The organism is Saccharothrix espanaensis DSM 44229 (genome assembly GCF_000328705.1).
In the GTDB taxonomy this organism is placed as follows: Bacteria; Actinomycetota; Actinomycetes; order Mycobacteriales; family Pseudonocardiaceae; genus Actinosynnema; species Actinosynnema espanaense.
Map to the genome: position 1 here is coordinate 6,426,612 of NC_019673.1, position 57,671 is coordinate 6,484,282.

Genomic DNA, 57,671 nt, shown 5'->3' on the forward strand with positions numbered 1-57,671 from the left:
CGGGGTCGCCCCTGCCGCGCCGGAGCGACCCGACGGCCCGGCCTGACCGAGATCGGAGACCACCGGTGGACGAAGTGCTCGCGGCCAACCTCCACGACGGGCTGACCAGCATCCTGGACGCCTACGACCTGATGGCCACCGAGGGCGGTCCGACGGCCCACCAGGCGCTGGCGGACAGCGCCGTACCGCGACTGACCGGCACCCTCCGAGACCTGCTCGACCAGCACCGGTCCGACCCGCGCGGCCGGTGCCGCATTTGTCAGCCCCGGTGGCGGATCCGCCCCCCGAGGTGCCGCGTGTTGCTGATCGCACACCAGCACCTGATCGCCGTCGAGACGCCCGCGACCCCGACCCGGGCCGCTCGACACGCCACCCCCGCCGGCCCCGCGCACCCCCGGCCGGCGGGTGCCTAGTGCGGTGACCACGAACGTTCACCGGGTTGGGGACACGCCGGACAAGATCCCCGACGGTGACCCGTGGTGATCTCATGCTCGGTGGTGACGTAGTCGCCGCCGAGCATGAGGACGGGTCGATGGCCGAGCCGGTCAGAGCACGTCGATTAACCGAGGACGAGGGCCGTCGTCTGCTGAACTACGTGCGGCGGGGCAAACAGGGCACGATCCGGATGCGCCGGGCGATGATCATCCTGGCGTCGTCGTCGGGAACCCCGGCGCCGTCGATCGCGCGCCTGGTCGCCGCCGATCCGGACACCGTGCGGGACGTGATCCACGACTTCAACGCCCGCGGTCTGGCGGCCCTGGACCCTAGCTGGGCGGGAGGCCGTCCCCGCCTGATCGGCCCCGACGACGAAGCGTTCGTCGTGGCGACGGCCAGGGCCCGCCCCGCCAGGTCGGGCCTGCCCCTGACCCGGTCGAGCCTGCGCAAACTGGCAGCCCACCTGCACCGCAACCCGACCCGCCGGGTCCGCATCGGTCGGGAACGACTGCGGCAGATCCTGCGCGAGCACGGGATCAGCTTCCAGCGGACCCGGACCTGGAAGACCTCCAACGATCCCGCCTTCGACGCCAAACTCGACCGCATCGACGAGGTCCTGACCCGGTTCCCGAAGCGGTGTTTCGCCTTCGACCAGTTCGGGCCGCTGTCGATCCGACCGCACCACGGTTCCGGCTGGGCACCGAAAACCAGGCCCGACCGGTTGCCGGCGACCTACCGCCGCACCCACGGCATCCGCTACTTCCACGGCTGCTACTCCATCGGCGGGGACGAACTCTGGGGCGTGACCAGACGCCGCAAGGCGGCGACCACAGCCTGGCCGCCCTCAAATCGATCCGGGCGGCCAGACCCGACGGCGCACCGATCTACGTGATCATGGACAACCTGTCCGCCAACAAGACCCCGAAGATCATCCAGTGGGCCGCCGACAACAACGTCGAGATCTGCCTGACCCCGACCTACGCCTCCTGGGCCAACCCCATCGAGCCGCAGTTCGGACCACTGCGCACCTTCGTCATCGCCAACTCGAACCACCCCAACCACACCGTCCTGGCCAGACGGCTCCAACAACACCTGCGCTGGCGCAACGCCAACGCCCGCCACCCCGACATCCTCGACGCCCAACGCCGCGAACGAGCCCGCATCCGCAGCGAACGCCACCAACGCTGGGGCCGACCACGCGCCGCCTGACCAACCCGGTGAACGTATGTGGTCAACGCACTAGGCGGTGGAGGGACGCCGCATCCGTCCCTCCACCGCCCCGTTTACGCAGCAGGGTCGGCCGGTTCGTTAGTGACGAGGTCGATACACGGCAAATATGATCGATGGCTACAACGACGAACCGATCCGGCTGTCCGACGAGCTGGCAGAACAGAGTCGGTGCCCGCCCCGAGGGCAGCCCCGACAACGTGACCCAGTTCGCCACCTTGAACCTCTACCACGTCGGTGGGCTGCGCACCGGTCCCGACGTCGTGCTGTCGTTCGCCGTAGAAGTGCGGGAAGGTAGGGGAATCCGTCGGAGGTGGTGCTCAGTGTGCGGGCGCTACGGCGCGGCAGAGGGTGGAAGAAGGCCGACCTGTTCCATCGGGCTGCGCTGGTTGGTCAACATGATCGTGTGAGCGTGGTCCAGCGCCAGGTAGGTCGCGGCTTCCGCGGTCGGGTCCCACTCGTCGATGACGAAGACGGTCAGTTGGCCGCACTTGTCGCAGTGCCGGGATACGAAGAACGGTCGGAGAAGGTGGTATCGACCGAACTGGTCTACCGCGTAGGGACTGTCGGCCTCGATGATGTGGTCAATGGTGTCATCGTGGAGCGAGACCACGTTGTGGTCGCCCATGAGCTCGCGGTAGGCCAGGTGGGACACTTTCTCGAAGGTGTCCCAGCGGGAGTGCTCGATGTGGCGCAGTGGGAAGTCCACAAGCCATTCCACCGCCTCCAGCAGGATGAGCAGGTCGTTCTTGGCGTCCTCGAATGCGGATCGCGTCTCGTGCGGACTCGGTCCTCTGCGGTGCGCATTGTGGTCGCGGCGTCGCTTGTTCGCGGCGATTGCCTCGCTGACCTCGGGTTTCGCCAGTCTGGCGAAGTGTGCCAGCAGCGAGTCGGCAGGCAACGTACGGAACGGGTTCGCCGTCGCGAGGTAGTCGACGATGGTTCCCCACGTGCCGAAGGTGGGCCCGCTGCCGCCCTTCGCGAAGCGGTTGGCCTGGTGGCGCAACGGTCCCACGGGCAGATCGTCCGCACGGGCCAGCACTAGACCAAGCACGCCGCAGTAGGCGAGCACGGCCTCCGCGCACTCCAGAACCATGGCGTATCCGCCGTGGTCGTGCCGGGCGGCCTGCACGGCACGCCACCTGGTGGCAATGGGGAACGGCAGCGTGGTCCGCAGGCGCGACTCTCGCGCATCGATCAGGCTTCCGGCTTCCCGGCGCTGCCTGGTGAGCCGACCAGCATTGATCATGTGGGAACGTGCGGCAGTCACGTTGTCCCACTTGAAGTAGCTGCGTACCGCATGCTCGGCTTCGTTGCTCCATTGCGAGAATTGCCGCGCGGCGCCGGCAAGTTCGGACAGGGCATGCAGGGTGGCGGTGTCCGGTCTGGGGATACGAAGGCCGCTGAGGTTCCAGGGTCGCAGCCAGGCGATCCTGTCCCGGCCGAGCAACCGTGTGGTGAAAGCTTCGCTGTTGAAGTAGCGCCGATAGAACAGTTTTTCGCGGTGGTCCAACTCGCGGACGGGACGAAGAACCACGACAAAGTCGCCCTCTACGGTCCCGGGTTCCTGGACGACCGAGCCGAACATCGGAGGGACGAACGCCGACAGCACGATGTCGCCCACACGCGCTGCGGAATCTCCGGTCACGTGGTCGTTCACCGGCACGAAGTCGAACACGTCCGTCAGCGGGACGTGCTCCATGACCTCCTCTCCGGGATCGGCCTCGCCTTCGGGGCGACTTCTCCACACCCCGGTGCGCGTGTGGGTGGTGACCTCGACCTTCCTGAGCTGGTTGGTGGACTCATTTCGAATGCCGATCACGACATCGGCGGCAGCCAATCCCGGCTGCGTACGGGCCGAAGACAGCACCACTTGGAAGCCCATGGCGCGACTTACCTTGAACGCGCGGGCCAACCACGTTGGATCGCGCAGCAGGTCGACGTAGTCGTCGATGAAGAGCGTGCCAACCACATCGCCATCGCCTCGCGCCGGCCACCTGCTCTTGATCAATGCCAGCGCGGAGAACATGGCCCACCCGAACAGGAGCGATTCCCTCCCGGAGAGCAAGCGGAAGGACGCCCCTCTGCGCGATGTGGAGCGACGGCCTACGGTGATCTCAATGCCACCCTCGCACATCCGCTCCAATGCGCTGAGCACGAGTTCCTCGACGCCATTCAGAAGCCGCGGACCGTTTACCAAGTGGTTCATAAGTTCGTCGGACGATTGCGCGATCATGATGGAATCCGTGTCGATACCGACGACCGGATCGTCGCCGGTGGCGCTCAAGAGGCTGGACAAGCGTCCGACGGCCCGAAAGGCCGCCACCACCTCTTGGGCCGCTTCGAGCAGTTCGATCCGCAGAGCATCCAGGATTGTAGGCAGCGTATCCGGGGCCGCTTTTCGACTCGCCTCCACGTGACGGACCAGTCGATCAACCGTACCGGTCGGCAGCACCTCTCGGATAAGTTCCCGATCGATGTATCGAAACTCGGTTTGTGACTGGCGCCATAGGTTCTTGATTCTCTGACGGGAGTCATGGAGACCTACAGGGAAGCCCAGGCTGTGAATGTACGCGTGGAGGTCAGCATAGGAGGAAAACCAGTTCGGCCCTGAGCCATCGACCGCTGTCGCGCGCACGCGACCGGCGACATCGTCGAGCGACGTGTCCGCAGTGGTAAAAGGAGGTGCGTCCAGACTGAACTGTTCGGTGGGAGTGAAGACGTACCAGCTTCGGCGCACCGGGTCTGGAGTATGGGACGAGTCCGGATCGCCGGTCAAGACCATGCCGACCACGACCTGGTTTCCCGCCCGACTTTGGTACTCCACCACCACGTGTGAAAGGCCGCTCGAACGCACACTGTGGTGTTGGATGTCGTGTGCGCTCGAGTCTTCGGGAGTCAGGACCGATTGCACGAGATCGAGCAGCACGGTTTTGCCCGTACCGTTATCGCCGACCAACACTGCCGCCCGGGCCGGAGTTCGGGACGACTCAAGCGTGGCGGCACCGTCCCTGAAGTCGATGGTGACGTCGTCGAACCACGCGCCGGGAGGACCTACCCGGAATAGTCGAGCCCTGCTCAACTCGTACACCATCGCCTCGCCGCACACTCTGAATACCAGTTAGAGAGGCCGGTCTCCACCGCCCAGCCGGTGTTAACCATAGCGGGCGCCCGAACTTCACTGTGCCGTCGCGATTCAGGAACACGACGTTGTACCTGCTGATGACCTCCTTGTGGATCTCCCGGGGCTGTCGCCCGAGTCGTTCGTAGGCTCCGCTCGCGGCGTTCGGCTTCGCGTTCCAGGCCGGTGTCCTGATCCGACCACGGCGTCACCCCCACCCCGGTACCGGTTGGGGCGGCGAGGTTCGAGCCGAAGCCCGCTCCACCGGGGGAAGGCAGGACGACCCACCGTTGGACCGAAAAGACGACGCCGAGGGTTCGCCGCCGCAGTGGTGGTCCCGAGCACGAGTCGCCCAGGCATGTGAACACCTGACTGTCGGTGTGGAGGCCGCGTCCCTGACGGGACCGGTCCTGACCGGCGGGATCCCGGTGATCTACATGACCACCGGGCTCCTCGGTCTCCACTTCGCTGCAAGCCAGCTACGCAAGCGGTAAGCGGCCCACGCCAGCGACTGGGACGGTCGTCGCACCGAGTGTAGTGAGCACCCGGATCACGCGGCGGTCTCCCGGCCGTTGTGCTGTCCGACGACCAGCCACCTTGCTCATTGTTTGCGCCAGGTGTTGTGTTCATAGGACACGACGCAGGCTAGCCGATACAGGGCGGTGCGCCATACCCAGATAGCCCTCTGTCTGTGCCGTCGCACATCGGGGGGCGAAGCAAGCCTCACACGTTGTTCGTGCCTTGCGGAACTCCCTTGACCCTGGCGCGACGGGCGGTCAGTGCCCGAATCTAACCTCTGCCCTGGGTGAACCGTGTACTGCCCGGAGAGGTTGCGAACGTGAGGACACGTAGTCGGATGATCTTGGAATGAGGGAGGGCCTCCGGGTTCGGTGTGGATTGCGACGTCTACACCGAGCCGACGGAGGCCCTCGTGTCCCACCGTAACGCCCCGTTGTCCGAGACCGGCAGGCTGCGCCTGGCCCGGTGTGTCGTGGAGGCCGGGTGGCCGTTGCGGCGGGCCGCCGGACGCTTCCAGGTGTCGGTGTCCACCGCCTCGCGGTGGGCCGGCCGCTATCGCGAGCGGGGCGAGGCGGGTATGGCCGACCGGTCCTCCCGGCCACTGCGCAGTCCGCGCCGGACGCCGACCCGCACCGAGCGGCGGATCGTGAAGGTGCGGGTGCTGCGCCGGTGGGGCCCGGCCCGTATCGCCGGCCTGCTCGGCCTGGTCGCCTCGACCGTGCACCGGGTGCTCGTCCGCTATGGCCTGGCCCGCCTGACGTGGCTGGACCGCGCCACCGGCCGGGTCGTGCGCCGCTACGAGCACGCCGGGCCCGGCGACCTGGTCCACGTCGACATCAAGAAGCCGGGCAACATCCCCGACGGCGGAGGCCACAAGATCCACCGACGGCAGGCGGGCGGCCGCAACAGCTCCGCCCACCGCGACCCCACCCGAACGCGCAAGGTCCACGGCCGCCCCAACCTGGGCTACTCCTACCTGCACAACGCGGTGGACGACCACTCCCGCCTGGCCAACACCGAAATCCTGCCCGACGAGACCAAGCAGACCGCCGCCGCGTTCTGGACCCGCGCGCAGGCGTTCTTCCAGGCCGCCGGCATCACCGTGAAGCGGGTGCCGACCGACAACAGCTCCTGCTACCGCTCACACCTGTGGCGCGACACCCTCGCCGACGCGGGCATCACCCACAAACGCACCCGCCCCTACCGGCCCCAGACCAACGGCAAGGTCGAACGCTTCAACCGCACCCTGCTCGACGAATGGGCCTACGCCCAGCCCTACACCTCCGAGACTCAACGCCGCGAAGCGCTGCCACCGTGGCTGCACACCTACAATCACCACCGCGGCCACACCGCACTCGGCGGCCAACCACCCGCCACCCGCGTCCCCAACCTCACAGGGCAGTACAGCTAGCGCAGTCTGGAGCAGTGGTAGAACCGCCGCCCCAGACCGCATCGGTCATGCGTTGTCGCTGTCGGACAGTTCGGTCGGCGTGCTGACGGCCAGCGGGTGAGGTTCGCCGGTCAGTACGGCCAGTGCGGTGGCGACCTCCTCCAGGTCGGCTTTCGTGTAGACCGCGATCGCACCGGGTCTGGCGTCGCCGCTGGGCCGGTGGCCGGCGTAGGCGCGGGCCACCGCCTCGCCGAAGTTGCGCTCCACCCACTTCAGGGTGGTGTGTCGCAACCAGTGCGTGGAGATGTTCTGGGTCCGTACCGGCTCGACGTGCTCGCGCAGCCGTTCCCACAGCCCGTCGTAGCGCCGGTAGGTCAACGGGTTGCCGTTGTGGTAGCGCAGCACCTTGCTGGTCGGCTCACGCGCCCCGCGATGGTGGGCGTGGTCCACCAGGTGCGTCATCAGCGTCGGCGACACCGGCTGCCAACGGCTCTGCTCTCCCTTCTCGTGCAACAGCACCAGACCCTGCTCCCGGTCCAGGCCGTCGAGCTCCAACGCCAACGCCCCACCACGGCGGGCGGCGGTCTCGACGTGGAACCGGATCAACAACGCGTCCAGAGCCGGATCGTCACCGGTCGTGGAGGCCGCCTCGGTGACCGCCTCCAGCACCGTGTTGTTCAGCCCGCGCCGGGTCGGTATCGCCCGCTTGGGCTTCTTCACCTTCCGCGTCGGATCCCGACCGACCGGGATCAGCTCGTCGTTGACGGCGAACTTGTACAGGCACCGGGTGGCGCTGAACATGTGCTCGGCCGCGCTGTGCCCACCCCGCCAGTTGCGCCGCCGCACCGCGGTCTGCCGGATGTGGCCGAACAACCACGTCAGGTCCGAGGCCGGCAACTCGTCCAACCGGCGCTCGGGCCACAGCGCCACCAACCTGTTCCAATAGGTGCTGTACAGCTTGCGCGTGCCCTCGCCCACCAACCCCGACACCACCGGCACCCACTCGGCGAACGTGGGCACCTCCCGCGGCGGCGCAGCCGGCTGTGAAGCCACCAACGCCTCCGGCGACACCCCCAACAGCGCCAGCACCTGACGCGCCTTCTCCAACTCCTCCGCACTCGGCTCGGCCCGGTCCGTCACGACCCACCCTCCAGCGCACCGTTGCCCGCCCCATCGGGATGCACCCGTGCCGAACCCGCAACGGGTACGGCGCCCTCGGCCTCGAACGGCCGCGACGCCACCACCACCTGACGCGGATCGGGAAGAGCCTTGTCCAGCACCACCAGGCTGTGGATCACCATCGCCGCGCGCTCGGGAACCGCGACCAGCAGCACCGGATCGCCGGTCTCGAAAGACCACCAGCGCCGCACCGTCAGCGGAATCTGGATCAACCCGCGCCTGCTCAGCGCGAACACACCACGGGGATTGCGCTGAAGCACCAGCGAAGCCCCGTGCAACCGGATGTCCAGACGCTCCTGCGGAACCCACCGCAGCAGCGCCAACAACGGCTGGTTGGCCAACCGGCCACGGTCGTCGAAACGCGCCAGGGCATAACGCGGCCGATCCCGCACACTCAACGGCCCCAGATCCCGAACCGAAGGCGCGGGCGTACGCCGCCTGTCCAGAACCCGACGCCGCGGAGCAGCGGGTGATGATTGCCCGACCTCAGCCGACGCAGCCCTGTCGGCAGGCACGCCGGAAACACCGCCTGGATTTCCAGAACGGTTCCGACGGGCAGTGGTGCCCGGTAGAAGACCGGAGATGACCTTGTCAGTCACGGCCACCACCGCCTGGAGCGGTAGAAACCGTGCCGACCACTTGAACACCCGACCGATAGTTGCGATCGAGTACCTGAACTGGTGTTACGGGACGGGGATCCAACACACGATCTTGTGTCCGAGGCCGGACTTGTGCACTATTCACACAAGTCGAACTCGCTACTTAGGAAAAATTCCTCACCCAATTTCGCCCAAGTCGATAAATTACGAAAAGCAATGCCATTGTCGATTGACACCGCTTTACTGTACTCCAGTGGTCCACGTCTGCCGCCGGGCCGCTTAAGCCCTCCAGTTCGACTACTGAATTGGGGACCGTTCCACCTGGAGATGATGAACAAGAAGTTCCCTGCAAGCCTTCCTCATCTGCCGGAGCAGCATGTGCCTAAAATCGTCATGCTCGGGCGGTGGACTAAAGAATCCGCCGTGATAACGATCACCGATGGCCGCTTCCCCACCATGCATTTGACCTGAATGTGCCGTCTTTGACCTGTACGTGTACGATTTCCATAGCTTTTTCACTTGACTACCCGAGTAAATCAACTTCAGCGCATCCCTGAAACGCTTCCCTGAATCTTTGACTGCATCACACTTTTCGCAACAGTCGCACACTTCCGCTTTCTGCAGCTTGGGCCCGAGACCTTCGATCGTTGCCACATAGGCCACGAGCGCATACGAGGGGGAAGCCGATTCGAGGCGCAGTGCGTGATGATGAGAATGGACGGCAGTCGCAAGGACTTCAGACTCTCTCATGCGCGACAAACCATCACCAAACCAATCCGGAATTGAAACCGTCTCAGAGTCAAAGTTCGTTTCATCCGCCATCGAATCGTCTTCCCTCACCCTTGCGGCCGGCAAGCCACGCAATTTTGAATCAGTGTTCAAGGGGGCTTGACGAACGTCCCACCTCGCATCAAAAGCGATAGAGAGTAGGGCACAGATAGCATTTATATCTTGAGCGGCTGACCGAGATGCCGAGTTCCAGTCGAAACCTTTCGCAGTTCCTCGAACATGCACCGGAAATGAATGGACCAGTCCGCGACTGGTTAGATCCGGAGAATGAATAAAATCAGTCTCGATATCCACGAAGCAAGTTGTGGCAGGTTCAATGGTGATGCCATCAATGGAGATTCCAGCAGATAGAACTTGAGCTTTAACGGCCGAATGCTCGACCTGGCCAATCACAGCAAGCCAGATATGATCACTTTGCTCGACTTGCAAAGAATCCATAGCGGACAAAATGGCGGTTCGCCAGAGTTCAATCTGAGGCTCCGAAATATCTTTGACAGCAACCTCAACAAAGAACTCGAAACCCTCCTTCACCGGCACTATCATAAGCGAGGACGTCAGAACTTCGGAGTCAATACGGCACTTCACATAGCGGTAGTCCTCGAAAGATTCCAACGACTCCACGCTACAGCGACTTCCAGTTGATTCAACATTCCGCAGCAAATAAGCTTGAATTCCATTCAACAACCTGTCCCCCTCGACTTGCAAGTCGACAACGATAGGTTGAGCGAATAGGTGGATAGTCACCACATCGGAGCTTGACGACGTCATTGAACGATTGTATACCTTCCCCACTTCCATCGACAGCTCGCTCGATATACCGCCACAGAGAAGCACCCTTTCCATATGGTCCGGCTCATGCCGCGACACCCAAGGTGATTAGACTCGGTGTCACCACAAGTCGCTCCATGTCGTGCAACTGTCATCCCGAAGGAGCGAAAATTCCACCATGGTCGACCACGGCACCATTCACTCCGAGCGAGGTGGCGGTGAAGATGTGGAGCGCTTTGAGCGTCGACGTGGGCGGGATCGTGTTGTTCCTGGTCTGGTTGGTGTTGCCTCCGCTCTACGTCATCGCCCTTGGTCGGCGGTATGTGCGGCAGTGCGTGGAGAGCGCTGCGGCGGCGGTGTGGGCGCAGCAGGAAGTTCTCGCTGTGCTTGAGGGGCCGTCGTCTGTTGGTCGGCATCGTCTGGAAGGAACGTGATCGGCATGGCGGCTGTGACGACTTTGGCGGGGTCCGAGGATGGCGTGACTGAGGAGGAGGCTGCGGAGGCGCGGCGGGGTTCGGGAGATCTGGGCTCTGAGCCGTACGACCCGGAGATGGTGGCCATGGTGATGGCGTCGGCTCCCAGCTTGTTCGCCGTGGTGGAGTACGAGGTGGCGCACCCGGAGATCGCTCGGGTGATGGGGTTCGGGGTCTCTGCTGACGAGTGGGTGCACGTGGTGTCGGTGGACGGGAAGGCGTGCGGCACGTTCGGGACGACGGAGGAAGCGCTCAAGCCCTACAGCAAGTCGGACGAGGTGGCGGCGCGGGTGGTGTGGGTGTCGCCGGCGATGGCGCTTCAGAAGATGCTCATGGGGTAGGGCCTGCCTCCCCTCGGGAGTGAGTGGGACGGGACGGCTGTGGGTGGCACATCTTCGGATGTGCCGCCTGCGGCCGTTTTCTGGCTGTTGGGACGGGGTTGCGGAAAGGTGTCCCGGCGTCCCGTAGCGATGTTTCAGCTGGTCAGAGCTGTAGTTCGGGGTGTCCCGTGGTGGTGGGCGACGGGACGGGTGGGACGGCCGTTGGGACGGCTGGTTGATCTCTGCGGGTGGGGCTTGGAATCAACCGCGCGCTGGCATGTCAGACTAAAATCAAGACGCTGTCAGCGCTTGATCAGCTCTGATCATCGGTCGGACGTGATGGGAGGGCGTAGCCATGCGGACGCCTCGCACGGTGCTTGAGGAGAAGATTCGCGAGCGGCGGATGACGTTGGAGGAGTTCGCCGAGTACGCGGAGACGTTCGCGCGTGAGCGTGGTGAGCCCGGCACGTTGGGGCTGCGGCACCTTCAGCGCCTGGCCGCTGGGCGGAAGCCTTCCGGGGAGCCGTTGGGGCCTGTTCGGGCGGTCACGGCTCGGTTGTTGGAGAGCATCTTTCAGGTCAGCATTGAGGAGCTGCTGGCCATGCCTGCGCCGGATGACGGTCTCGTTCGGATTGCGACTGCTGAACCGCCTGTGCGCGCTGACGTCGAGTTCGCTGCGGCGCTTGACTGGTTGGACGATCGGGCTGGGTGGCCTGCGGGCACGAGTCGTACCAAGGTCCGGTCTGGACTGTCCGGGTTGCAGCCTGGGGCCTTGCTTGATCGGCGGGCGGTGCGGACCAAGGTTGGGCGTCGGCAACTCGTGCGGGCGCTGGCTCACTACTACCGCGGTGAGGTGGACGGGTACGGCATGTACCGCGCGGGGTTCGGCGGTCAGGACGTTGCCACCACCATGTTCGGGGTGTCGGAGTGGTGGACTGCTGTTCGGCCGTTGGCGGATGGCGGTGAGCGGCTGAAGTTGTTGCAGGAGAACGGGAACACGCTGCCTATGCTGGATGGAGCGATGGCGGGTGCCGCGGCTTCGAAGCTTGCGGAGTCGGCTGCGCTTGGGGTTCGGGTGGCGAACCTGCCGCTGTATCGGCTGTTGGGGATTGAGCAGGGCAACCCGCTTGCAGGCACGGTCGGGCTGGTGCCGTTCGTTGAGTATGCGTTGACGGCCGATCTGTTGGAGAGCGAGCTTGTTGACGCCGTGAGCCAGCGGCGGGGCGGGTTGCCGTTGCGAGATGAGTACCTGCCGGACCTGGGGGCTGTGCTCGACTTGCCGGCGCGAACGTGTGCGGGCGGGGTGCTGGCGTTGTGTGCCATCGCGCGGCCCCGGGACCGGTTCCGGGGTGAGCCGGACTATGCGTTGCTGGTGCAGGAGCGGTCTGGGCACGTGCTCAACGCGGCCGGGCGGCTTGCTGTCATCCCCAAGGGGTTTCACCAGCCGCTCAACGACCTTCGTGGGGACGTGGCGGTCAGCGCGACGCTGCTCCGTGAGCTGGAAGAGGAGTTGTTCGGGCGCGCGGAGTTGGATTCAACGACCGGCGAGACTCGCGCGGCCTCGCCTATGCATCCGGGGCGGTGGTCGGAGCCGATGCGGTGGCTTGCTGCGGCCCCGGGGCGGATGCGGTTGGAGTGCACTGGGTTCGGGTTCAACCTCGTGAGTGGCAACTATGAATATGCCAGCCTGATTGTCATCGAGGATGAGGATTTTTGGCCGCGGTTCGGCGGGCAGGTGGAAGCGAACTGGGAAGCGGCCGGGTTGCAGCTCTATTCGAGCCTTGATGGTGAATTGATCGGGGACCTGGTAGCGCGGGAGTCTTGGAGCAACGAAGGGCTGTTTGCGTTGCTCCAAGGACTTCGGCGGCTTCGGGAGATCGGCGGCGGGCGGGTTGATCTGCCTGCCGTTGAACTATCAGGTCTGTGATGGCCAGCGGACCGTGAGAACGGTGGAGTCGGCTACGGCTTCCCATGAGTGGTCGATACCTGGCCCCCACATGATGTAGTCGCCTGGGCGGGTCATGGTGGAGTTGCCTTCGGTGGTCTCCACGCGGAAGTGGCCGGTTACCAGGAAGACGAGGGTTGTGCGCTGGTCGTCGGACGTCCAGTCGGTCCGCTTGTCGCCTGCGGGGTGGTTCGCCCACTTGACTTCTACGTCCTTCTGGGAACGGACGCCTTGGGATGGGTCGATGAAGTGGCCTACCAGCCATCCGCGGGTGACTTCGCCGTCTTCGTTGGCGTTTCCGGCTTGCCAGTTGGCGGTCACTTTAGCTCCCATTCGATCGCGGGCAGGTTGACGCGGGTTCCGCCTAGTTCGCGTAGGCGTCGGAGACCTTGCAGGAGCGCGAACAGTCCTTCGTTGCTCCACGCTATATCGTTGGCTAGTTCTTCCAACTGTTCGTGGTCAAGGCTGGAATACTGGCGCAGCCTTGCGGACTCCCAGTTGGCTTGGACTTGACCGCCGTAGCGGGTCCAGAATTCTTCGTCTTCGATGACGATCAGGCTGGCGAATTCGTAGTTTCCGCTCACCAGGTTGAGGCCGAAGGCTGTGCATTCCATGCGCAGGCGGCCGGGTTCGGCGGTGAGCCAGCGCATCGGGTCGGACATGCGGCTGGGGTGCATGGGGTCCGCGTGGCGCTGCTCCCCCACCGTGTGGTCTATGTCTTCGCGGCCGAACAGTTCTTCTTCCATCTCGCGACGGAGGGTCGCGCCGACTTGGGCGTCTGCTCGGTAGTCCGTGAGTGGCTGGTGGAAGCCCTTGGGGATGACGGCCAGGCGACGGGCGGCGTTGATGACGTGGCCTGAGCGTTCCTGGACCAGGAGGAGGTAGTCCGGGCCGCCGCGGAACGGGTCGGCTGGGCGCGCGATGGCCGTGAGGGCGAGGGTGCCGCCGGCGCACATGCGGTCGGAGACGTCGAGTGCTGCGGAGAGGTTCGGGAGGTAGGCGTCTCGGAGTGGGAGGGCGCCGGGGGTGGTTGGGTTGTTGGTGGTGAGGGCGTCGACCAGCTCGCCTTCGAGCAGGTCCATCGTCACCACGTACCCCACGAAGCTCGTCACGCCTACGGAACCGGTGATCGCGCTCTTGCGCGCGTCCACGTCGAGCAGCCGGAACAGCGGCAGGTTGACCATGCGGTTTCCCAGCGCCAGCGCTTCGGCCAACCGCTGGGCTGCGCGCCCGGCGGTCTCTTCGTCCATCGCTAGATCATCGTCCGGGGTTACGCCGGAGAGCTTGAGTCGGTCGTGAGCTGGGAGGAGTGGGCAGGCTAGGTCTAGCCAGTCGGGGTGAGTTAGGACCGTGGTGGTGGCCTGGGTGTCGCCGAGCGTGGCTGTGTAGCGGCCGTGGCTGGTTGTTGGCGTGCCGTAGTAGGTGGTGAGCGCGCGGGCCGTGTCGCGTTGGTTGACGCGGCTGCGGCGGACGCCTCGGTCTTGGAGTGCGCGGACGTCGAGGCGTACGAGGCGTTCGGCGACGTGGCGGCGGGCCGTGCCTGGCTCCCAGCCGGCGTGATCGTCCAACCAGTCGAGAGCGGCGACGATCGTCGGGTCCGCGCTCAGGCGCACTTCGGCGTCTTCGGCTGCGCCATCGGGGAGGTCGAGGGCGGGTTCTTCGGCGAGTGCGGTGAACCTGGCCTTGACGGCTGCGGGTGCCTGGTCGAGGGCCGTGTCTAGGAGCTGTTGCATCTCCGTCTTCGGGCGCAGGTCCGGCTTCTGGTGCCAGGACGCGACCGTGCGGACGCCGATGCCGAGGTGTTCCGCGAATGCCTCGTGAGTCAGTCGGAGTGCGAGTTGGAGCGCCGACGCGGTTCGGCCGGTCCAGCCGTCGTTCAAGCTCATCTCGTCGCCACTCCCCCGAGCGCGATGTGTGGAGAACCTGCACTGGTTGTGCATGGGACCTGCATCGGTGATGCATGGGGTCCGGCGGGTAATCGCAGTGGAATTAACCCCATGGAAAACACCTCATCCCACCAGCGAGAACCCACCGGGCTACCGGCGTTCTCGGACATGTTCGAGGACCGTCGCCAGGTCCGATTTGAGGCCGTCGAGGCGTTCGGTGATCTCCGCCAAGCGCTGTTCGACACTGTCCAATCGGGACCAGAGGGTGTCGGTCGGGTTGGCGATCGGTTCGCCCGCCTCGGGTGGCCTTCGGTTGTGCAGCAGGGCATCGAGGTGTTGCGGGTGCCAGCCGAGGGTGGTCGACAGGGACTCAAGGGTGCGCGGGCTGCGGCGGCGTTCGACGGTGTGGTGTTGCACCTCGCGGACGATCGCTTGGGAGACATGCGAGCGCTCCGCAAGCTCCCGTTGACGCCATCCCAGTTCGTTGACTCGCTGGTTGATGGCCTTGGCGACTGCCGCCCAGTCCTCCGACACGTATTCCTCCGCGCTCCGCCTCGGCGCTGAGATTAGCCAACTTCGGCTGTTGCGTCGTGCGTACACGCAACGCCTGATCAAACGCGCATTGTCGAGCGCTGAAATCAGCATTTACTAGCTGAAATCGTCAGCTTCGCTTACTTGAAGGGCCTTTCTCATGCGGACTTCTCTGTCTTCTTCCGGCTACACCGTTCAGCGTGCCGCTTGGCTGCTCGGGGTGAAGCCGTCCGTTGTCCACCGGGCCATCCGGGTCGGGGCGCTGCCGGTGGTGTGGCGTCACGGGCGGTGTGTGGTTCCGGCTGGTGTGGTGGTTCGGCTGCTCGGTGAGTCCTGCGGTGGGGGCACGCCGTGAACCTGATCTGGATCGCTTGGGAGCTTGATCGGCTGCGGTGGGTGCCCACTGGGGTGCTTGCTGACGTGGTCTCGCGGGATGGCTTGTGCATCGGGGCGTTCACGGACGTGCCGCCGTGGGGCGATGAGGAGATGACCGATCGGGAGTTGGCCGCGCGGATGTGTGCGGGGTGCCCGGTGCGGGATGAGTGCTTGGAACTGGAGTTGCGGACGGCCGGTGCGGACACCGTGGGGGTGTGGGGTGCGATGGCCGCTGAGGATCGGCGGGAGTTGTACGCGCACTGGCTCCGGCGTGGTGAACGTGCCGAGAGGGGGCCGTGTTCATGAACGGTCTTGTTCTCACGCCTGTCGAGGTCGTGGCGGGGCTGGGCGTGGTCCTGGTGCTGTTGGTGGTGTGGCGGGCTGGTGCTCGGCGAGCCAAGGCGACGGCTCGGGCTGCTCGGGGCGGGGTTCGGCTGGTGTCGTTGGCCGGGCGGGTGGTGGTCAACGCGGCGTTGATCGTGATTGTTCAGTGGGTGGTCGTGACCCATCGTGGGGATGGGTGGCTGCTGGTGGCTGTGCTGGTGGTGCCGGCGTTGTTCGCGTCGTACACGTTGACGCGGGCGTTGATGGTGACCACGTATGAACCGGGTCGTCGGCGGGGTGAGCGGCGATGAGTGAGCCGGTTGCGCGGGTGGCGGTTCAGGTGGACCGGCTGTGTTGGACCGGGATCTTGCTGGGGTTGGCGTTCACGATGACCAACGTTCAGCAGTTCGCGGCGGCCGGGGCTGCGGTGTGGTCGTTGGCTTGGTGTGCGGCTTGGCTGCTGGACCCGATGGTGTCGTTGGTGCTGCTGGCCATCCTGCGGGCTGAGCAGGTGACGGCTCGGCACGGCGTGCGCATGGGTGGATGGGTACGCGGTGCCAAGTGGTTCACGCTTGCGGCTACGTATGTCATGAACACGTGGGGTGCGTTCATGGACGGCTCGGCTGCGCTGGTGGTGCTGCACTCGGTGCCGCCGCTGGTGGTGTTCGTTGCGGCTGAGGCTGTGACGGAGTTGCGGGACAAGCTTGGCGTGGCGGTCGTGAACGCCTCGCCGGGTGGTGCTGCGGAGCCGTCCGGGCCTCCCACTCCGCGTACGTCCTTTGCGGAGTACTTGGAGGTTGCTCGGGCTGCTCGCACGGCGGATGTGGTGGTGACGCCGGCGTGGGTTCGTCAGGTCACGGGGTGTTCGCGCGGGTTGTCCTCTCGGCTTGCGGTGACGCTTGGTGAGGACGGGGGCCGGTCGTGAACGGGGACCTGGTGCCGGTCGAGCCCGTCTATGACGGCGAGTTGGTTGCTGAGCGGGGTGAGGTTGTTCCGAGGGTGAGCCGTGGGTGGCGGCGGTCGCGGGTGGTCCCTTCTGGGTTGAGGTCGCGGGACGGGCTGCGGCGGGTTGTGAACGATGCGCTTGCCTGGTTGGTGCGGTTGCCTGGGCGGTTTCTCCGGTCGGTGGGTCGCGGTTTGGTGGTTGCCGTTCGCGCTTGGCGGCGGTGGGTGCGGGTGCGGGACTACCGGGAGGCTGCGGAGCAGTCGGCGAAGTTGGCGGACAAGTTCGTTGAGATTCGGGCGTTGACTCTGTTCCGGTGGAAGGTGACCGGGGTCGTTCTGGGTGCGGCTTCGGTGGCGGTTGCTGTTGGGCACCTGGTCTACGGCGGGGTGGCGTTGTGGGTCGCTGGTGGGGTTGTGTCGGTCGCGTTGGCGATCACCGGGCGTCGGAAGGACGGGGCACCGGGGCGCAAGGCTGTGTTGGGTGGGCCTCGGACGCTGACGTGGACGATGGACGCTCAGGTGTTGGTGGATGCCTTCCGGGACGCGAAGTTGATCGGCAAGGACGAGTCCTTGCGGCTGGTCGAGCGGGCCGCGCGGGTCGGTGATGGGTGGGCGGTCACGGTTGACCTGCCAGCTACGCGCAAAGCCGTTGATGTGATCAAGAACCGGGATGCTCTTGCTTCGGCGTTGGCTGTGGATGAGGTGCAGCTCATCGTTGAGCGGGTGCGTGGTCGTGGAGGTCATGCCGGGCGGGTGTTCTTCTGGGTGGCGGATGAGGACCCGTACGCGGGGCCGCCGGTGCGGACGCCGTTGATTGAGGTGGAACGGTGGGACGCTTGGCGGGCGGTGCCGTTCGGGCGTGATGCTCGGGGGCGGCGGGTTGATCTGCCGCTGGTGTGGACGTCGTTGCTTGTGGGGGCGATCCCCAGGCAGGGCAAGACGTTTGCTGCTCGGCTTGCTGCCTCGGGGCTGGTGCTGGACCCGTATGCGCGGCTGTACGTGTTCGACGGCAAGGGCGGTAAGGACTGGGACGCCGTTGAACAGCTTGCGTACCGGTATGTATGTGGGGATGAGCTGGCTCAGGCGTACGCGGTGCGGGATCACCTGGTGGAATTGGTTGCGGAGGTTCAGTCCCGGTATGCGCGCATGGCCACTTTGGACGATGAGGTGTGTCCGGAGTCGAAGATCACTTCGGCCATGTCGCGGGATGTTGGGCTGGGGATGCCGATCACGGCGGTGATCATCGATGAGGTGCAGGTCTTCCTGGAGAACCCCGTTCAGGAAGAGGTTGGCGGGAAGAAGACCACGCTGGGCGCGTACATCGCGGACTTGTTGACCTACCTGGTGCGTAAGGGACCGGCGGCTGGGGTGGTGGTCGTTCTGGCCACCCAGCGGCCGGACTCGAACACGATTCCGTCGCGGTTGCGGGCGGTGCTGGGGTCGCGGTTCGCGTTGCGGGTGATGGACTGGCGGGACTCGAACATCGTGCTGGGCGAGCAGATGAACACCCGTGGGTACGACGCGTCTACGTTGCTGCCCAGTCACAAGGGCGTGGGAATCCTGCGGCCGGACGGAGACACGGACGCCGGGGCGGACCTGGTCGCCATGACCGTGCGGACGTACTACATGCCGAACGCGGACTGGCGGGTGATCTGCGAGCGTGGACGGGCGTTGCGGGAGGCTGCCGGGACGCTTGGCGGTCACGCGGTTGGGGATGACGCTGCTCGGCCGGTCGATGCGTCGGCCGTGGTGGGTGTGATCGGAGGTGGGGCGGCTGACATGTGGGTGGACGACGTGCCCGAACTGTTGGCTGCGGTGGTGAACTACCTCGGGGATGAGCTGGACGCGCGGGGGTTCGTGCCCACCGCTGAGCTTGTCGAGGCGTTGGAGGTCGACGCGGGCACGTTCGGTCGGGAGATGAGCGAGCTTGGCTGTCCACCCGTGAGGCAGTACGTCCCGCACGGTGACGGGGTGCGCAGGGTGCGCGGCTACCTCACTGCGGACATCCGCACGGCCGCTGGCCTGGCTGATGATGAAATCGGCTCCGATGAGCCTGGGGCGACATGAGCGCAGGTGAGGACGTCACGGTGAACCTGCCGGACGGGTTGCCGCCGCTTGAGCCCGTGACCAGCCGTGCTCTGCTTGCCATACTGGTCGAGCTGAGCACAGTGGAGGTCTTGGACGGACCTCGGGGAGGTGGAGACCGTGACTGCTGAAATCAGTCGGGACCCGTGGGCGACGTTGGATGAGCTGCTGGGAATCGAGGTAGCCGACACGGTCGAGGACGGCATCGGGACGATGGCGGGCTACGGCCGGTGCTCGACTGAGGACAACCAAGATCCTCAGACGTCGCGCGGGTGGCAATTCGGGAACGCCCGGAAGTTCGTGGAGCCGTTCGGCGGGGTGGTCACGGAGGAGTTCTTCGACATCGGTCAGTCGCGGTCTGTGCCGTGGGACCGGCGGGATGCGGCGTCGGAGTTGTTGGCGGCGTTGAAGAATCCGTATCGTGGGTGGAACGCCGTGGTGGTGGGCGAGGGTACGCGGTGTTGGTTCGGCAATCAGTTCTCGCTGATCGCGCCTCGGTTCGAGGCGTACGGCGTCGATCTGTGGGTGCCGGAGTTGGGCGGCAAGTACGACCCGCGCAACCCCTCGCACAAAATGCTGATGAGCGTGCTCGGCGGCATGAGCGAGTCCGAGCGTCAGCACGTCCAAGCGCGGGTACGGGCGGCTATGGATGCGCAGGTGCTCAACGAAGGGCGGCACCAGGGTGGCCGTGCGCCCTACGGCTACGAGACGGTTGACGGTGGGCCGCACCCGAACCCGCGTAAGTCGGTGGAGGGGTACCGGTTGCGGGTGTTGGCGGTTGACGAACAGTCGGCTTGGGTGGTGCGCCGGATCTTCGCCGAGTACCTGAGCGGACGTGGTGACCGGGCGATTGCCACCGGGTTGAACCGGGACCGGATTCCCTGTCCTTCGGCGCGGCGGCCGGACCAGAATCCGCACCGGTCCGGTGACGGTTGGCAAGGCAGCACTGTCCGCGCGATTCTCGACAACCCCCGGTACACGGGGTACGCGTTCTTCGGGCGGTGGATGCGGCAGGAGATGTTGTTGGACCCGGACGATGTTGCGGCGGGGAATGTGATCCGGTTCCGGCGTGCGAGTGCGGATCGCGTGGTGCGGTCGCGCAGGCCGGCGCATCCGGAGATCGTCAGTGTCGAGGTGTTCACGCAAGCCCAGTTGTTGCGCAAGTCCAAGTACGCCGGCGGGCTCCGGACCGCGCGGAAGACGGAGCGCGCTGAGCGGCCTACCAAGCAGGCGTACCTGTTCCGGGGTCGGCTGCGGTGCACGGTCTGCGAACGGAAGATGGAAGCCAGCCCACGGGCGCGCGGGATGTACTACCGGTGCCCCGCAAGGACTTTGCCGAACGGGTCGCCGGCGTTGGGCATCCACCCGCCGACGATCTACCTCCGTGAGGACGTTCTGGTGGACGCGGTGAACAAGTGGCTCGGCGAACTGTTCGCGCCGAAGAACGTCGACCGGACCGTGTGCGCGTTGGTCGACTCACAGGGGACCGTGACCCCCACGAACCACGATTCAGCGCGGAAGCGACTGGCGAAGGCAGAGAAGGAGTTGGCCCGATTCCAAGCCGCCATCATAGCCGGTATCGACCCAATGGCGCTGGTAGAGCCCATGAACGAAGCCCAAGCGGTGAGGGCTGCTGCCAAGGCTGAACTGGAGGGCACTCCCCCGCCGGACACCCTCACAGCGGCCGAAGTGCACGCCATGATCGACTCACTCGGCGACGTCGGAGCGGCGCTGAGGGAAGCGAAGACCGAGAGCCTGTTGCGGGTCTACCAGGGGCTTGACCTGCAAGTTCTCTACAAAGACAAAGCCCACGTGGCTGATGTGATGATCAAGCCAGTGGGCTATGTGAATAGTGCTCGTGTCCGAGGGGGGACTTGAACCCCCACCCCCTTTCGGGGACTAGCACCTCAAGCTAGCGCGTCTGCCATTCCGCCACCCGGACTCGGCTCTCGCCGTGGTGTGGTCATAGGTTACATGATCGTCTTTCATGGTCCAAATCGGGGTGGTTGTTGGCGAGGGGGGTCGGGTTTGGGCTGTTCAGGTGGGTTCCGGCGGCGAGTGGTGGAGCGTTGGCGGACGGGTCGCCCGAGAGGATCATGCGCTGGGCGCGGTCGGGGTTGGGGAGGGCGGTGAGGTGTGCGTCGGCTGTAGCAGAAAGGGCGACGTGGGTGGGGAAGCGGGCCTCGGACAGCTTGGCGTGTCTGCTGATCTTGAGCAGCTGCCTGGGTCCTGGAACCAGATCGACACCTCCGCGCTGTGCTACTGGCGGCTCTTGAGCAGGTGAATGAGTTCGTCGGGGTGATCCCGTCGGGCGCGCGGCGGCGCTGACCGCCACGAGGTCGTGGATCCGGGTATCTGGACCGTCTCTCGGCTCTACCAAACTCCCGGGGCAGCTGCACACCGATCCTGTAATCGGACGCTCACCGCTGGTGAACCTCCCTGCGACGACATCATCTCGTGGGCGGTGTATGCAACAAGAGGACGAGAGACTGCGGCGGGGTTTCATGCCTGCGGGCATTCGCGTCATATCACTTGTTCCGGTACATCGCCGGCCGAGGCATCGTGTATTGCCGTCCGGAATGCTGATTGCGTCTGCGGGATTCGGTGCGACGGGTCGACGGGTCGACGACGCATAATGCGGCTGTTGGGTGGCGTTGTACCCGGATGGGTGGGTGATGACACTCGAAACGGTGAGTGGGGTTTCGAGGGCGGGGTGGGTGTCGGGAAGGTGGGAGGAGGTTGGTCGGGAGGTGGGGTTGTGCAGGTCAGGGCGTGGGTTGTGGTTGGGCTGGGTGTTGGTGGGGGGCGGGCAGGTCGGTGAGCGGGGTACCACTGTTGAGGTGGTCAGCAGGCGGACGTTGATGTCTGCGCCTGCGGCGCCGTCGGTCGGGAATGGGTTTGTCAGTGGGGGGATGTTGATGGACGTGGGTGGGGCGCGGGTTGGTGAGGGATATTCGCACTGTGGGGTTGTGGCGGTTTCGGTGGCGGTGCCGCCTGAGGTGACGGCGCACTGCACGTCCGCTTTTCGGTTGCGGGACGGGGAGTTGCACTTTTCCGGGGTTCGGGTTTATCCGTCGATCGCGGGTGGGTTCTCGGACACCGTGGTGGCGGTGACCGGTGGGACCGGGGTTTACGCGGGGGCTCGGGGCGAGGGGACGGTTTCGCGGGCTGGTGGGGGTGAGGTCGGGTACCGGTTCGTGTTCGTGTTGAGCGGGTGAGGGGTGGGGTCCGGGGGTTTGTCGGTCGCCCGGCTGGGGCAACCGGGTGACAAGCCGCCGAGAACCGAGGGGATGTGTGAACGGTGTCACGGTCGCTGGACGCGGAGTTGCTGGCAGGTCGGTATCGGCTTCTCGAACCGATCGGCGACGGCGGCCTGGTCAGAACCCACCACGGCTGGGACGCGCTGCTGCGGCGCGACGTGACGGTCAAGGTGTTCGCGCCCACCGCCGACCCCGAGGCCGGGCGGGTGTTCGACCGCGAGGTCGGGGCGTTGGCCCGGTTGTCGCACCCCGGGCTGCTCTCGGTCTACGACACCGATGTGCACCGGGGGGCGCGGTTCGTCGTGCTCCGGCACGTCGAGGGGCGGACCCTGCGGGAACTGGTCGACGGCCAGCCGCTGGAGGTTGGGCGGGTGTGCCGGATCGGGGAAGAACTCGCCGACGCGCTGGACCACGTGCACTCGCACGGTCTGGTGCACGGGGAGGTGCGCGCCTCGCACGTCCTGGTGGACGACGAGGGCAGCGCCTGCCTGAGCGATTTCGGTTTGGAGCACCCGATTCGGGCCGTGTCGCGGGAGAACACAGAGGACTGCGCACGGCCCGAGGCGAAGGGCGACGCGGGAGGCGCGACGGCACTGCGGGCCGCCGTGGGCGCCACTGACGTCCACGACCTCGGCCTGGTGTTGTTGGAGTGCTTGACAGGGCGGGTTGTCGAGGACGGGCAGCAGTCGGCCGAGGTTCCGGTGAACCTGCCGGACAAGCTCAAGGACTTGTTGTCGCGGATGACCTCGCCCGTCGCGGATGAACGGCCGCCTGCGCGGGCCTGCGCCTACGTCCTGGGCGCTGTGGCTCCGGATGTCGAGGTGCCGGAGCCCGAAGTCCAGACCGCGGTGGTCGCCGGGCCGACCGAAGTCGTTGCGGTTTCGGGAAATCTGGACGTCTCGGACAAGGGCACGCCGGAGCGGCCCGCGTCGAAGACGTCGTGGAAGGTGCTCGCCGCCTCGGCGGGCGTGCTGGTCGGTGCGCTGGCCATCACGGCGGCCACGACGTCCGTGCTGAGCCCGGCGCCGTCGACGCCCGAGGGGACGTCCACCTCCACCGACGCCCCGCAGGTCCCCGGTGCCACGCCCCAGGACGAGGCACGGCCGCAGCTCGTCGGGTCCACCCGTTCCTCCGAGGCGGCACGGCCCACCTCCCCGGCTGCAACGGCCGCCAAGCAGGACGCCCAGCAGGACGCCCAGCCCGCCACGCAGCCTGCCCCCGGTCCGGGCACCGAACCCGTACCGACGACCACCCCGACCACCACCACCGTCGCTCCCACCACGACCTCGGTCGCTCCGACCTCCGAGACGTCCGAGAGCAGCCCCGCGCCGACCACCTCGGTCCCGCCCGACGAGGTGGGCGACTGAGGGCTCGACCCCGCCCACGACCACTGTTGGTGGGCCCTCCGGCACGTCCCGTGACAGCCCGGCGAGCTTTCTCACAAGAGGGGTGAACGGGCCTGTCAAGGGGCATCCGCCTGTTCCTGGCACGGTCGATCCAACGGCTACTGTCACGCACAACAGCGGTGCTGAGGAGGATTCGGGTGGTTGCGGAAGACGAGCGTCGGCTTGCCGTCGTGGTGCGCGAGCAGAAGGACCTGATCGTGGAGAGGTGGGTCCGGGCCGCGGCGGAGTCGTTGCGCGGCCGGATCACGGCCGCCGAGCTCGACCGGGAGTTCCGGGAGCTGTACACCGCGCTGCTGCCGCTGGTGGGTGACAACGGGCGGGACATCGCCGGTGAGAGATACGTCGAGATCCGGTCCGTGCTCGCGGAGATGTCCCGGAACCGGGCCCGCAGCGGCTACACGCCCTCGGAGACCGCGTCGAGCATCTTCGCGCTCAAGCGCGTGGTGTTCGAGCTGACCGAGAACGACGAGGACCCCGCCCTGTTCCGCCAGCTGATGGACTTCTCCTCGCTGCTGGACGCGCTGGGCCTGATCACGTTCGAGACGTTCTCCCGCGCCCGCGAGGAGATCATCACCGAGCAGTCGGCCCAGCTGCTGGAGCTGACCACCCCCGTGGTGAAGCTGTGGGAGGGCGTGCTCGCCGTCCCGCTGGTCGGCACGCTCGACTCGGCGCGCACCCAGGTCGTGATGGAGAAGCTGCTGGAGGCCCTGGTCGAGACCGGCGCCGAGCACGCCATCATCGACATCACCGGCGTGCTGGCGGTGGACACCCAGGTCGCGCAGCACCTGCTCAAGACCGCGTTCGCGGCCCGCCTGATGGGCGCGGAGTGCACCATCTCCGGCATCCGGCCGCAGATCGCCCAGACGATCGTGGCGCTGGGCATCGAGTTCGGCGACATCACCACCAAGGCGTCGCTGGCCGACGCCCTGCGCCACGCGCTGCGCCGCGAAGGCGTCGAGATCGTCACCGGCGGGGAACGCTGATGGAACGCGTCCCCATCCTGGAGATCGGCGGCGTGCTCCTGGTGTCCATCCAGATCGACCTCCAGGACCAGACCGTGCTGGCCCTCCAGGAGGACCTGGCCGACCGCATCTCGGCCTCCGGCGCGCACGGCGTGGTGATCGACATCTCCGGCGTGGAGATCGTCGACTCGTTCATCGGCCGGATGTTCGCCACGATCGCGTCGCTGTCCCGGCTGTTCGACGCGACGACCGTGGTGGTCGGGATGCGCCCCGCGGTGGCGATCACGCTCGTCGAGCTCGGGCTCACCCTGGGCGACGTGCGCACCGCGCTGAACCTCGAACGCGGCCTGAAGATCCTCGGCGACCTGCGCCGAGGCTCCCGGTGACGGCCTCGGCCGGGGAGAGCGAACAGCTGCCCATCACCGGTGACGACGACGTGGTGCGGGTGCGGCAGCTCGTGCGCGTCTTCGCCCAGCGGGTGAAGCTGTCACTGGTGAACCAGACGAAGCTGGTGACGGCGGCCAGCGAGCTGGCCCGCAACACCCTGGTCTACGGGGGCGGTGGGATGGCGCGGGTCGAGATCGTGACCGACGGCCGGCGGGAGGGGGTGCGGGCGGTGTTCCACGACGACGGGCCCGGCATCCCCGACCTCGGGCTGGCCCTGGCCGACGGCTGGAGCAGCGGCAGCGGCCTCGGGCTCGGGTTGAGCGGGTCGCGCCGGCTGGTCGACCAGTTCGACCTGGACACCGAGGTCGGCCGGGGCACGACGGTGACCGTCGTGAAGTGGAAGGCGTGACGTGACGGGCCTGCCGCAAGTGGCTCTGGATCCAACAGGTTCGACTCCGATGGGTCTGCCGTGGACGGGGTGACCACCTGCGTCCCGGACGCCGAGGACGTGGCCTGGGTCCGGGTGGAGGAGAGCGCGCACGTCGGGCGGGCCCGGCGGGTGACCACCACCCTGGCCGAACGGCTGGCGTTCGGCGACTCGCGGGTCGCCGAGATCGGGCTGGCGGTCACCGAGATCGGCACCAACCTGCTCAAGCACACCGACGGCGGCCACCTGCTGGTGCGCGCGCTGCGGGCGGATGACCGGGCCGCCGTCGAGGTGGTCGCCGTGGACCGCGGTCCCGGCATCGCCGACATGGGCCGCGCGATGCTCGACGGCGAGTCGACCACCGGCACGCTCGGCATCGGGCTGGGCGTCGTGGCGCGCAGCGCCGACCACTTCGACGTCTCCACCCACCGGGAGCGCGGCACCGTCCTGACCGCCCGGTTCCACCGGCGTGAGCGCGGGATTCCCGACTACGCCGCCGATCCGGCCGCCGCGGGCGTGACCCGGCCGATCGCCGACGAGGAGGTGTGCGGCGACGCCTACGCCGTGCGCCGCGTCGGCGGGCGGCTGTGGGTGATGATGTGCGACGGTTCCGGGCACGGTCCGCTCGCCGCGTCGGCGTCCCGGGAGGCCGTCCGGCTGTTCCGCGCGGACGAGCCGACCGCGCCGGAGGCCGTGGTGGCGAAGCTGCACGCCGGGTTGCGCGGCACCCGGGGCGGAGCGGTCGCGGTGGCCGTGCTCGACCCGGACCGGGGCGTGATCCGGTTCGCGGGCCTGGGCAACATCGCCGGGGCGGTGCTGGCCGACGGGCGCAAGCGCGCCATGGTGTCGGTGCCGGGCATCGCCGGCTACCAGGCGCGGACGTTCCAGGCGTTCGACCACGACCTGCCGCCCGGCGCGCTGGTCGTGCTGCACTCCGACGGTCTCACCGAGCGCTGGACCGCCGACGACGTCGCCGGGGTCACCACTCCCCTGCTGCTGGCCGCCACGCTCGTGCGGGACGCGGGCGTGCGCAAGGACGACGCGAGCGCGCTCGTGGTGGCGACGTGACCCCCGAGGACCTGCTGCGGTTCACCGTCGCCCGCGAGGCCGACGTGTTCCTGCTGCGCCAGTGCGGGCGCGAGGTGGCGGCGACGGTCGGGCTGGACCCGCAGGACCAGATCCGGGTGGCGACCGCGCTCAGCGACGTCGGCCGGGAGCTGATCGCGAGCAGGCCCTCGACCCGGCTGGTGTTCCGGCTGCGGTCCGAACCGGAACCGACGCTGGTGATCGCGATCGGCACGGTGGACGTGGCCGGTCCGGGCTGGGACACCGCGCGCCGGCTGCTGGACGGGTTCGACGTCGCCGGCGACCACGTCGACCTGGTGAAGTCGTTGCCGCTCGGGCACTCCCGGCCCACCGCGGCGCAGGCCGCCCACCTGCGCGACATGCTCTCGCTGCCCGCCGCGGACGTGCTGGAGCAGTTGCGGGCGCAGAACCGCGACCTGTTGGAGACCCTGGAGTCGTTGGAGGTCAAGCGCCGGGACCTGGTGCGGCTCAACGACGAGCTGGAGGAGACCAACCAGGGCGTGGTGGCGCTGCACAAGGAGCTGTCCGAGGAGCTGGAGCAGACCAACCTCGGCGTCGTCGCCTTCTACACGGAGCTGGAGGAGAAGTCGAACCAGCTCCGCGACGCCGCCGCGGCCCGCACCCGGTTCTGGTCCAACATCAGCCACGAGCTGCGCTCGCCGGTGAACTCCATCATCGGCCTGACCCGCCTGCTGGTCGCGCCCGGCGGCGACCCGCTCACCGACGAGCAGCGCCGCCAGATCGACCTGGTCAACGACGCCGGCTCCACGCTGCTGGCGCTGGTCAACGAGCTGCTCGACACCGCCAAGGCCGAGTCGGGCAGCCTGCGCCCCAAGTTCGCGCCGGTCGACGTGCCGCTGGTGCTCGCCCAGCTCCAGGGCACCTCCCGGCCGATGACCCGCAGCGCCGACGTGCGACTGGTCTTCGACCCGGCGCCGCCGCTGTCGCTGATCTCCGACGAGGTCATGCTGCAACGCGTCCTGCGCAACCTGCTGTCCAACGCGCTGAAGTTCACCGAGCGCGGCACGGTCCGGTTGAGCGTGCGGACCGACGAGCAGGACGAGGCGGTCCACTTCACCGTCGCCGACACCGGCATCGGCATCCCGCCGGAGGAGCAGACCCGGATCTTCGAGGAGTTCTACCAGGTGCCCGGCCGGCTCCAGGTCGGCGTGGCGGGTACCGGGCTCGGCCTGCCCTACGCGCGCCGGCTGGCCCGGCTGCTCGGCGGCGACATCGTGCTGCGCAGCACCGCCGGCGAGGGCACCGAGATGACGCTGTGGCTGCCCCGCTCCGAGACCGACGTCCTCAACACCGACACGGCGCTGGTCGTGGAGGCCGACGACGCGGTGCGGGCGCGGGTGGTGATCTCGCTGGACGGCGTGGCGCACACCGTCGAGCAGGTCAAGGACGGGCGCGAGGCGCTGGAGCGGGTCCGCGTGCGGCGGCCGGACGTGGTCGTGCTGGCCGCCGACGTGCCGCGGGTGAGCGGCCCGGAGATCCTGTCGTTCCTGCGGTCCGACGACGAGCTGCGGGCGGTGCCCGTGGTCGTGGTGGCGGGCGGGGCCGACCCGGACCTGGAACGCCTGGTGACCGGCCTGTCCGCGGTACTGCTCAACACGGCGGTGATCGCGCCGTCGACACTGCGCCGGGCGCTGCGCGACGCCGTCCGCCTGGTCCGCCCGGAGGGCGCCTCGTGACACCGGACAGCGCACACGTCCTGGTCGTGGACGACATCGAGGCCAGCCGCTACGTGCGGGCGAGCTGGCTGCGCCGCGGCGGGCACCGGGTGACCGAGGCGGTGACCGGCGGGCAGGCCCTGGACCTGTTGGCGGCGCAGGGGTTCGACATCGTCGTGCTCGACGTCGACCTGCCCGACATGAGCGGGTTCGACGTGGCCGAGCGGATCAAGGGCGACCCGCGCACCGCCGCGATCCCGGTCGTGCACGTGTCGGCCGCGTTCCGCGAGGCCGAGGACCGGATCACCGGCCTGAACCGGGGCGCGGACGCGTACCTGACCGAACCGGTCGACGCCGGCGAGCTGATGGCGACGGTGGAAGCCGCGCTGCGCTACTACCGCGCCCGCGCGCTGGCCGAACGCCTCGCCGACCGGCTCGCCAAACTCACCTCGGCGACCCTGGCGATCAACGCCGCCACCGATTTCGACGCGCTCGTCGCGGAGGCCGCGCGGGCCGCCGCGACCGTCCTGGCGAGCCCGGCCGCCGCCGTCGTCCCCGGTGACGGCGGCCGGTGGATCGCCCGCACCGTCGGCGACGGCGAGGTGCTCGTGGCCCGCGCGCCGGACTTCGACGACCTGCCCACGGGCGCGTCGACGGTGGCGGACCCGCCGTGGGACCCGGGCGTGCCGGCCGCGGTGGTCGTGGCGCGCAGCACGCCCAAGCGCCCGGCGGTGCTGCTCGCCGTGCCGCCGTCGGCCGTGACCACCGACGAGGACCGCAACCTGCTGGTGCAGCTCGCGCAGGCGACCGTGCTGGCCGCCGAAGCGCTGCGGGCGTACGCCGAGGAGCACCAGCTCGCGCTGATTTTGCAACGCAGCCTGCTGCCCCGCGAGCTGCCGACCGTGCCGGCGCTGCCGATGGCCGCGCGGTACGTGCCGGCGTCCGCGCACGCCGAGATCGGCGGCGACTTCTACGAGGTGACCCGCCAGGGCGACCGGTTCCTGATCGCGATCGGCGACGTCTGCGGGCACTCGATCGGCGCGGCGATCATCATGGGCGAGGTCCGGCACGCGTTGCGCGCGTACGCCGTCGAGGAGGAGGACCCGGCCGAGATCCTGCGCAAGCTGGACGCGATGCTGTCGCGCTACCACCCGGTCAAGGGCCTGACCACCATGTGCCTGATGCTGGTGGACCCGGTCGACGGCTCGGCGGTCGTGGCCAACGCAGGCCACATCCCGCCGCTGGTCGCGCACGAGACCGGCGCGGACTACCTGGACGTGCGGGGCCCCATCCTCGGCATCGGCCTGCCCCGCCCGCCGGCCACCCACGTCCGGATCCCGCCGGGCGCGCTGGTCCTGCTGACCACCGACGGCCTGGTCGAGCACTCCGGCGCGGACCTGGACGAGGGCATGGACCTGCTGCGCGACGCCGTCCGGCCGGACGCCGACATGGAAGCGCTGTGCGACGACCTGGTGGCCCGGTTCGGCGCGAACAAGAAGGACGACATCGCCCTGTTCGCCTTCCGCCGCCCGCGCGCCTGACCGTCCGGCTTTCCGGTTCCGGGCTTCCGGGCTTCCGGAGGGGTTTACTGGCGGTAGCCCTCGACCTCGACGGGCGGTCGGGCCTGCGCGTCGTCGGGGTCCTGGCCGGCGGTCCGGCGGGCGCGGCGCTGCCGCAGCAGGTCCCAGCACTGGTCCAGGGTGACCTCGAGCTGGCTCAGCCGGGCCTGCTCCTCCTCCGGGGCGAGTTCGCCCGACTCCACCCGCCGGCGCAGCTCGTGCTCCTCGTCCACCAGGCCGCTGATCCGGTCGTGGATCTCCGAGTCCGTCATGCGGCCAGCGTAGGGCGGGGCCGGCGGACCTGCCATCCCGGCGAACCCGTCGCTCCGGGCCGCTGCCCGGTCGTGCCTGGTCAGGGGCGCGGCCACGCGCGGTCGGCCAGCGCGCGCAGGCGGCGGTCGAGCTGCCACGCGAAGCTCTCCGGATCACCCACCACCAGCTCCACCACGCCGGAGTTCGTCCGCACGACCACCACGGGTCCGCCGGGCGAGCCGCCCGCCTCGGCCACCCACACCCGGGCGATCTCGCGCAGCGCGACCTTCTTGTCCAGGACGTCCGGGGCGGTGGGCCCGGTGCCGATCCGCCAGCGCAGCCACCGGTCGTCGGCGCTCGCGTAGCCCAGCAGCAGCCGGCCCGCGGCGCTGCGCACCGACCGTGACCCGCTGCGCAGGCCCAAGGACGTGCCGGCCAGGGTGCCGTCCGCCGGGTCGAGCAGGATCCGCCGGCCGTGAAGGACGAGCAGGACCCCGGCCACCATCGCGACCGCCGTCGGTGCCATCAGCACAGGCCGGAGGGTCAGGAACCCGATGCCCAACGCCTGGAAGGCACCGGACAGCCCGACCAGCCACCCCCACCAGCCAGTGCGCCGGAGGTGGGTCCGGGCCGCGAAGAACCCGACCGGGACCGCGCAGCCGACCGCGAGCAACACCCACGCGAAGACCCCCGACGGCTCGCCGACCGCCACGGCGACCACGCTGACCAGCGGCGGCCCCAAGAATCCCGCCGACAGCAGCGGGACCACCCGTGCCCAGCGGCGCTCGAACTCGGCACGCACCGCGGGGTGCGCAGCGAACGGCAAACGCACCAACCCCACCTCCGGCCGTGAGCGTATCGTCACCAGAACCGCTCCCCGTGAGCACACACCGTGACAACCGCTGCTAATCTCGGCCCGGTGACCGATCCGCAGCGGCCCGTTCTGCCCAGCAACCTGCGCCGAATGGCCGAGGACCTGCGACGCAGGGCCGACCGGTTCGGTGAGCTCCAAACGCGGCTGGACCGCACGGCCGCCACGGCGTCCTCCCCCGACGACGCGGTGCATGTGACGGTCGACGCGAACGGCGTGCCCACGGCGTTCCGGTTCGCCGAGCGGTTCCGAGAGCTGGACGTGCGCGCGATGGCCGACCAGGTGCAGGCCACCCTGCGCCGGGCCCAGGCGCGGCTGCGCGACCAGGTGACCGAGCTGGCCGCCGAGACCGTGGGCGAGGACGTTGCCGCCGAGCAGTTCCTGGCCTCCTACCGGTCGCGCTTCCCCGACCCGCCCGCCGCCGAGACCTCGACCGTGCAGGTCCTGCGCTTCGACCCCGAGGACGACGACCCACCGCGCGGTGGGTCCGACGGCCCCCGAGGGATGTCATGACCGACTTCACCGTCGTTCCCGAGCAGGTCCGCGAGCAGGCCCAGGCCGTGCGCGGCATCGCCACCGGCACCGCCGTGGCCGCCGATGCGGCCTGCCACGTCACGTCACTGGACGACGCGTACGGCTGGATCTGCCAGGCGATGGGCCTGCCGGAGCTGCTTCGAGGGCCCCAGGAGCACGGCGCTCGACGTGCCGTCGAGGTGACAGCGGAACTCGTGGAGCAGGCGGAGGGCCTGGCCGACACCGCCGAGACCTACCAACGTGCCGAGGACGCGGTCTCCGAGACGTTGCGCAAGCTGCTGGACATGCTCGACCGCGCCGCCCGCGCACCGAAGGTCGGAGGCCGCTAGATGGTGTTGATCGGCGACGACGCGAAGAGCGACAACGAACTGGTCGACCGCGGCACCGACCTGGATTCCCAGTACAGCAAGGAGAAGATGGTCTCCAGCTCGCTGGCGGCCCTGGCCACCACCCTCAACCCGGTGCTGCTGCCGGTCGGCGTGGCCACCCGTCAGTTCGCCAACACCGGGGACTTCGACGGTCTCGACGACGGCACCGTCATCGACTCGATCCAGCAGGTGTGCGAGCAGATCGACGCCGGCGACTGGGCGTCCGCGGTGGTCGGCGGCGCGGGCCTGGCGATCGACGCGATCGGCGCCGTCCTCGACCCGATCGGATTCGTCGCGGGCCAGCTCACCGGCTGGATGCTCGAACACGTGGAACCGCTGCGCCTGGCGCTGCACCAGCTGACCGGCAACCCGGACATGGTGGAGAGCTACGCGACGACGTGGCGCTCCATCGCCAACCGCCTGGCCGAGAAGGCCGGCGAGCAGACCACCACGATCACCCAGGGCGCCCCGGACTGGACCGGCCGAGCCGCCACCGCCTACCGGATGAACGCCGCGCACACGGCGTTGCGGACGATCGGCGCGTCCCTCAACGCCCGAGCCCTGGCGTCCGCGACGGACAAGATGAAAGACGTGGTCGACACCGTGCGCGGCGGCGTCCGTGACATCCTCGCCGACCTGGTCGGCACGCTGCTGTCGTGCGCAGCCGAAGCCCTGACCGGCGTCGGAGCCCCGGACAGCGTGCGCCGCGCCCTCCAGGCCATCGCGAAGGCCATGTTCAAGGCCGAAGACCTGCTGCTGAAACTGGAGGTGGTGATCGCCAAACTCGGCGCGGTCCTCGTGGACCTCCTCCAACTCCAACAAGAACTGGACCGCTGACCAGGTCCGTTGCGGGCCGCGCTACGATTGCCTCGGCGGGCGCGGTCCGCCGATTGGGTCGTCGCCCCCCGGCATCGGGCGACAAGGGCCCCACAGGGTTGATCCCACCGCGCGACTGCTCCGCGTACCACCCTCTTCGCTGTGCGCTTCGTCCTTGTCAGCCGTGCCGGGCGGCGGAAACGGGGAACGTCGTGAGCACTGGCACTCTTCTGGCCAGACTGGTCGAGCTACGCGCGTCGCTCACCAACGAGTCCGGTCGGGTCCTCCGTCGCTGGGCGGATGATCTCGAACCCACCTTGTCCTTCGCTGAGCGGTCGGCCCTTGATGAGGTCTTCCGAGCCCCGGCGCCGATGTTCGACGGGACCCGGTCGACGTCTCCGCTGCCCTGTGCCCTGCGGCGGCGGGTCCTGCCGGTCGCGATGGAACAGGCGCAGTGCGAACTGGAAACAGGCGTCCTCGGCGCGTTGGTGAGCGGCTTCGACCGCCTCGCCCACCACCCCAGCGCGTGGAGACTCCGTCTCGGTGAGGCGATCAAGCGCGTCGCGCCCGCATCCGACTCGATCCGCCTCGAACTCGATCCACTCCTGCTCGGCCCGATGTTGGCCGAACTGCTTCCGATGGAGGACGAGCAGTCCGACGACGAACTCGGCGGCGTCGCGGGCGCACGAGTGCGTTGGAAAGACGACCACTTGGAACTTTTCCTCGTCGACAAGATGTCCAGTACCAGGGTGATCGTGACCGGTGTCAGGTCACGGGAGTGGCGAGCGACCACGGGTTACCTACGGGACGAACGGCCGGCCGTTCTCCTGCTCGGCGAGAGGTATCCGAACGTGTTGGCGCCACGCGAGGCCAAAAGGCTTCGCACAGGTCCCCGCCTCCATCTGCCGGTGCGCTTGGCCAGCGGGCTGCTGCGCCGAATCAGGATCTTCCGCGACGTCTGGTCGATCAAAGTCGTCGGCAAGGGCGTCCACACGCTTCAACTGGAGTGGCGCGGTGGACCACCAGTGGAAAGCCTGCTCACCGCCCTGTGCCACCCGGTCACGCAGATCGCGGCCGGCGGGTTCACCGCACGGAAGTCACCCGACGGCCGGCAAGCCGAGATCAACGACCTGGGCGCACCGGAACGGCCGGTGGACTCCCCCACCGCGATGACGGGACGGTTGGTGGTGAAGCGGTTCGAGGACATCGAGCCCCACCCCATCAGGTCGAAGGCCGGCGCCATGGCGAACATCTGGCGCGCGTGGGAAGCCAGGTCCGCACCGTCGCGGCGACGGCGAACCGCCGGAGACCTTGACGGCCTGGTCGCACTGCGGTGCAGGTACACGAGCGAGGATCCTCCGGTGGCGGAAAGGTGCATCGCCCCTCAGGCGGAAGCGACCGGTCCGAGCGCGCCGGCCGCGAGGTTGATCGCGGAGGCCCATTCCGTTCACCAACGGATCCTGGAGACCAGTCTGCTGCTGGCCATCCACGAGGCCGACGTGCCCATCCCGGCCGACCCGTTCCGGTTCCACCAGGTGTTTCGCCTGGTGAGTCCGCGCAGGCAGCGGCTCGTGGTCGAACTCGCCGAGGCTGTCGTGCTCCCGTTCCTCCGCGCCCTTCTGGCTCCGGTCCACCCGAACCCCACCGGCGACGGCGTGCCGGGTCTGCGCCTGACACCCGGCCAGAACGGCATCACCCTGAGGCTTCTCGACGCGAGCGGCGACCTGACCGATGCCGAGGTCGAGATCAAGAACGTCCCCGTCCCCCGCTGGAACGACCTCTGGACCGAGATCCGACGTTCCGCGCCGCAACGGCCCGTCGATCCCTTCCTCGACCGCACGCCCCAGTTGAGCCGGGGAGAGCGCGCCGGCCTGGCCCACCACCGTCGAGTGTGTGGTCCGGTAGGTCTTGGCAGCGCGATGTTGCGCAGGATCGGGCTGCTCTCCGGGGCAGACGGGGTCGACGTGTGGGCCGGACTCGGCAAGACCCAGATCCACGTGGAGATCCACAACGGACCATCGGTCAGCTCGGTGGTCGAAGCACTCCGTGATCCGATAGCGGGGGTCTGCGGGGAATCGACCGTCTTCGACGAGCGCGACGGCAAGTACGCCCACGTGCAGGACATCCGGGTGACCCCCGATCGGTTCACCGGAGATCCGCAGAGCATGTTCTCCCTACCGGAAATAGTGTTGAGGCCGCTCAGCCTTGCCACCGGGGCGGGTGACTCGTGACCGGGCGACGCACGCCCGAGGCAGGTCTCTGGCGGCTGCTGGACAAGGTTGTGGATTGCGACGAGCGCACTCGCCGCGTGACAAGGCTGATGATCGCCGCCGCCGTGTGCCTTGTGCTTACAACGGGCTCTGCTGCTCTGCTTCTCGGCACCATGAACGTGCTGGGTGCGGGAGTGTTGAGCAGTGCCGCGCTCGGTGTCGCGGCGCTGCGGCGAAAGTTGGTTCCGCGTCGACGGAGGCCACCGGCCTGACGGTCAACACCGGTGGGGTGTGGGGGGCGGTGAGGGTAGGGCCTGCCTCACCTCGGTTCGGTTGTGGGCGGGATCGTTTGAGGCGGTGGGGGTTCGTAGGTTTGGGGGCATGAGCTGCCGGGTGGGTGGGGAACGGGGTCTTCGCGCTTTGGTTCCTCTGTTGTTGTGGGGTGTGTTGGGGGTCAGTGGCGGGGTCAACGCGCTTGCTCCGTTGGTCGGTGTCGGGTATTCCGCGCGGATCGTGGCGGGGGTGGTGAGTGGGTTGTGCGTTCTGCTGCTGGTTGTCCATGCGCGCATCACGGCTCCCGGTGGAGTGGAGAAGGACCGATCAGTGGAGGTTTGTGCAGATGCGGCTTCGGATTCTGGGCGGGTGCGTCGCGGCGGTCGTCGGGACGTTGTTGGTCAAGTTCACGCGGCGCGGATTGCGTAGGCGGGACGCTCGGCGCGAAGGTGGGACGGTGACGCTTCGCAGCGTCGCGTGACGTTCGTGGGTTAGCGTTTCGCTAGCGGGCTGTGTGGAGGCTGGTGCGGTGGTCGCCGATCGGTGCCACTGGACTCGTTGGAGGCTTCGACATGGCTGTGCGGGCTCGATTTGTCGCCCTGGTGGGCGCGTTGGTGTTGGGCAGTGGGCTGGTGGGGATGAACGGGGTCGCGGTGGCGGCTGACGACCCGCCGCCGTGGGCGCAGTTGTGCGCCGGGCTGGTACCGACCATCTTCGCGGTGCCGGGGGTGGTCACGGTCGGGACGAACGGGCCGGATGTCATCCTCGGGACGCCGTTCGCGGACGAGATCCACGCCCGGCAGGGGAACGACGTCGTGTGCGGGCTCCCGGGCAACGACGTGATCTACGGTGGCGCGGGTGACGACCGCGTGTTCGGGCAACTCGGTGACGACCACCTGTTCGGCGGTGACGGGGTGGACCTGCTCGACGGCGGGCCGCACAACGTCGGCGACTGGGCGGACGGTGGGCCGCTCAACGACTTCTGCCCCAACGACGAGACGATCGTCAACTGCTGACGGCACTCCCACGCTGCTCCCGACCCACGGTCGGGGGCAGCGTTCTCCGTAGCAGGAGTTCCGTCGCCGGGTCCGGTGGTGCGCCCAATCGCGCCAGGATGGCCAGGACTTGCTCGCGGGTGGCGCAAATCCGGATGGGGTCACGGGTTCTGATCGCGGCGGCGAGGGTCAGGCGGTGGGCGCGCGGCGTGTACGGGTCGAGGGACAAGGCGCGGTCGGCCAGGTGGGCGGGGCGGGTCGTCTCGCCGGAGACCAGGGCCAGTTCGCCCAGCGTGAGCAGGTGCCCGACGTGGTGCGCGCGCAGGCGATCGGTGTCGACGTGCAGGTCCGGGTCGGCGAGGCCGGCCAGGTCCGGGAGGGGATTTCCGCGCCACAGGGCGATTGTGGCGGTCAGGAGGTCTTTGGCTTGGTCGAGGTCGCCGGAGGTCCTGGCGGCGGGTACTCGGGTGTCGAGGAGGTCCGCGGCCCACAGGTCTACGTCGAGCCACGTCGAGCGGACCAGCCGGATCGTGTCGCGCTCGGTGCGCAGGTGATAGCTGGCGTCACCCCTGGCGCGGTCGGGTTCCAGCAGGCGGCGCAGGTGGGTCAGTGTGACGCGCAGGTTCCGCGCCGCGTCCGCCGGGGCCAAGTCCGGCCACAAGATGTTGACCGCCTGTTCCCGGGTGAGCAGCGGGCGCAGCACCAGCAGGCCCAGGAGCTGTCGGACGCGGACGCGGCGCAGTTCTGGGACGTCGACGGCGACTCCGTCCCGGGTCACCTTCATCGGGCCCAGTACGGCGATTCCGGTGCGCGTGATCGGTGGGGACGGCAGAGCGGTCAGCAGGGTGGCCGCTCCGGTGCCGCCGGTTCGGCGGAAGTGTTGGTGGACAACGGGACCCAGGGTGTCAGCCAGCCAACGACCCAGTGCGAGGTCGCCGGTCCCCGCGAGGCGTGCCGCCAACTCCACCGACCAGGACAGGGGCAGGAAACACAGGGCGTGCTCGAACGGCAGGCGGGAACCTGGTATCAGGTCGCCTTTTCTCGCTTGGACGAGGGCGCGTGCCGCCGTTCTGGCCTTGTCGTGCGACGGGCCGAGTTCCGCCCGGTCCCACGCCGCCCGCAGGTCGGCGTTCAGGACGTAGCCGACGGCCAGGAACCGCCGCAGATGGCGTTCGTGGAACCGGTCGGTCACCGGCCATCGGGTCAGGTGGTCGGAGAACGTCTGGCAGGCAATGGTTTCCTCTCCCGCGCACACCGCCATCACGGCTGTCGCGACGCACGCGAGCACGGCGTCGCGCGGATTGTCGTGGTCGGCTGGATCGCCGCACGGGAGCCCAGACGAAGGCGCGATGTCGCCGCAGCACGACGCGATCACCGTCAGGAATGCCGTGGCCACGAAGGAATCCCGTGCGGTGCCGCCGGGTGGCACGCCGCGCAGTCGGCACAGGTCGGACGGGTCGCCGTCAAACCAGCGGGCTATCGGACCGTTGAGGCGCAGGTGGTGTTCGTCGGCGTCGCCCAACGCCCGGTCCGCCAGGTCGGCGGCCTCGCCGGCCCGGCCGCACATGTTGAGGCAGTGGTAGTGGAAACGCACCGTCGCCAAGGCGATCTGGGCCGGCACGTCGACGGTCGGGGCGCGCACGATCTCGGCCAGCGCGGACTCCGGGTCACCCCGGACCTCGGCGACGGTCGCGGCCACGCTGTGCCGCAGCACCAACGCTATCGGGGTCGGTGCGCCGTTCGGTTCGTCGGCTCGGGACGCCAACTCCACCAGGCGAGGCAGATCCGCCCGCGAGTGGGCGGTGATGACGGCCTGGCCGAGCACGGCGGTGTGCTTCAGGTCGGCCCACGCCCGGTCCAGCAGCGGGTCGATCCGCGGGTCGGTGAAGTCAGTGGCGTGCAGGACGGCGGCATGCAGGAGGAGGAAGGCGGGCTGGTCACGGATCGCGGGCGGGACGTGGGCCAGCCAGCGTTCGGCTATTCCCTGGGGCAGCGCGGACATCGTGGTGTTCACCAGGTCGACCGACAGCGTGGCGAGCAGCGGCCAGTCCTGGTCTCGGCAGGCGAGGGCGCCCGCGCGGGGCAGGTCGCCGCGCGAGGCCAGCAGCCCGGCCGCGCGCCGGTGCAGGTGGCGCAGTTCGCCGGGCGGCGTGGTCCGGCACAGGGCCTCGGTCCACAGGTCGTGCGCGCGGTAGCGGCCGTCGTCCAGGCGGCCCACCAACGGGATTCGTCGGGCCAGGTCGTCCAGCGCGACCGGGGTGCCGGTGACGGCGGCGACTTCGGCGTCGGTCGCGGTGTCCAGCGCGGCGAGGGCGGCGAGCGCGTGGCGTTGCGGTTCGGGCAGCCGGTTCAGGATCTCCTCGCGAGCGTAGCGCCACGGGGCCGCCGGGCCGGCCGCGAACGCCAGCCGGACGAGGGCCGGCCAGCCGCGCAGGGCGCCCGCCGGTGCCGGGTCGCGGTCGAGCCGACGGCCCAGCGCGCGCACCTCGACGTCGGTGAAGGACAGCTCGTCGGGGCCGATCGTGATCACCTCTCCCGCCGCTTCCCGCCGTGCCAGCGGGAGGTCGGGCAGTTCCCGCCCGCACAGCACCAGGTGCGCCGTCGCCGGGAGGTCGCGCACGAGTCCGGCGAGCAGGTCCGCGCCGGGTGATCCGGTGGGGATCTCGTGCACGTCGTCGAGCAGCAGGCACGTCTCCAGCGGTGCCGCGCAGATCAGCGTGTCGAGCACCGCTCGCAACGTCCGCTTTGAGTCCTTAATGGACAGCGCGTCGAGGAGGGCTCCGGCCAGGTGCTCGGCGCTCTCGTGGACGGGCGCGCAGGACACCCAGGCGTCGACGCCGCGTGGTTCGAGCAGGTGGGCGCGCACCGCCTGGACGAGCGCGGTCGTCTTGCCGAACCCCGCACCGGCCACGACCAGCGTCACCGGGTGCTCCCAGCGCCGGGCGAGCCGGCGGACCAAGCGCAGGCGGGTCACCTCGACGTCGAGGGGGCGCGGCAGCGCCGTCGGACTCGTCACTTAAGGGCGGATCTGCCGGACCCGCCGGAAATACACAGGCCGGCGGGCACGGTGGGCGCACGCCGCCCCTGCCGGCAGCGCGCGCCCGCCGAACGCACTGGCTCGGCACGTTGGCACCGACGCGCTCGTAGAGGTAGCCGTAGTTGGTGATGGACGAGAGCACCTCACCCCAGTTTGTGGTGTGGAAGTGGTCGCCGTTCGAGTTGTTCATCACCCGGTGGAACAGCGTGACCGCCAATGTGACCACCGTGCCGGCCTGCGTGGTGTGACCGTTCGCCGCACGACCTCCCGCCGACCGGAGGCGGTCCCGGCCCGGTGGCCGCCGATGAGCGGAGACCGGACCGCACGAAAGTAGATCCTCTACTGTGGACAGTTGGCTACGTTGCGCGGGTTCAGGGTCCGGAGGGTGGACCGATTGCCACGGCGGGTACGTGCGCGCGACGCAACGGTACTGGGCGACAGCGGGGGGAGGCGCCGACCCAGGAGGAACGTGTTGTCACGCAACGCGATACCGGCATCACCCTGGCGGTGGTAGCGGTGGCACGCCCGGACGCGGCAGCGGGTATCACGCTGTCGTGCGGCACAACGGGGCCCGGCACCCGCGAGAACCCCGCCGGAAGCGATCTCGATACACTCGGCACGGGACTTGTGGAATCGGCCGTTCGAGGGGTATTGAGCACGTGAACCGACCCAATGGCGTCACCGTCGTCGATCCTCCGTGGTTGAGCGCCTTCATCTGGTTCGGCTTCCCGGTGATCGGCGCGGCCGCCGTGTACCTGGTGAAGGTGCTGGCCGGCTGGCTGTTGACGCTGCCCTGGGTGCCGTTCGAGGGCCCGCTGCGCCTGGTCGACTCCATTCCCGAGCCGTGGTCGACGACCGGCGCGATCGTGCTCGGGCTGGTCGGCGGGCTCGTGCTCACGGTGCTGGCCAAGCACGACAGCCTGGCTCTGGCGGTGGACCCGCAGGAGATCGTGTTCACCCGCGGCGACGAGTCCACCACGATTCCCGCCGACCAGGTCGCTTCCGCGTTCCTGGACGGCAAGCAGATCGTCGTGCTGGGACGTCGGCAGCAGGAGCTGGCGCGGGAGTCGTCGGACCTGCGGTCGGCCGAGGTCGCCGAGGCGTTCCGGGGGCAGGGCTACCGCTGGCTCGACGCGGACCCGCACCGCGAGTCCTTCCGGCGCTGGGTGCCGGAGACGCCGGGACTCCCGACCGGGGCCAACGCCCTGCTCAAGGCACGGGAACAAGCGTTGCGCGGCAAGGAGAAGTCGGCGGGGGACGCACGCGAGCTGCGTGACGAACTCGCGCGGGTGGGGGTCGTCGTCCGAGACCACAAGGACCGCCAGTACTGGCGCCTGTCCTTGGACTAGGTCATCGGACCAGGTCGTCGGACCAGGTCGTCGAGCCAGGTCGTCGCTTGTGTCGGCCGCGATGACGGTCTGTGCTGGGTGAACGTTGTTCCCGCGCCCGCCGGCGGGACATCGCGCGGGGCCGGGAACCCCGACCCCACCGCCAAGATCACCGGAGTGCCAGGGGATTCCGCAGTGGTCGACAGCCGCTCCGGCGGGGTCGAGCCGGCTAGGGTGGGGTCATGACTTCGTTGCTCGTCACCGGTGCCGCCGGGTTCATCGGCTCCCACTTCGTCCGCTACTGGGCCGACGCCCACCCCGACGACAACCTGGTGGCGTTGGACGCGCTGACGTACGCCGGGGTGACGGCCAACCTCGACGCCGTCCGCGACCGGATCACCTTCGTCCACGGCGACATCGGCGACACACCACTGGTCAGCGGGCTGCTCGAACAGCACCACGTCGACGTCGTCGTCAACTTTGCCGCCGAGTCGCACAACAGCCTCGCGGTGCTGGACCCGGGCCGGTTCTTCCGCACCAACGTGCTGGGCACCCAGGCGTTGCTGGAAGCGGCCCGGCAGGTCGGGATCGGCCGGTTCCACCACGTGTCGACGTGCGAGGTGTACGGCGACCTGGCGTTGGACGCGAAGGAGGCGTTCACCGAGAACAGCCCGTACCGGCCGCGCACGCCGTACAACGCGAGCAAGGCGGGTGCCGACCACGCGGTGCGCGCGTACCACGAGACGTTCGGCGTGCCGATCAGCATCACCAACTGCGCCAACAACTACGGCTCGCACCAGTTCCCGGAGAAGGTGCTGCCGCTGTTCGTGACCAGGGCGCTGGACGGGGCTCAACTGCCGGTCTACCAGTCGAAGGACAACCGCCGGGAGTGGGTGCACGCGGTGGACCACTGCCGTGCCATCGAGGCGGTGCTGGAGCGCGGGCGCGTGGGCGAGACCTACCACGTCGGCACCGGCGACGAGGCGAGCGTCGAGCAGCTGGCCGACCTGGTGCTGGACGAACTGGGCCGCGGCCAGGAGTTGAAGACGACCGTCGCCGACCGACCGGGGCACGACCGGCGCTACCTGCTGGACTCCTCCCGGATCCGGCAGGAGTTGGGCTGGGAGCCGACGATCCCGTTCGAGCAGGGCGTCCGCGACACGATCCGCTGGTACGCCGACAACCGCGCGTGGTGGGAGCCGCTGCGCGACCGCAGCCCCGTGACGGAGAACGACTGGTCCCGATCGTGATCCGCTTCTAGTTCGCCGGTGCGGGTGATGACGTCGGCGGTCGCACAGCGAATCCGTTTGGGCTCGTCGGGGGTCGGCGGCAGTACCTGGTGCCGGGGCGACCAGCCGTCCGCCGAGCCGACCCGTTCCTGCGCAGCTCGTCGCGCATGGTGCTGATGCCGTGCGCGCCATGTCGGCCGGCTTGGGCAGGATCGGCGCGGTCACGGCGCTGGTCAGCAGCGTGATCGTGACCCAGGGCGCGTTGTCGGCGGTGGTGTCGAGCAGGGTCGGCAGCAGCGGGACCACCAGCGTGGCGAAGTGAGGTGCCGGCGACGGTTCTCGTGGTCGGTTCAGGGCTTGTTGGTCGGCTCAGGCGACTCTCCTGGGCCGGGTCAGGCTGGACAGGGCGAGGCCGGCCAGGGCCGCCGCACCGCCCACCGCCAGGTCGTTGACCAGGGACAGCGGGTTCGGTCGGGAGGCCAGCCAGGGTCCGGCGACGATCCACCAGCCGGCGACGGTGAGTAACGGGGCCGTCCACCGCGCGTGTAACGGGGTCATCGCCGGTATCAGCGAGACGACGACCAGGACGGTGCCGCCGGTGAACGCCGCGGGCAGGGTGCGGACGCCGGTGAAGTCGTGGCCCAGCGCGATCGGGGTGGCGATCTCCCACAGACCGAGCGTCAGGGTGGCCGTGCCCAGCCACGAGATCAGGCGCGTGGGTGGGGTGGTCGGGTTCATGGGGTGGTCCAGGGGGTAGGGGGTGCCTTCCACGGGACTACGTACCGCGGCGGTCCGTGGTTCAGACCTGTTCGCCGGAACGGTGTCGCACGTTCACCGAGCGTCGCCGGCAAGGCCACCCGGCCGGGACCGCTTCGGACGGCGGTGTCGAGAGGTGGGAGGGGTGCGGGCGTTCCTCGGCGGCGTCGGACAGGAGGTCGCTCGACTTGGCGGGCACCGGCTGCGGCGAAGCAGCCGGTGCCCGCCCGGCCGTGCTCCAGCGCCGAGCACCGCTTCCCACCACGTGACCCGCGACAAGTCGTGAGCACGGCTAAGTGGTAGGAAGGCGGGGTGAGCAACGTGGAAGAGGGCCTGCGGGTGGCCCAGGACGAGGTCGTCGCCCTCGCCAGTGAGCTGATCAGGATCGACACGACCAACACCGGTGACCCCGAGACGCTGGTCGGGGAACGCGCGGCGGCCGAGTGGGTGGCCGAGAAGCTGTCCGAGGTCGGCTACGAGACGACCTACGTCGAGTCCGGCGCGAAGGGCCGCGGCAACGTCGTCGCGCGGCTGGCCGGGGCCGACCCGTCCCGGGGCGCGCTGCTGGTGCACGGGCACCTGGACGTGGTGCCCGCCGACGCGTCGGAGTGGTCGGTGCACCCCTTCTCCGGGGCCGTGCAGGACGGCTACGTGTGGGGGCGCGGGGCCGTCGACATGAAGGACATGGTCGCGATGACGCTCGCCGTCGCGCGGCACTTCAAGCGCAACGGCGTCGTGCCACCCCGTGACCTCGTGTTCGCGTTCCTCGCCGACGAGGAGGCCGGCGGCGTGTACGGGGCGAAGTGGCTCGTGGACAACCGGCCGGAGCTGTTCGAGGGCGTCACCGAGGCGATCAGCGAGGTCGGCGGGTTCTCGATCACGCTCAAGGACGACGTGCGCGCGTACCTGGTGGAGACCGCCGAGAAGGGCATCCGCTGGCTCAAGCTGCGGGTCCGCGGCACCGCCGGGCACGGGTCGATGATCCACCACGACAACGCCGTGGCGAAGCTCGCGGCGGCTGTGACCAAGCTCGGCCAGCACCGCTTCCCGGTGGTGCTGACGCCGTCCGTGCGCGAGTTCCTGGCCGGCGTCACCGAGATCACCGGCCTGGACTTCCCCGAGGACGACCTCGACGGCGCGATCGGCAAGCTCGGCGCGCTGTCCCGGATGATCGGCGCGACCATCCGCGACACGGCCAACCCGACCATGCTGTCGGCGGGCTACAAGGCCAACGTCATCCCGTCGACCGCCGAGGCCACTGTGGACTGCCGCATCCTGCCCGGCCGCGAAGAGGCGTTCGACCGCGAGCTGGCCGAACTGCTCGGCCCGGACGTGGAACGCGAGTGGCTCGGGCTGCCCCCGGTCGAGACCACGTTCGACGGCGCGCTGGTGGACGCGATGACGGCGTCGATCACCGCGGAGGACCCGGGGGCGAGGGTCCTGCCGTACATGCTGTCCGGCGGGACGGACGCGAAGTCGTTCCAACAACTGGGAATCCGCAACTTCGGCTTCGCCCCGCTCAAACTGCCCGCCGACCTGGACTTCTCCGGCCTGTTCCACGGCGTGAACGAACGCGTCCCGGTCGACGCCCTCCAGTTCGGCGTCCGAGTCCTGGACCGCTTCCTGCGCAACTCGTGACCCCGTGGGGCGTCTCCTTTCCGGGGACGCCCCACGGGGGTGTCTGAGACGCTCGGACCATGCTGCCACCATCGGGTGCGTCGGGAAGGCTCATCGGCGCCGCGGACGCGTTCGACGTACCCGTGTTCGTAAGGCACTCCTCTCCGCCCGATGTCGGCGGCCGTCCCAGGACGGCGAGGGTCCGTACGGCGTCCCGCCCGTGGCGGGCCGGCCCTTCGCTCCCCGCAGCGGGCGACTACCTGGTGACGACGACCTGGCGGGACGTGATCGACGCGGCGATCACCGTCGGGCGAGACGTCTATCCGTGGCTGTCCGAGGCCAAGAGTTCGAAGCTGCTGTGCGGGATGAGCCTTGCCGATCACCTCTTCGTGACCTCAACATCGAAGACCGACTGGTCTACTACGCCCTGCTAACGATGCCTGCAGGCTCGCGCCGGATTCTGCGGGTCGGCCCTGGGTGGTACGACGGACACCAGAAAAGCAGAGCCGGCGGTTTCTGGCGTTGGAGCGACGCAAACAGGACGTTGCGGCACGGGTGGCACGGTCGGGCTTCGAACGCGGTGAGGAGGCACCGTGGAAGCAGCTCGTCGGCGAAGACGTGCGCTTCTCCCCCCGGCCCTGGCGATGGGTTCCTGGAAGCGGCGACCGCCGACACCTACTTGGCCGTCGACAGGGGTTCCGTCGCTGCCGATGAGGTCCGTCGCGAGGGGTGAGCCCGCCGGTCGGGATTGCGGAACCGTGACGTCCGGTTCGTCCGGTCGTTGGATCGGGTGAGGTCCGACGACGGAAGGGGCATCGGCATGGTGGCGGAGCGGTTGCGGCTGGAGGACGGCACCGAGCTGAACCTGGAGCGCGGCGGGACGGCCGGTGGCGGGTTCACCGTGGTGCTCGCGCACGGGTACGCGTTGGACCACCGCAGTTGGCACCGGGTGGTGGCCGAGCTGCCGGAGTCCGTGCAGGTCATCAGCTACGACCACCGGGGGCACGGGCAGTCGGGGCCGGCCGACAAGGAGTCCGCGACGATCGAACGGCTGGGGGACGACCTCGGCGAGTTGATCGAGAAGCTGGTGCCGGAGGGCCGGGTGGTGATCGCCGGGCACTCGATGGGCGGGATGGCCGCGATGGCGATGGCGGAGCGGCGACCCCGGCTCTACCGGCAGCGGGTGGCGGGGGTGGTGTTCGTGTCCACGGCGGCCACCGGGCTCGCCGAGACGTCGCTGGCCTGGCCGAAGGCGCTGGGCAAGCTGGTCCGGGAGCTGGAACGGGCGTTCGGGCCGCTGGTGCGCACGATCCGGGAGAAGATCGAGCCGGCCAAGACCGCGGGCCTGCGGTGGTGGCTGTTCGGCGACCAGCCGCGGCCGGAGGACGTCGAGCTGACCGCCGACATGGTGTGGGCGCACTGGCCGGAAACCGTCGCCCTGTTCCGCCCGGCCGTCGACCGCTACGACCGGGAGGCCGCGCTCACCGTGGCGGGCGAACGGCCGGTGGTCGCGATCGTCGGTGACGAGGACCGGCTGTGCCCGGAGTCGAACGCGCGGGCACTGGCCGAGGCGGTCGGCGGCGAGGCCGTGGTGGTGGACGACGCCGGTCACATGCTGCCGCTGGAAAGCCCTGCTGCGGTGGCGGCGCAAATCGTGAAACTGTTCAACTGAGTGCGATAGCTAGTGATCCATAGTGGACAGTTTGGCGCCGGGGGTCAGCGGTAGTCGGTGAGGCCGTCGGCCAGCTCGGCGTCGTCGCCGTCCAGAGCCCCGGCCAGTGCCTGTTGCAGGGCGAACGTGCCCTGGTAGGCGGCGATCCGGTGGCCTACCGGTGGGTTTTCCAGGTCCGCCAGGATCCGGGCGAGCAGGGTGGGGCCGTAGCTCGCGCCGATCGCCGCCAGGTCCTCCGCCGGATCGCCGATCGACACCTCGTCCCAGTCCACGATCCCGGACAGCGTCGGGCCTTCCACCCACAGCACGTTCTCGCCGCCGAGGTCGCCGTGCACGAGGCCGGTCGCGACGTGGTCCAACGCCAGCACCGCGGTCAGCTCGCGAGAGGCCCGCTCCCGCCCGTCACCACTCATCAACGGGAACAGTTCGGCCCGGACGCCGTCCGCGAACTTGCTCCATCGCAACGGATCGGCGACCGGAACGACGTCCGGGAAGTCTACTTCGGACAGCGCGCGCAGCACCCGGGCGAACTCCCGCGCCACCACGTCGATCGCGACGTCGACGCCCGACTGGTCGAGGGGTTCGCCGGGCACCCGGGTCAGGACCAGGTGGTACTCGCCCAGCGGCGCGGGCCGGATCGCCGCCAACGGGCGCGGGATCGCCGTGCCCAGGTCGAGCGTGCCCAGCTGTTCCAGCAGGGCGGCCCGACCGGGCAGTTCGGCCGCGGCGGCGGCTGTCTTCGGGTAGCGCAGGACCCGGTCGGGGGTGATGACGACGTCGTGGAACTGACCGCTGTGCACGCTCACGTCACCGCATCCTTCCGTGTTGAGGGCTCGGAAGCCGGCGGATTGCGCCGTCCACGAAGTGACCCGATCACGTCCGGATCCTGGACAGCGCGGCTTATTCCCGCGATTTTCGCGCCGTCCCACCACGTGGCGGCCACTGTCGGCGACACCGGAGCCCACTCCACACTGCGGATCACGTCGAGCCGCCGCGGCGTGGCCGGCCGCACCCGACCGGAGGGATCCGATGACCGTCGAAACGCAGTTGAACCAGGTCGACATCCAAGCGGTCGGCGCGCTCGTCGCCGCCGTCCAGCAGGATGCCGTGAAGGCCCGCACGACGTGGGCCGCGCACGTGACGTGGCAGGGCGGTTTCCGCTCCGAGGCGAAGGTGCGCGGCTTCGAGCCGACGCCGTCGGACGAGCCGGCCGCGCTGGGCGGCGGGGACAGCGCGCCCAACCCGGTCGAGCAACTGCTCAGCGCGCTGGGCAACTGCCTGGCGGTCGGGTACGCGGCGAACGCCACGGTGGCCGGGATCGCCATCGACCGGCTCACCGTCGATATCAAGGGCGACGTCGACCTGCACGTGTTCCTCGGCCTGAAGGAGGGGCACGCGGGCTTCGACTCGATCGCGGTCAAGGTGCGGATCGAGTCGGAAGCGCCGCGCGCGGACCTGGAAGCGTTGCATGCCAAGGTGGTCGCGTCCTCCCCCGTCGGTCACACGCTGGGCAGCGCGGTGCCGGTGGCGGTCGAACTGACCTGAGTCCGGCGCTGCTCGACCAGCAGCAGCACGCCGATCAGCAGGACGAGAGCGGCGGCGGAACCGTGCACGGCGAGCGCGAAGCCGACGGTTCCGCCGTGGGTGGCGACGGCGATGCAGTCGCCGATGGGCATGATCGCGTCGGTCAGGGCGACCCAGCCCAGCGCGCGGCGGTGGCCGAGCAGCAGCAGGACCAGGGCGGTCAGGGCGTAGGCGATGTCCCGGACGCCCTTGACGATGTAGTAGCCGCTGCCCTCGTCCGTCGGCCACGGCGTGATGCCGAAGCCCGAGGCCGCGCCCTCGCCGTCGATCAGGAAGCTGAGACCGAAGTACAGGCCCGCCAGGACGAGGAGCAGGGCCAGGCCGGTGTTCACGCGCTTGAGGGTCATCGTCGCTCCGTTGCTAGCGCTGCTAGGTGTGAGAGCGACACTAGATCTAGCTACGCCCCTTTGTCTAGCGGTGCTAGTGTGAGGTGTGTCCATCCAGCAGCGCCGCGAGCGCGAACGAGCGGAACGCCACCGGCTGATCGTCGACGCGGCCCGCGACCTGGCTGAGTCCGAAGGCTGGGACGCGGTGACCACGCGTCGGCTCGCCGAGCGCGTGGAGTACAGCCAGCCCGTGCTGTACAGCCATTTCAAGGGCAAGGACGCGATCGTGCGCGCGGTCGCCGTGGACGGTTTCGCCGTCCTGGCGGGCCTGTTGCGCACCGCGCGCACCGGCAAGGAGGGGGCTGCCGCCCTGCGCGCGACGGCCGAGACGTACCTGGACTTCGCCGCCGAACGTCCGGCGCTCTACGACGCGATGTTCGTCCAACGCGTGGACATCCCGTTCGGGACGGCCGAGACCCCGGCGGAGCTCAGGGCGGCGTTCGAGGAGTTCGTCGCGACGGTGGCCCCCCTGGCGGGCCACCGGGACCCGGAAACCCTGATCGAGGTCTTCTGGAGCTCCCTGCACGGCCTGGCCACCCTGACCGCCGGCCGCCGCCTACGCCCCGACCACCACCGAGCCCGCCTGGACCTCCTGCTGACGAGCCTGCTGAACCACCCGGAACCCACCTGACCCCGCTCACCCGCTCGGGCGTCGACACCGGCCGGCTCTGTCCCCGGACCGACCTCTACGGCACCGCGACGGCCTGCCGGCGATCGCGGAACGACTGAGCAAGTCGTTCGGGGTCAACCGGTCGGCCGGTCCCCTTGTCCGCCCTCGGCCTCGGGCAGTTGCGGTTTGCCCGCCGGCGGCATGGGCTGGAGGGACTTCCACGTGAGTGCGGGCAACGGGCCGCTGGAGATACCGAGGTCCAGACGGGCACGGTCGTAGAACTCGTTGCGCAGGCGCATCGCCCGGCGGTAGGCGTCCAGGAACGAAGACGCCTCAGGGTGGCTGTCCCGCAGGATTTGCTCCAGCCCCCAGACCTGCTCGCTCCACGCCCGTGCTGCGGCGATCGTCGCTGGTTCGCCGAGGAGCAGGACCGTCTCCCACCGGGCCGCCCGCACGGTCTCCGCCTCCGCCAAGGCGTCCAGCGACGAGTCGAGGTCCACGTCCCGGCCCGTCGACAGCAACCCCTTGGTCTCCGCGATCCGCCGACACAGCCGGACCATCTGCTTGACCGCCTCCCCGTACTCCGAGTACGCGAGCAGCCGCTTGTCGTCCCACCGCGCCGCCTGCGCCCGCCGCCACCGGGTCCGCTCGGCGGCGGACGTGAAGACGAACGTGGCCACCGAACCGAGCAGGACCCCGACGATGGTCAACACCTGCGCGACAACCGGGTTCACCGCCCCAGCCTGCCACCCACCGCACCAATCCACCGACATGTCGACCGAACAGCCTTCGGGTCCAACGACATTGCCCCCGTGCGGCCCTCGGAACACGTCCGTCCGGACGACATGCCGGCATCCGGCGATGTCGCCATAGCGCGGTAGGCCAGGGTGCCCCGGCCTTGGCGCTTGGCCGGTCACTCCGCCAGGACGGATCGCGCCTGTCGAAAGGCTTGTTGTGCTTCGACTTCGCGGTTGTCCCGCGACAGGGCGTTGCCCAAGGCGTTCCAGGTCCGGCTCTGGGCGTCGCGGTCACCGACCTGTTCGTAGAGGGCGACGGCACGGCGGTAGGCGGCGATGGCCGGCTTGACGCGACCCGCCGCCTGCATCGCCTGACCGAGGTGGTGCCAGGCACCGGCTTCGCTGTCGGCATCACCGAGGTCCCGCCAGAGGGCTTGGGCGTGCCGGAACGCCGTGTCCGCCTCGCCGAACCGGCCGCGGTGGTGGAGCAGCCGCCCCAGGCCCGAACAGGTGGCGGCTTCGCCGTGCCGATCGGTTCCGGCCTTGTAGGCGGTCAGGGCTTGGCGGTAGGTGTCGAGCGCTTCCTCCGGCCTTCCGAGGTCTTCCAGTGTCCACGCGAGGTTGCGCAGGGTGTTGCCCTCACGGTTCTTGTTGTCGGACTTGCCGTATGCGATCTGCGCGTGACGGTACGCAGTTGCGGCCTCGTCGTGTCGTCGCGCGTCGCTCAGCACGACGCCCAAGTTGTTCCAGGCTTGACCTTCCTGGTCCGCGAAGCCGGTGCGGTGGGCGATGTCCGCAGCTCGCCGGTACTCGGTGATCGCATCGTCCAGCCGACCCATGTCGACGTACGCAACGGCGATGCTGTTCCTCATCCACGCTTCGTAGTCCGGGTCGCCGGTCTCCTGGAGGATGGCCACGGAGGTGGAGTACGCGGCGAGCGCCTCGTCGAAGCGCTTCACCCTGCGTAGGGCAAGGCCGATGTTGCCCGAGACCAACCCCTCGTTGTTGCGGTCGGGGACCTCCTGCCACAGCGCGAGAGACGCTCGCAGCCGGGACACGGCTGCCTCGTGCTGCTCGTTCTCCCCCAGCGCCAGGCCCAGGAGGTTCAAGGCGCGGGCTCGCTGCCGCGTGTCGCCGAGTTCGGTGGCGGCGGCGTGGGCGTGCCGGGCGAGGTCCAACTGGTCCTTCGCGCCGTCCCGGCGCTCTTGCAGGTACATGCACATCGCACCGGTCAGGTCCACGGCGATCATGTGCCGGGCGGTGCGGGTGGCCGTCGCGACGGTCTTGACGAGCGTGGTCCGGTGCGTGTCCAGCCACGTCTCCGCCTCGAACCGGTTCCGGAACGCCGTCGAGGCCGCTCGTTTCGACGGTGGCTGGTAGTACTCGCCGGCGGCTCGGGCGGTGGTGACGTAGTACTGGAACAGTCTGGTCACGGCGGCGTGGTGGTCGTCGTCTTCCTGGTGTGTCGCGTGGATGTGGGCGCGGACCAGGTCGTGCATCCGCCAGCGGCCGTGGGCGGTGTGCAGCAGGTGCGCTTGGTGCAACGCGCGGAGCCGGCTCGCGGCGAGGGGTTCGGACACGTCGGCCAGCGCGGCCGCCGCGGCGGTGGAGATGTCGGGGCCGAGGTCGATGGTGAGCAGGCGCAGCAGGCTCGCAGCGTCGGGGTCCCGCTCCTGTAGGCGTCGCCAGGACACTTCGATGACGCCCGCGACCTCTCGTCCTCCGTGTTGCAGCACGGCAAGTCGGGTGGTGGCGTCGTCCAGCGTGTCGGCCAGCGCCGCCACGGTCAGGGCGGGGTCGTCGGCCAGCAGCGCCGCGGCGATCCCTACGGTCAACGGTAATCGGCCGCAGACCAGGACCAGTCGCTCGGCGGCGGCCCGGTCCTCGCCGGCCCTGGTGTCCTGCGGGCTGTGCCGCCGAAGGCTCTGGTAAAGCAGGGTCAACGACTCACGCCGGGACAGCACGTCCAGTTCCAGCCGGCGGGTGCTGGGCAGGGTCAGCGTGTCGCGGGTGGTCACCACCGCCCGGTGCGCCGAGTGCCGGGGCAACAGGTCGAGCACCTGCTCGGCGGTCGAGGCGTTGTCCAGGACGAGCAGCACGGGCTGCTTGCGTGCGGCGAGAGCGGCGAGGTGGTGGTGGTAGGCGGTGGCCTGTTCGATGCTGGTCGCCGGGATCCGCTCCGTCGGCATACCCAGCGCGTACAGCAACGGCGCGAACACCTGCCCCGGCCGGATCCGCCGGTCGTCGGGGTCGTAGCCGCGCAGGTTGACCATCACCGCACCGCCCGGGAACCACCCCCGGTCCACGGCCACGGCCGCCGCGTGCTGCGCCAGAGCGGTCTTGCCGACCCCGCCCATGCCCGCGACCGCCGAGACCACCACGGCACCGGGCACGTCAGCCGGCCGGGCGGACCCGCCCCGAGCGGGAGCCAGGCTGTCCAACAACGTCCGCAACTCCGGTGCCCGGCCCACGAACAAGTCGGGTGCCGCCACCCGCGTACCGGCGACCGGGACCACCGCCGTCTCTGCGGCCGGCTCTGGTGCCTGGGCGTGCACAGCGTTTTCTTCGGAACGGCCGGATGCCACCAGATCGGCTTCCACCCCGTTCCCGGCCTGATGCGCAGCGGAGTCGAGGAGGCGCTCGACCCAAGCCTCGTGATCCTTCTTGAGCTTCCGCAGGAGTTCGGTCGTGTAGTGCAGGGGCTGGTCGTCGACCTTCTTGTGGTCGACCCGGCACAGCAGCACCAGATTCGCATAGCGGTCGACCTGGGCAGGAGGACATTCGCCGTGGCGCGGGCCTCCCGGCGAGCGCGCCGCGATGTGGGCCTCGTCGCCGACGATCGAGTCCTCGTCGGTCGATGTCCGTTCCGTGACCAGGAGTCGGCGGCACAGCGCGCACCGGTTCCCGGATCGCCCCCACAGCAGCTTGCGGTCTTTGTCGCTGATGCCCACCGTGACATCCTGCCGGACCACGCGATCGCGGGCCGAGGCGTGGACCGGTCACGCTCTCAGGGCGTGTGCACAAGCCAAAGCCGGGCGTTGTCCAGGGGTGAGGGCGGCTCGGCAGCACACGCCGGCAGCCGCGACGGCCGACCTGGTCCGGGACGGTACCGACGTTCGGTCAGGTGGCAGCGATGTCGAGCTTGCCGATCCTGTTCGTGGTCAGCAGGCCGAACCAGACGGCACCGGGCTGGTGGACGTTGATGTCGCAGGGGTAGGAGGCCGACGAGGGCGTGCTCCACATCCGGACCTCGTGGGTGACCGGGTCGAACCGGGCGATCTGGTTGCCCAGCCCGAACAACGCCGGGAAGCTGACCGCGAAGTAGATGTTGCCGTCACTGGCCTCGGCGATCGGGCCCGGCATCGGCAGCGGGTTGCCGATGCTGCCGACGCCCAGCCCGTCGAGGATGCTGGTGAGCAGCCCTCCCACGCCCAGCAGCGGGTACTCGGTGATCTGCCCGGTGGCGGGGTTGATGCGGGCGATCTTCATGCCCAGGGCTTCGGCGACCCAGATTGTGCCGTCGGAGGCAGTGCGCACGCCGACCGGGAACGAGGCCGGGGTGGGCATCGTGTACTGGGTGAACACGTGCGTGTCGACGTCGAGGGTGGCGACTTTGTTCAGCTGCGGCACGTCGAACACCACGGTGCGCCCGGGTCCCGGTTTGATGATGCCGAACAGCGCGCCGAGTTGGCCGAGGATCTCGCCGGGCACGCGGTACTTGCTCCACTGCCCGGTGGCGGGGTCGTAGCGGCCGATGGAATCCAGCCCGCCCAGGGTGAACCACAACGCGTTGTCCGCTCCCAGGGCCAGGTCGTTGGCCAGCCCGACACCGCTGTGCAGCGGGATGCCCAGCGGCCGCAGGTCGAAGGCGTTGGCCCACGGCAGCGGGAACTCGGTCATGGAACCGTCGGCGGTGTCCACGCGCAGCAGGCTGTTGCCCGTCACCTGGGGCATCCACAGGTCGCCCGCCGGGTCCAGGTCCATGCCGCCGGGAACGGACAGCGGCATCGGCGTGGAGAAGTTGACGAACTGCCCGGTGGCCGGGTCAAACCGGGCGACCTGACTGCTCAGGTACTGCTCGACCCACAGCGCCCCGCTGTGGTCGAACTCCACCTCGCACACACCCCCGACCGGCAGCGACGAGGGAACCGGGCCGTACTCGGTGATCGGCGTCGCCGCCCCGGCGGGGACCGGCACGAGCCCCGACACGAACAGCGCCACCACGACCGCGGGCAACAACTTCCGCCGTGTTGATCTCATGGCCACTCCGGGATCGGCTGTCCACTGGACATTCGCATCGAGTAAAGCGCTTTCGTGCGCAGGTGGCGCAAACAAGCACCCAAATGGCCCAAGCACCTGCTCCTGGCCGCCGGTCTGCCTGCTCGACCTCGAAACGTCCGCTCGTGCCGATGACGGCCGGGGACCGCTTCGGTGCCTTCGAGGAGATCTTCCTGGCCGGACACCCCGGGCACCGCTACCTGTTGGCGCTGGAAAGCCCCGTTCCACCACACGAACACCGGCTCGGGTGTCGGTTCAGCGGGCACTCGCTCCACACCGTTCGGCGTTGTGCGCCTGAGTCACCACCGGTAGTCGAGGAACTTGCCGTCGAAGGTGATCACCACCCGGTCGCCGTCGGGGTCCGGACGGCGCGTGATGTCGACCTTGAAGTTGATCGCGCTCATGATGCCGTCGCCGAACTCCTCGTGGATCAACTCCTTGAGCGCCGGCCCGTAGACCGACAGCGCCTCGACGAAGCGGTAGATCGTCGGGTCGTTCATGACGGCCGGGTCGGTGCTGCGGGTGGGCTGGCGCCGGAGGCTCTCCGCGACCGCGTCGTCCAGGTCGAGAAGACCGCAGACCGTGCCGGCCTGTTCCGGTGTCATCGGGTGTTGTCCGAGCAGGGCGGCGGTGGCCCACACGACCGGGGCACCCAGCTCTTCGGCGATCTGCGCCCAGGTCAGGCCCTTGCGCACCCGGGCGGCGACCACCAGGTCGGCGGCGTCGGACTTGCTCATGATCGGCGTCATGGCGATCTCTCCTAGGTCGCGGCGTGCGCACCGACCTTCCCAGGTTCGTTGCGGCGCTGTAAACGATCACTCCCGAAGTCACCGACCTCGGGAGTGACGCTGACGTCATCCGGCGCTCGCACAACGGTCACTGGACTGCCGAGCCGGTGTGCGGATGATCGAGGAGCAGGGAAGGGTTCGCGGTGGAGGTGGAAGCCTTCGCCGGTGATCGGCTCGCAGGGCGAGTGCGCCGACAGTCACGTGGAGGTCGGGGGTGCGAGGGTCGGCGTTTGCAGGTTCTTCATCTGTTCCACCGATACCCCGGGGTTCGAGTCGGCCGCGGAGTTGACCCTGTGCGCTGCGGCGCGTTGTTCGACGACCATGAAGTACCTCCCGGCGCCGCCCGTCGTGATCGGCACCCGGTTGCCGGGGCGGGGGTGGACGTGGGTGACCTCGCCGACCTGCCGGGCGTTGCCGAAGACCGCGGACGTGCGGTTCTCGTCGTCGGCCGCCGGCAGCAGCTGTTGGCCGGCGAGCAGCCGGGCGACGAGCACGTCGACCATGTACTTGTAGATGGCCTCGGGTTCCGCGGTCACGCTCGTGCGTGGGCTGTTGAACGCCTGGAAGGTGGTGACCACGGCGTCGGCCAACGGACCGGCGTGGGTGTCGACCAGCCACGCGAGCAGGAGCTTCGCGTCGTCGTCGGTGAGGATCGTCATCACCGCGTCCTGCGGGCTGAGCTTCAGCAGCACGTGGAACGCGTGCTTGTCGTCGTGGCCCACGTGCTCCCGACTCAGCTCGTGGTTGACGTACATCGCCTCCTGGTTCACCAGGTGGGTGAGCATCGAGGCCAGGTTGATACCGGGGCTCAGCGGACCCGCGGCCGCGTGGTTCGTGGTCCAGTTCGCGGTGATCTGGGTGACCAGGGCAGCGGCCTGCGTCCTGGCTCGGGCGTGCACCGCCCGCTGCGTCGGGCGCTCGAAGAACGCGCCGAAGTCCTTCGCCGACTCGGTGTTCGTCCGCCCGAGCTTGGAGTACGGAGCCGAGACGTTGGTCTGGGTGTTGAAGTTCGGCGTGGCCGTCTGCTTCTTGGACCGCGGCGGCGGGCTCGCCACCAGTCGGTACGTCCGTTCATCCGCCGTTCTCAGTGAGCGGTTGTAGTCGCCGATGAGCTGCGCGATGGTGCCCGCCTTGCGGATGGCGGTCTTGAGCTTCTTCCTGGCTTCGAGAAGCGCGTCGCTCCGGTAGGTCTGCGGCGGGAGGGGACCGTAGACGAGTTCGATCGCGGGGTCGCCGGGCTCCATTCCCTCGATCACCAGCTTCATCACCGGCAGCCCGACCTCGGTCTCAGCGGGCGTGCGCGCGAGTTGCTGGCCGTTGACCATGCCTTCCTCGAGCTTGAGCACCGCGTTGCGCATCTCCATCTCCAGCCCGACGACCATAGGGTTGTTCAGGTTCTTCGGCTGGGCCCGCGTGCCCGCGGCGCCCTGGTCGTAGTCGGTCATGTACTCGGCAACCAGGTCCGTCGTCACGTCCTCGTGTTCCACGAGCTGCTGGAGCCTGTCCTGGGAGCCCGGCGTCGAGTCGTTGACGACCGCGGCCGGGTTCACCCGTCCGCGCCGGATCTCGAAGAAGGTGATGAAGTCCGGTTCGTCCGCCAGCGCGCCGACCTGCTCCTTGAACTGGGTGAGCGGCATCCGCTGCACCGGGTGGTGCGCGTGCCCCACGTGCCCATCGCCGGCATGGTGGTGCACCTGCGGCGCGCCGCCCGCCATGACGCGCCGCGCGTTGGCCTCCGCCGCCCGTTCGTAGGTGTCGGAGGGATCCGAGATCGCGAGGCCGTCACCTGTCGCCGTGCCCGCGACCGGGCCGCTGCGCTGCTGGATGACGTGGGTGAGCTCGTGCGCGAGGGTGTGCCGGTCGCCGCCGCCGGAACCGATGACAACGTGCTCGCCCGACGTGTAGGCCTTCGCACCGACTTCGGCCGCCGACGACCGCGCGGCGGTGTCGGTGTGCAGCCGGACGTCGGAGAAGTCCGCACCGAGCCTGGACTCCATCTCGCTTCGGATCGGACCATCCAGCGGACGTCCCGCGGAGCGAAGCACTCCGTGCACCGCTGATCGTTGGACGGGGTGCTGATCGGCATCGGCGGGAGGCTCCTCACCGCGCCGGGCGGCTATAAGTCTGGCCACCGCATCGTTGCCCGCGCTGCGTTGCAGCCTCAGCACCATGTCCGGTGACAGGTGCTCCGGATACGCGGCCGCCGGCCCCGTCGCCCGGGTGTCCCCCGCCGACCCGGCAACACGGTCCTGGCGACTCCTGTCCGTGGAGTGCTGTCGCTCCGGCTGATCCTGGGTGTGCACGATCGTCTCCGTTCCGCGCAGGACCGCATGCGCAACAGGACCTGTCTACTTGCGCTCCGGCAAGGCAGTGAAGGTTCCGAAAGGCAAACCTCGGGCACGCTGATTGCCCTCACGTGCTCGACGAGGAGGTCGGGTCACGTCCGCACGGCCGAGTCGAGCGCGGAGGCATCGTGTCTTGGACCGGGGCAACCAGACGAACGTCCGCTCATGTCGCAGAGCGGGCACCGTGGCGGTTCAGGTCCTGGCGAACGATCTTGATCGTGGGGTGGTCGCGGCCCAAGACCCGCTCGCAGTCGGTGATACAACTTGAAGGCGCTGAAGTTCTTGTACGTGAGGCCGGTGACGTGGTTGTTGCCCTCGGTGGGGTGGCCGATGGTCTCGACCTGGACGGTGTTGTCGGGGCGGGGCGCAGGTGTGGCCGAAGATGCCGATGCTGGCGCTGTGCAGAAGGAACGGTCGAGCGTGTCGCCCGGCGCGGGACCTGTGACGACCAGAGTGTCGCCGTCGCGAGCGCGACGGCCCCACGACGGTGGCGAGTGTGCGGAACGACATGACGTCCGGCCGTTCTGTCGGAGTGGTCCGATGGCGTCACCGTGTCGAAGTGTGTCAGCGATTTCTCTGCAGAATCCTCGATCCGTGAAGGAGTTCCCGAACGAATGGCAAGGTGCGAGGCTGTAGGTTGCCGGTCCGGTTGGGGGAAGCGTGTGGAGATCGAGATCCGGGTGTTGGGCGAGGTGACCGTCCGCGGCGCGACCGGGGTGGTCGATCCCGGACCGGCGCGGCAGCGGTGCGTGTTGGCCGCCTTGGCTGTCGAGGTCGGTCGAGTGGTGCCGACACAACGGCTGGTGACACGGGTGTGGGGAGCCGATCCGCCTCATCGTGCTCGGGCGACGTTGTCCAGCTACGTCTCCCGTCTGCGCACCGTTCTGGCTCGGGCGAGCAGCTCACCGGGTGGGGGCGAACTGCTCCAGCGGGCGAGCGGGTACGTCCTGTCCCTCGACGACATGGCGGTCGACCTGCACAGGTTTTCCACTTTGCGGTCCCGTGCCCGGTCTGCCAGGGACGAGGAGGCGGAGTTGCTGCTCTCCGAGGCGGTCCAACTCTGGCGGGGCGAGGCGTTCAGTGGGCTGGACGGCGAGTGGGTGGCCGCAGAGCGGGACCGGTTGCACCTCGAGAGATTCGCCGCGGAGGCGGACTTGATCGACCTACGGTTGCGCAACGGTTCGGGTGACGACCTCGTGGCCTGGTTGGCGGCACGAACAGCCGAGCATCCGCTGGACGAGCGGGCGACGGGGCAGTACATGCTCGCTCTCTACCGTGCGGGCCGGGCCGCCGACGCGTTGGAGCACTACC

The 57,671-nt window shown here is 68.8% G+C and carries 49 protein-coding genes, 1 tRNA gene and 2 pseudogenes (2 of these 52 cut by a window edge); 33 read left to right on the plus strand and 19 right to left on the minus strand.

Features of this window, described 5'->3' with window-relative positions; genetic code table 11:
• The 3 genes and pseudogenes from BN6_RS46045 to BN6_RS49150 all read left to right on the plus strand — a co-directional run.
• Positions 1-46, plus strand: partial view of a hypothetical protein gene (locus BN6_RS46045; protein WP_015103115.1) — the 3' portion only. 248 nt of this gene lie to the left of the window's left edge; only the last 46 of its 294 coding nucleotides appear in the window; its start codon lies beyond the left edge, outside the window; it ends in the stop codon at positions 44-46.
• A gap of 19 nt (positions 47-65) precedes the next feature.
• A complete protein-coding gene (locus BN6_RS27660) occupies positions 66-413 on the plus strand; it encodes a hypothetical protein (protein ID WP_015103116.1) in 348 nt (115 codons plus the stop codon).
• 119 nt (positions 414-532) lie between these two features.
• Positions 533-1,644 (plus strand): annotated as a pseudogene (locus BN6_RS49150) (IS630 family transposase).
• A gap of 352 nt (positions 1,645-1,996) precedes the next feature.
• Here BN6_RS49150 and BN6_RS27670 read toward each other — a convergent pair.
• Positions 1,997-4,756: a P-loop NTPase family protein gene (locus BN6_RS27670; protein ID WP_148303046.1), complete on the minus strand. Its 2,760-nt coding sequence runs from the start codon at positions 4,754-4,756 to the stop codon at positions 1,997-1,999.
• A 958-nt stretch (positions 4,757-5,714) separates the two neighbouring features.
• Between BN6_RS27670 and BN6_RS27675 the strand changes: the two genes are divergently transcribed.
• Complete coding sequence (locus BN6_RS27675; RefSeq protein WP_015103121.1) at positions 5,715-6,713, plus strand: IS481 family transposase; 999 nt, start codon at positions 5,715-5,717, stop codon at positions 6,711-6,713.
• A gap of 45 nt (positions 6,714-6,758) precedes the next feature.
• Here the strand turns inward: BN6_RS27675 and BN6_RS27680 are convergent, their stop codons facing one another.
• The 3 genes from BN6_RS27680 to BN6_RS46050 all read right to left on the minus strand — a co-directional run bounded on the left by BN6_RS27680 (position 6,759) and on the right by BN6_RS46050 (position 9,790).
• Positions 6,759-7,832 (minus strand): tyrosine-type recombinase/integrase, encoded by a 1,074-nt coding sequence (locus BN6_RS27680; protein ID WP_015103122.1) that lies wholly within the window; start codon positions 7,830-7,832, stop codon positions 6,759-6,761.
• Positions 7,829-8,212, minus strand: a complete 384-nt coding sequence (locus BN6_RS27685; protein ID WP_231904764.1) for a hypothetical protein — start codon at positions 8,210-8,212, stop codon at positions 7,829-7,831. The genes BN6_RS27680 and BN6_RS27685 overlap by 4 nt, the downstream gene beginning before the upstream one ends.
• A 555-nt stretch (positions 8,213-8,767) precedes the next feature.
• A complete protein-coding gene (locus tag BN6_RS46050) occupies positions 8,768-9,790 on the minus strand; it encodes a hypothetical protein (protein WP_148303047.1) in 1,023 nt (340 codons plus the stop codon).
• 449 nt (positions 9,791-10,239) lie between these two features.
• Between BN6_RS46050 and BN6_RS42515 the strand changes: the two genes are divergently transcribed.
• The 3 genes from BN6_RS42515 (at position 10,240) to BN6_RS27700 (ending at position 12,747) form a co-directional block, all read left to right on the plus strand.
• On the plus strand, positions 10,240-10,461 hold the full coding sequence (locus BN6_RS42515; protein WP_051075768.1) for a hypothetical protein: 222 nt from the start codon (positions 10,240-10,242) through the stop codon (positions 10,459-10,461).
• Between the two features lie 44 nt (positions 10,462-10,505).
• A complete protein-coding gene (locus BN6_RS27695) occupies positions 10,506-10,841 on the plus strand; it encodes a hypothetical protein (protein WP_148303048.1) in 336 nt (111 codons plus the stop codon).
• Positions 10,842-11,193: 352 nt separating this feature from the next.
• On the plus strand, positions 11,194-12,747 hold the full coding sequence (locus BN6_RS27700) for a transcriptional regulator (RefSeq protein ID WP_148303049.1): 1,554 nt from the start codon (positions 11,194-11,196) through the stop codon (positions 12,745-12,747).
• Here BN6_RS27700 and BN6_RS27705 read toward each other — a convergent pair.
• The 3 genes from BN6_RS27705 to BN6_RS27715 all read right to left on the minus strand — a co-directional run bounded on the left by BN6_RS27705 (position 12,736) and on the right by BN6_RS27715 (position 15,185).
• The gene (locus tag BN6_RS27705; RefSeq protein ID WP_041314284.1) at positions 12,736-13,086 is read right to left on the minus strand and encodes a hypothetical protein; all 351 of its coding nucleotides are present in this window, start codon (positions 13,084-13,086) and stop codon (positions 12,736-12,738) included. The two genes, BN6_RS27700 and BN6_RS27705, sit on opposite strands and share 12 nt — an antisense overlap.
• Positions 13,083-14,651 (minus strand): hypothetical protein, encoded by a 1,569-nt coding sequence (locus BN6_RS27710; protein ID WP_015103127.1) that lies wholly within the window; start codon positions 14,649-14,651, stop codon positions 13,083-13,085. Before BN6_RS27710 ends, BN6_RS27705 begins: the two co-directional genes overlap by 4 nt.
• 150 nt (positions 14,652-14,801) lie before the next feature.
• Positions 14,802-15,185, minus strand: coding sequence for a hypothetical protein (locus tag BN6_RS27715; protein WP_041314286.1), 384 nt, complete (start codon positions 15,183-15,185; stop codon positions 14,802-14,804).
• 348 nt (positions 15,186-15,533) lie between these two features.
• Between BN6_RS27715 and BN6_RS27720 the strand changes: the two genes are divergently transcribed.
• The 5 genes from BN6_RS27720 (at position 15,534) to BN6_RS44305 (ending at position 20,789) form a co-directional block, all read left to right on the plus strand.
• Positions 15,534-15,863: a WhiB family transcriptional regulator gene (locus BN6_RS27720; protein WP_015103129.1), complete on the plus strand. Its 330-nt coding sequence runs from the start codon at positions 15,534-15,536 to the stop codon at positions 15,861-15,863.
• On the plus strand, positions 15,860-16,192 hold the full coding sequence (locus tag BN6_RS27725) for a hypothetical protein (protein ID WP_015103130.1): 333 nt from the start codon (positions 15,860-15,862) through the stop codon (positions 16,190-16,192). Before BN6_RS27720 ends, BN6_RS27725 begins: the two co-directional genes overlap by 4 nt.
• Positions 16,189-16,806 carry a hypothetical protein gene (locus BN6_RS27730; protein ID WP_015103131.1) on the plus strand — a complete coding sequence of 206 codons (618 nt, stop codon included), beginning with the start codon at positions 16,189-16,191 and terminating at the stop codon, positions 16,804-16,806. The genes BN6_RS27725 and BN6_RS27730 overlap by 4 nt, the downstream gene beginning before the upstream one ends.
• An 11-nt stretch (positions 16,807-16,817) precedes the next feature.
• Positions 16,818-18,893, plus strand: a complete 2,076-nt coding sequence (locus BN6_RS27735; protein WP_015103132.1) for an FtsK/SpoIIIE domain-containing protein — start codon at positions 16,818-16,820, stop codon at positions 18,891-18,893.
• A 138-nt stretch (positions 18,894-19,031) separates the two neighbouring features.
• Positions 19,032-20,789 carry a recombinase family protein gene (locus BN6_RS44305; RefSeq protein ID WP_015103133.1) on the plus strand — a complete coding sequence of 586 codons (1,758 nt, stop codon included), beginning with the start codon at positions 19,032-19,034 and terminating at the stop codon, positions 20,787-20,789.
• On the opposite strand, the gene BN6_RS27740 is transcribed toward BN6_RS44305, so the two are convergent.
• Positions 20,771-20,853: transfer RNA gene (locus BN6_RS27740), tRNA-Leu, on the minus strand. The two genes, BN6_RS44305 and BN6_RS27740, sit on opposite strands and share 19 nt — an antisense overlap.
• A 1,359-nt stretch (positions 20,854-22,212) precedes the next feature.
• On the opposite strand from BN6_RS27740, the gene BN6_RS42520 reads away from it, so the two are divergent.
• From BN6_RS42520 to BN6_RS27785, 7 genes are all read left to right on the plus strand, one after another.
• Positions 22,213-23,538, plus strand: coding sequence for a serine/threonine protein kinase (locus tag BN6_RS42520; RefSeq protein ID WP_015103136.1), 1,326 nt, complete (start codon positions 22,213-22,215; stop codon positions 23,536-23,538).
• 176 nt (positions 23,539-23,714) lie between these two features.
• Positions 23,715-24,560, plus strand: a complete 846-nt coding sequence (locus tag BN6_RS27760) for an STAS domain-containing protein (RefSeq protein ID WP_015103137.1) — start codon at positions 23,715-23,717, stop codon at positions 24,558-24,560.
• A complete protein-coding gene (locus BN6_RS27765; RefSeq protein ID WP_015103138.1) occupies positions 24,560-24,925 on the plus strand; it encodes an STAS domain-containing protein in 366 nt (121 codons plus the stop codon). The genes BN6_RS27760 and BN6_RS27765 overlap by 1 nt, the downstream gene beginning before the upstream one ends.
• Entirely contained in the window at positions 24,922-25,335 is a 414-nt protein-coding gene (locus BN6_RS27770; RefSeq protein WP_015103139.1) for an ATP-binding protein, read from the plus strand. The genes BN6_RS27765 and BN6_RS27770 overlap by 4 nt, the downstream gene beginning before the upstream one ends.
• A gap of 69 nt (positions 25,336-25,404) precedes the next feature.
• The gene (locus tag BN6_RS27775) at positions 25,405-26,421 is read left to right on the plus strand and encodes an ATP-binding SpoIIE family protein phosphatase (protein ID WP_231904765.1); all 1,017 of its coding nucleotides are present in this window, start codon (positions 25,405-25,407) and stop codon (positions 26,419-26,421) included.
• On the plus strand, positions 26,418-28,136 hold the full coding sequence (locus BN6_RS27780) for a sensor histidine kinase (protein ID WP_015103141.1): 1,719 nt from the start codon (positions 26,418-26,420) through the stop codon (positions 28,134-28,136). The genes BN6_RS27775 and BN6_RS27780 overlap by 4 nt, the downstream gene beginning before the upstream one ends.
• Positions 28,133-29,656 carry a fused response regulator/phosphatase gene (locus tag BN6_RS27785; protein ID WP_015103142.1) on the plus strand — a complete coding sequence of 508 codons (1,524 nt, stop codon included), beginning with the start codon at positions 28,133-28,135 and terminating at the stop codon, positions 29,654-29,656. Before BN6_RS27780 ends, BN6_RS27785 begins: the two co-directional genes overlap by 4 nt.
• A 44-nt stretch (positions 29,657-29,700) precedes the next feature.
• On the opposite strand, the gene BN6_RS27790 is transcribed toward BN6_RS27785, so the two are convergent.
• Both BN6_RS27790 and BN6_RS27795 read right to left on the minus strand, forming a co-directional pair.
• On the minus strand, positions 29,701-29,946 hold the full coding sequence (locus tag BN6_RS27790) for a DUF2630 family protein (RefSeq protein ID WP_041318373.1): 246 nt from the start codon (positions 29,944-29,946) through the stop codon (positions 29,701-29,703).
• Between the two features lie 80 nt (positions 29,947-30,026).
• Complete coding sequence (locus BN6_RS27795; protein ID WP_148303050.1) at positions 30,027-30,758, minus strand: hypothetical protein; 732 nt, start codon at positions 30,756-30,758, stop codon at positions 30,027-30,029.
• Between the two features lie 87 nt (positions 30,759-30,845).
• On the opposite strand from BN6_RS27795, the gene BN6_RS27800 reads away from it, so the two are divergent.
• The 5 genes from BN6_RS27800 (at position 30,846) to BN6_RS49780 (ending at position 36,014) form a co-directional block, all read left to right on the plus strand.
• A complete protein-coding gene (locus BN6_RS27800; RefSeq protein WP_148303051.1) occupies positions 30,846-31,310 on the plus strand; it encodes a YbaB/EbfC family nucleoid-associated protein in 465 nt (154 codons plus the stop codon).
• Positions 31,307-31,660 (plus strand): type VII secretion target, encoded by a 354-nt coding sequence (locus BN6_RS42525; RefSeq protein WP_015103146.1) that lies wholly within the window; start codon positions 31,307-31,309, stop codon positions 31,658-31,660. Before BN6_RS27800 ends, BN6_RS42525 begins: the two co-directional genes overlap by 4 nt.
• Positions 31,661-32,536, plus strand: a complete 876-nt coding sequence (locus BN6_RS27810) for a WXG100 family type VII secretion target (protein WP_015103147.1) — start codon at positions 31,661-31,663, stop codon at positions 32,534-32,536.
• Positions 32,537-32,727: 191 nt separating this feature from the next.
• Positions 32,728-34,746, plus strand: coding sequence for a hypothetical protein (locus BN6_RS27815; protein WP_041314300.1), 2,019 nt, complete (start codon positions 32,728-32,730; stop codon positions 34,744-34,746).
• 824 nt (positions 34,747-35,570) lie between these two features.
• The gene (locus tag BN6_RS49780; RefSeq protein WP_015103151.1) at positions 35,571-36,014 is read left to right on the plus strand and encodes a calcium-binding protein; all 444 of its coding nucleotides are present in this window, start codon (positions 35,571-35,573) and stop codon (positions 36,012-36,014) included.
• Here BN6_RS49780 and BN6_RS27825 read toward each other — a convergent pair.
• Positions 36,004-39,009, minus strand: coding sequence for a BTAD domain-containing putative transcriptional regulator (locus BN6_RS27825; protein ID WP_015103152.1), 3,006 nt, complete (start codon positions 39,007-39,009; stop codon positions 36,004-36,006). The two genes, BN6_RS49780 and BN6_RS27825, sit on opposite strands and share 11 nt — an antisense overlap.
• Positions 39,010-39,584: 575 nt before the next feature.
• Between BN6_RS27825 and BN6_RS27830 the strand changes: the two genes are divergently transcribed.
• From BN6_RS27830 to BN6_RS49785, 3 genes are all read left to right on the plus strand, one after another.
• Complete coding sequence (locus BN6_RS27830) at positions 39,585-40,379, plus strand: YqeB family protein (protein WP_015103153.1); 795 nt, start codon at positions 39,585-39,587, stop codon at positions 40,377-40,379.
• 221 nt (positions 40,380-40,600) lie between these two features.
• Positions 40,601-41,608, plus strand: coding sequence for a dTDP-glucose 4,6-dehydratase (gene rfbB, locus BN6_RS27835; RefSeq protein WP_015103154.1), 1,008 nt, complete (start codon positions 40,601-40,603; stop codon positions 41,606-41,608).
• A gap of 169 nt (positions 41,609-41,777) precedes the next feature.
• On the plus strand, positions 41,778-41,909 hold the full coding sequence (locus tag BN6_RS49785) for a hypothetical protein (RefSeq protein ID WP_269454287.1): 132 nt from the start codon (positions 41,778-41,780) through the stop codon (positions 41,907-41,909).
• Positions 41,910-41,956: 47 nt separating this feature from the next.
• Here BN6_RS49785 and BN6_RS27840 read toward each other — a convergent pair whose 3' ends face one another.
• On the minus strand, positions 41,957-42,325 hold the full coding sequence (locus tag BN6_RS27840; protein WP_015103155.1) for an SPW repeat domain-containing protein: 369 nt from the start codon (positions 42,323-42,325) through the stop codon (positions 41,957-41,959).
• A gap of 339 nt (positions 42,326-42,664) precedes the next feature.
• On the opposite strand from BN6_RS27840, the gene BN6_RS27845 reads away from it, so the two are divergent.
• From BN6_RS27845 to BN6_RS27850, 3 genes are all read left to right on the plus strand, one after another.
• Complete coding sequence (locus BN6_RS27845; protein WP_015103156.1) at positions 42,665-43,981, plus strand: M20/M25/M40 family metallo-hydrolase; 1,317 nt, start codon at positions 42,665-42,667, stop codon at positions 43,979-43,981.
• A 242-nt stretch (positions 43,982-44,223) separates the two neighbouring features.
• Complete coding sequence (locus tag BN6_RS47010) at positions 44,224-44,394, plus strand: hypothetical protein (protein ID WP_158509450.1); 171 nt, start codon at positions 44,224-44,226, stop codon at positions 44,392-44,394.
• A 356-nt stretch (positions 44,395-44,750) separates the two neighbouring features.
• Positions 44,751-45,632, plus strand: a complete 882-nt coding sequence (locus BN6_RS27850) for an alpha/beta fold hydrolase (protein WP_231904766.1) — start codon at positions 44,751-44,753, stop codon at positions 45,630-45,632.
• A gap of 44 nt (positions 45,633-45,676) precedes the next feature.
• Here the strand turns inward: BN6_RS27850 and BN6_RS27855 are convergent.
• A pseudogene (locus BN6_RS27855) lies at positions 45,677-46,468 on the minus strand (aminoglycoside phosphotransferase family protein); the annotation flags it as partial.
• A gap of 193 nt (positions 46,469-46,661) precedes the next feature.
• On the opposite strand from BN6_RS27855, the gene BN6_RS27860 reads away from it, so the two are divergent.
• A complete protein-coding gene (locus tag BN6_RS27860; RefSeq protein ID WP_015103161.1) occupies positions 46,662-47,177 on the plus strand; it encodes an OsmC family protein in 516 nt (171 codons plus the stop codon).
• Here BN6_RS27860 and BN6_RS27865 read toward each other — a convergent pair.
• Complete coding sequence (locus BN6_RS27865; protein WP_015103162.1) at positions 47,132-47,563, minus strand: DUF4267 domain-containing protein; 432 nt, start codon at positions 47,561-47,563, stop codon at positions 47,132-47,134. The two genes, BN6_RS27860 and BN6_RS27865, sit on opposite strands and share 46 nt — an antisense overlap.
• A gap of 85 nt (positions 47,564-47,648) precedes the next feature.
• On the opposite strand from BN6_RS27865, the gene BN6_RS27870 reads away from it, so the two are divergent.
• Entirely contained in the window at positions 47,649-48,233 is a 585-nt protein-coding gene (locus tag BN6_RS27870; RefSeq protein WP_015103163.1) for a TetR/AcrR family transcriptional regulator, read from the plus strand.
• A 113-nt stretch (positions 48,234-48,346) separates the two neighbouring features.
• Here BN6_RS27870 and BN6_RS27875 read toward each other — a convergent pair whose 3' ends face one another.
• The 5 genes from BN6_RS27875 to BN6_RS44315 form a co-directional block, all read right to left on the minus strand.
• Positions 48,347-48,946, minus strand: a complete 600-nt coding sequence (locus tag BN6_RS27875; RefSeq protein WP_231904767.1) for a hypothetical protein — start codon at positions 48,944-48,946, stop codon at positions 48,347-48,349.
• Between the two features lie 179 nt (positions 48,947-49,125).
• Positions 49,126-51,900 (minus strand): tetratricopeptide repeat protein, encoded by a 2,775-nt coding sequence (locus BN6_RS27880; RefSeq protein ID WP_015103165.1) that lies wholly within the window; start codon positions 51,898-51,900, stop codon positions 49,126-49,128.
• 169 nt (positions 51,901-52,069) lie between these two features.
• Complete coding sequence (locus BN6_RS27885) at positions 52,070-53,209, minus strand: Vgb family protein (RefSeq protein ID WP_015103166.1); 1,140 nt, start codon at positions 53,207-53,209, stop codon at positions 52,070-52,072.
• Between the two features lie 317 nt (positions 53,210-53,526).
• Positions 53,527-53,976, minus strand: coding sequence for a cyanase (gene cynS, locus BN6_RS27890; protein WP_015103167.1), 450 nt, complete (start codon positions 53,974-53,976; stop codon positions 53,527-53,529).
• 236 nt (positions 53,977-54,212) lie between these two features.
• A complete protein-coding gene (locus BN6_RS44315; RefSeq protein WP_015103168.1) occupies positions 54,213-56,318 on the minus strand; it encodes an eCIS core domain-containing protein in 2,106 nt (701 codons plus the stop codon).
• 704 nt (positions 56,319-57,022) lie between these two features.
• Between BN6_RS44315 and BN6_RS27900 the strand changes: the two genes are divergently transcribed.
• Positions 57,023-57,671, plus strand: partial view of an AfsR/SARP family transcriptional regulator gene (locus BN6_RS27900; RefSeq protein WP_041314306.1) — the 5' portion only. It continues 2,123 nt past the right edge of the window; the window shows 649 of its 2,772 coding nt (coding positions 1-649); the start codon lies at positions 57,023-57,025; the stop codon falls past the right edge of the window.

What these genes read in the sequence shown, in the direction of transcription:
- BN6_RS27670 (WP_148303046.1), bottom strand. Translation starts at nt 4,756, where the DNA reads ATGGTGTACGAGTTGAGCAGGGCTCGACTATTCCGGGTAGGTCCTCCC.
- cynS (WP_015103167.1), bottom strand. Translation starts at nt 53,976, where the DNA reads ATGACGCCGATCATGAGCAAGTCCGACGCCGCCGACCTGGTGGTCGCC.
- BN6_RS27860 (WP_015103161.1), top strand. Translation starts at nt 46,662, where the DNA reads ATGACCGTCGAAACGCAGTTGAACCAGGTCGACATCCAAGCGGTCGGC.
- BN6_RS27730 (WP_015103131.1), top strand. Translation starts at nt 16,189, where the DNA reads ATGAGTGAGCCGGTTGCGCGGGTGGCGGTTCAGGTGGACCGGCTGTGT.
- BN6_RS49780 (WP_015103151.1), top strand. Translation starts at nt 35,571, where the DNA reads ATGGCTGTGCGGGCTCGATTTGTCGCCCTGGTGGGCGCGTTGGTGTTG.
- BN6_RS27865 (WP_015103162.1), bottom strand. Translation starts at nt 47,563, where the DNA reads ATGACCCTCAAGCGCGTGAACACCGGCCTGGCCCTGCTCCTCGTCCTG.
- rfbB (WP_015103154.1), top strand. Translation starts at nt 40,601, where the DNA reads ATGACTTCGTTGCTCGTCACCGGTGCCGCCGGGTTCATCGGCTCCCAC.
- BN6_RS27840 (WP_015103155.1), bottom strand. Translation starts at nt 42,325, where the DNA reads ATGAACCCGACCACCCCACCCACGCGCCTGATCTCGTGGCTGGGCACG.
- BN6_RS27710 (WP_015103127.1), bottom strand. Translation starts at nt 14,651, where the DNA reads ATGAGCTTGAACGACGGCTGGACCGGCCGAACCGCGTCGGCGCTCCAA.
- BN6_RS49785 (WP_269454287.1), top strand. Translation starts at nt 41,778, where the DNA reads ATGTCGGCCGGCTTGGGCAGGATCGGCGCGGTCACGGCGCTGGTCAGC.
- BN6_RS27765 (WP_015103138.1), top strand. Translation starts at nt 24,560, where the DNA reads ATGGAACGCGTCCCCATCCTGGAGATCGGCGGCGTGCTCCTGGTGTCC.
- BN6_RS27790 (WP_041318373.1), bottom strand. Translation starts at nt 29,946, where the DNA reads ATGACGGACTCGGAGATCCACGACCGGATCAGCGGCCTGGTGGACGAG.
- BN6_RS27725 (WP_015103130.1), top strand. Translation starts at nt 15,860, where the DNA reads ATGAACGGTCTTGTTCTCACGCCTGTCGAGGTCGTGGCGGGGCTGGGC.
- BN6_RS42525 (WP_015103146.1), top strand. Translation starts at nt 31,307, where the DNA reads ATGACCGACTTCACCGTCGTTCCCGAGCAGGTCCGCGAGCAGGCCCAG.
- BN6_RS27885 (WP_015103166.1), bottom strand. Translation starts at nt 53,209, where the DNA reads ATGAGATCAACACGGCGGAAGTTGTTGCCCGCGGTCGTGGTGGCGCTG.
- BN6_RS27810 (WP_015103147.1), top strand. Translation starts at nt 31,661, where the DNA reads ATGGTGTTGATCGGCGACGACGCGAAGAGCGACAACGAACTGGTCGAC.